The organism is Microbacterium insulae (assembly GCF_042677065.1).
GTDB lineage: Bacteria > Actinomycetota > Actinomycetes > Actinomycetales > Microbacteriaceae > Microbacterium > Microbacterium insulae.
Genome location: NZ_JBHTII010000001.1, coordinates 901,976 through 959,646, shown reverse-complemented (window position 1 = coordinate 959,646; position 57,671 = coordinate 901,976). Strand labels below are relative to the sequence as shown.

44 protein-coding genes (2 of these 44 running past the window's edge) are annotated in these 57,671 nt (G+C 71.2%); 31 read left to right on the top strand and 13 right to left on the bottom strand.

Features of this window, described 5'->3' with window-relative positions; translation table 11 throughout:
* The 5 genes from ACFQ0P_RS04495 to ACFQ0P_RS04475 form a co-directional block, all read left to right on the top strand.
* A protein-coding gene (locus ACFQ0P_RS04495) for a glycoside hydrolase family 6 protein (RefSeq protein WP_204980792.1) crosses the window boundary here: on the top strand, window positions 1-1,237 show its 3' portion. 383 nt of this gene lie to the left of the window's left edge; 1,237 of the gene's 1,620 nt are visible here — the last part of the coding sequence; its start codon lies beyond the left edge, outside the window; it ends in the stop codon at window positions 1,235-1,237.
* 94 nt (window positions 1,238-1,331) lie between these two features.
* The gene (locus ACFQ0P_RS04490) at window positions 1,332-2,381 is read left to right on the top strand and encodes a lipoate--protein ligase family protein (RefSeq protein WP_204980791.1); all 1,050 of its coding nucleotides are present in this window, start codon (window positions 1,332-1,334) and stop codon (window positions 2,379-2,381) included.
* Complete coding sequence (locus ACFQ0P_RS04485; RefSeq protein ID WP_204980790.1) at window positions 2,378-3,343, top strand: DNA-methyltransferase; 966 nt, start codon at window positions 2,378-2,380, stop codon at window positions 3,341-3,343. Before ACFQ0P_RS04490 ends, ACFQ0P_RS04485 begins: the two co-directional genes overlap by 4 nt.
* Window positions 3,344-3,352: 9 nt before the next feature.
* On the top strand, window positions 3,353-4,339 hold the full coding sequence (locus ACFQ0P_RS04480; protein ID WP_204980788.1) for an LLM class F420-dependent oxidoreductase: 987 nt from the start codon (window positions 3,353-3,355) through the stop codon (window positions 4,337-4,339).
* A gap of 479 nt (window positions 4,340-4,818) precedes the next feature.
* A complete protein-coding gene (locus ACFQ0P_RS04475) occupies window positions 4,819-5,451 on the top strand; it encodes a DUF559 domain-containing protein (protein ID WP_378771474.1) in 633 nt (210 codons plus the stop codon).
* 101 nt (window positions 5,452-5,552) lie between these two features.
* Here the strand turns inward: ACFQ0P_RS04475 and ACFQ0P_RS04470 are convergent, their stop codons facing one another.
* Window positions 5,553-7,064 carry a carboxylesterase/lipase family protein gene (locus ACFQ0P_RS04470; RefSeq protein WP_204980784.1) on the bottom strand — a complete coding sequence of 504 codons (1,512 nt, stop codon included), beginning with the start codon at window positions 7,062-7,064 and terminating at the stop codon, window positions 5,553-5,555.
* Window positions 7,048-7,698: a TetR/AcrR family transcriptional regulator gene (locus tag ACFQ0P_RS04465; RefSeq protein ID WP_204980782.1), complete on the bottom strand. Its 651-nt coding sequence runs from the start codon at window positions 7,696-7,698 to the stop codon at window positions 7,048-7,050. Before ACFQ0P_RS04465 ends, ACFQ0P_RS04470 begins: the two co-directional genes overlap by 17 nt.
* 103 nt (window positions 7,699-7,801) lie before the next feature.
* On the opposite strand from ACFQ0P_RS04465, the gene ACFQ0P_RS04460 reads away from it, so the two are divergent.
* The 3 genes from ACFQ0P_RS04460 (at window position 7,802) to ACFQ0P_RS04450 (ending at window position 15,254) form a co-directional block, all read left to right on the top strand.
* Window positions 7,802-9,124 (top strand): MFS transporter, encoded by a 1,323-nt coding sequence (locus tag ACFQ0P_RS04460; RefSeq protein ID WP_378771471.1) that lies wholly within the window; start codon window positions 7,802-7,804, stop codon window positions 9,122-9,124.
* 58 nt (window positions 9,125-9,182) lie between these two features.
* Window positions 9,183-11,483: a glycoside hydrolase family 3 C-terminal domain-containing protein gene (locus ACFQ0P_RS04455; RefSeq protein ID WP_204980780.1), complete on the top strand. Its 2,301-nt coding sequence runs from the start codon at window positions 9,183-9,185 to the stop codon at window positions 11,481-11,483.
* 132 nt (window positions 11,484-11,615) lie between these two features.
* Complete coding sequence (locus ACFQ0P_RS04450; protein WP_204980778.1) at window positions 11,616-15,254, top strand: lamin tail domain-containing protein; 3,639 nt, start codon at window positions 11,616-11,618, stop codon at window positions 15,252-15,254.
* Window positions 15,255-15,557: 303 nt separating this feature from the next.
* Here the strand turns inward: ACFQ0P_RS04450 and ACFQ0P_RS04445 are convergent, their stop codons facing one another.
* From ACFQ0P_RS04445 to galT, 3 genes are all read right to left on the bottom strand, one after another.
* Window positions 15,558-16,394: an alpha/beta fold hydrolase gene (locus ACFQ0P_RS04445; RefSeq protein ID WP_204980776.1), complete on the bottom strand. Its 837-nt coding sequence runs from the start codon at window positions 16,392-16,394 to the stop codon at window positions 15,558-15,560.
* A 122-nt stretch (window positions 16,395-16,516) separates the two neighbouring features.
* Complete coding sequence (gene galK / locus ACFQ0P_RS04440; protein ID WP_204980774.1) at window positions 16,517-17,689, bottom strand: galactokinase; 1,173 nt, start codon at window positions 17,687-17,689, stop codon at window positions 16,517-16,519.
* A complete protein-coding gene (gene galT / locus ACFQ0P_RS04435) occupies window positions 17,686-18,855 on the bottom strand; it encodes a galactose-1-phosphate uridylyltransferase (protein WP_204981532.1) in 1,170 nt (389 codons plus the stop codon). Before galT ends, galK begins: the two co-directional genes overlap by 4 nt.
* 100 nt (window positions 18,856-18,955) lie before the next feature.
* Between galT and ACFQ0P_RS04430 the strand changes: the two genes are divergently transcribed.
* Complete coding sequence (locus ACFQ0P_RS04430; protein ID WP_204981531.1) at window positions 18,956-19,933, top strand: LacI family DNA-binding transcriptional regulator; 978 nt, start codon at window positions 18,956-18,958, stop codon at window positions 19,931-19,933.
* Between the two features lie 2 nt (window positions 19,934-19,935).
* Here the strand turns inward: ACFQ0P_RS04430 and ACFQ0P_RS04425 are convergent, their stop codons facing one another.
* Window positions 19,936-20,958 (bottom strand): LacI family DNA-binding transcriptional regulator, encoded by a 1,023-nt coding sequence (locus ACFQ0P_RS04425; protein WP_204981530.1) that lies wholly within the window; start codon window positions 20,956-20,958, stop codon window positions 19,936-19,938.
* Window positions 20,959-21,342: 384 nt separating this feature from the next.
* On the opposite strand from ACFQ0P_RS04425, the gene ACFQ0P_RS04420 reads away from it, so the two are divergent.
* Window positions 21,343-24,006, top strand: a complete 2,664-nt coding sequence (locus tag ACFQ0P_RS04420; protein ID WP_204980772.1) for an alpha/beta hydrolase-fold protein — start codon at window positions 21,343-21,345, stop codon at window positions 24,004-24,006.
* Window positions 24,007-24,077: 71 nt separating this feature from the next.
* Window positions 24,078-25,274 carry a hypothetical protein gene (locus ACFQ0P_RS04415; protein WP_204980764.1) on the top strand — a complete coding sequence of 399 codons (1,197 nt, stop codon included), beginning with the start codon at window positions 24,078-24,080 and terminating at the stop codon, window positions 25,272-25,274.
* A 1-nt stretch (window position 25,275) separates the two neighbouring features.
* Here the strand turns inward: ACFQ0P_RS04415 and ACFQ0P_RS04410 are convergent, their stop codons facing one another.
* On the bottom strand, window positions 25,276-26,319 hold the full coding sequence (locus ACFQ0P_RS04410; RefSeq protein WP_378771467.1) for a LacI family DNA-binding transcriptional regulator: 1,044 nt from the start codon (window positions 26,317-26,319) through the stop codon (window positions 25,276-25,278).
* Between the two features lie 189 nt (window positions 26,320-26,508).
* On the opposite strand from ACFQ0P_RS04410, the gene ACFQ0P_RS04405 reads away from it, so the two are divergent.
* From ACFQ0P_RS04405 to ACFQ0P_RS04360, 10 genes are all read left to right on the top strand, one after another.
* On the top strand, window positions 26,509-27,486 hold the full coding sequence (locus ACFQ0P_RS04405) for a sugar phosphate isomerase/epimerase family protein (RefSeq protein ID WP_204980760.1): 978 nt from the start codon (window positions 26,509-26,511) through the stop codon (window positions 27,484-27,486).
* A complete protein-coding gene (locus ACFQ0P_RS04400; protein WP_204980758.1) occupies window positions 27,483-29,234 on the top strand; it encodes a dihydroxyacetone kinase family protein in 1,752 nt (583 codons plus the stop codon). The genes ACFQ0P_RS04405 and ACFQ0P_RS04400 overlap by 4 nt, the downstream gene beginning before the upstream one ends.
* Before the next feature lie 3 nt (window positions 29,235-29,237).
* Entirely contained in the window at window positions 29,238-29,699 is a 462-nt protein-coding gene (locus ACFQ0P_RS04395; protein ID WP_204980756.1) for a ribose-5-phosphate isomerase, read from the top strand.
* On the top strand, window positions 29,696-30,649 hold the full coding sequence (locus ACFQ0P_RS04390; protein WP_204980753.1) for a 3-hydroxyacyl-CoA dehydrogenase family protein: 954 nt from the start codon (window positions 29,696-29,698) through the stop codon (window positions 30,647-30,649). The genes ACFQ0P_RS04395 and ACFQ0P_RS04390 overlap by 4 nt, the downstream gene beginning before the upstream one ends.
* A 200-nt stretch (window positions 30,650-30,849) precedes the next feature.
* Complete coding sequence (locus ACFQ0P_RS04385) at window positions 30,850-32,217, top strand: ABC transporter substrate-binding protein (protein ID WP_204980751.1); 1,368 nt, start codon at window positions 30,850-30,852, stop codon at window positions 32,215-32,217.
* Between the two features lie 88 nt (window positions 32,218-32,305).
* The gene (locus tag ACFQ0P_RS04380) at window positions 32,306-33,241 is read left to right on the top strand and encodes a carbohydrate ABC transporter permease (RefSeq protein WP_204980749.1); all 936 of its coding nucleotides are present in this window, start codon (window positions 32,306-32,308) and stop codon (window positions 33,239-33,241) included.
* On the top strand, window positions 33,238-34,161 hold the full coding sequence (locus ACFQ0P_RS04375) for a carbohydrate ABC transporter permease (protein WP_204980747.1): 924 nt from the start codon (window positions 33,238-33,240) through the stop codon (window positions 34,159-34,161). Before ACFQ0P_RS04380 ends, ACFQ0P_RS04375 begins: the two co-directional genes overlap by 4 nt.
* Before the next feature lie 49 nt (window positions 34,162-34,210).
* Window positions 34,211-35,719 (top strand): arabinosylfuranosidase ArfA, encoded by a 1,509-nt coding sequence (arfA, locus tag ACFQ0P_RS04370; protein ID WP_204980745.1) that lies wholly within the window; start codon window positions 34,211-34,213, stop codon window positions 35,717-35,719.
* Window positions 35,716-37,110 carry a glycoside hydrolase family 5 protein gene (locus ACFQ0P_RS04365; protein WP_204980743.1) on the top strand — a complete coding sequence of 465 codons (1,395 nt, stop codon included), beginning with the start codon at window positions 35,716-35,718 and terminating at the stop codon, window positions 37,108-37,110. The genes arfA and ACFQ0P_RS04365 overlap by 4 nt, the downstream gene beginning before the upstream one ends.
* A gap of 30 nt (window positions 37,111-37,140) precedes the next feature.
* Entirely contained in the window at window positions 37,141-38,124 is a 984-nt protein-coding gene (locus ACFQ0P_RS04360) for a LacI family DNA-binding transcriptional regulator (RefSeq protein ID WP_204980741.1), read from the top strand.
* 7 nt (window positions 38,125-38,131) lie between these two features.
* On the opposite strand, the gene pgm is transcribed toward ACFQ0P_RS04360, so the two are convergent.
* Window positions 38,132-39,772 (bottom strand): phosphoglucomutase (alpha-D-glucose-1,6-bisphosphate-dependent), encoded by a 1,641-nt coding sequence (gene pgm / locus ACFQ0P_RS04355; RefSeq protein ID WP_204980739.1) that lies wholly within the window; start codon window positions 39,770-39,772, stop codon window positions 38,132-38,134.
* A 195-nt stretch (window positions 39,773-39,967) separates the two neighbouring features.
* On the opposite strand from pgm, the gene pheA reads away from it, so the two are divergent.
* The 4 genes from pheA to ACFQ0P_RS04335 all read left to right on the top strand — a co-directional run bounded on the left by pheA (window position 39,968) and on the right by ACFQ0P_RS04335 (window position 44,238).
* On the top strand, window positions 39,968-40,945 hold the full coding sequence (pheA, locus tag ACFQ0P_RS04350) for a prephenate dehydratase (protein ID WP_204980737.1): 978 nt from the start codon (window positions 39,968-39,970) through the stop codon (window positions 40,943-40,945).
* A complete protein-coding gene (locus ACFQ0P_RS04345) occupies window positions 40,942-41,382 on the top strand; it encodes a pyridoxamine 5'-phosphate oxidase family protein (protein WP_204980734.1) in 441 nt (146 codons plus the stop codon). The genes pheA and ACFQ0P_RS04345 overlap by 4 nt, the downstream gene beginning before the upstream one ends.
* Window positions 41,383-41,396: 14 nt before the next feature.
* Window positions 41,397-43,061 (top strand): LuxR C-terminal-related transcriptional regulator, encoded by a 1,665-nt coding sequence (locus ACFQ0P_RS04340; protein WP_204980732.1) that lies wholly within the window; start codon window positions 41,397-41,399, stop codon window positions 43,059-43,061.
* 85 nt (window positions 43,062-43,146) lie between these two features.
* Window positions 43,147-44,238 (top strand): SAM-dependent methyltransferase, encoded by a 1,092-nt coding sequence (locus ACFQ0P_RS04335; protein ID WP_378771455.1) that lies wholly within the window; start codon window positions 43,147-43,149, stop codon window positions 44,236-44,238.
* Here the strand turns inward: ACFQ0P_RS04335 and ACFQ0P_RS04330 are convergent.
* Complete coding sequence (locus tag ACFQ0P_RS04330; protein ID WP_204980728.1) at window positions 44,228-45,292, bottom strand: LLM class flavin-dependent oxidoreductase; 1,065 nt, start codon at window positions 45,290-45,292, stop codon at window positions 44,228-44,230. The two genes, ACFQ0P_RS04335 and ACFQ0P_RS04330, sit on opposite strands and share 11 nt — an antisense overlap.
* A gap of 118 nt (window positions 45,293-45,410) precedes the next feature.
* On the bottom strand, window positions 45,411-46,223 hold the full coding sequence (locus tag ACFQ0P_RS04325; protein WP_204980726.1) for a helix-turn-helix domain-containing protein: 813 nt from the start codon (window positions 46,221-46,223) through the stop codon (window positions 45,411-45,413).
* A 67-nt stretch (window positions 46,224-46,290) separates the two neighbouring features.
* Between ACFQ0P_RS04325 and ACFQ0P_RS04320 the strand changes: the two genes are divergently transcribed.
* Window positions 46,291-47,223, top strand: a complete 933-nt coding sequence (locus tag ACFQ0P_RS04320) for a phytanoyl-CoA dioxygenase family protein (RefSeq protein ID WP_204980724.1) — start codon at window positions 46,291-46,293, stop codon at window positions 47,221-47,223.
* Window positions 47,224-47,257: 34 nt separating this feature from the next.
* On the opposite strand, the gene ACFQ0P_RS04315 is transcribed toward ACFQ0P_RS04320, so the two are convergent.
* Window positions 47,258-48,283 (bottom strand): LacI family DNA-binding transcriptional regulator, encoded by a 1,026-nt coding sequence (locus ACFQ0P_RS04315; protein WP_204980722.1) that lies wholly within the window; start codon window positions 48,281-48,283, stop codon window positions 47,258-47,260.
* A 132-nt stretch (window positions 48,284-48,415) separates the two neighbouring features.
* Between ACFQ0P_RS04315 and ACFQ0P_RS04310 the strand changes: the two genes are divergently transcribed.
* Genes ACFQ0P_RS04310 through ACFQ0P_RS04295 form a run of 4 tightly spaced genes read left to right on the top strand, consistent with a single transcriptional unit; the run spans window position 48,416 to window position 53,646 of the window.
* Window positions 48,416-50,428, top strand: coding sequence for a beta-galactosidase (locus ACFQ0P_RS04310; protein ID WP_204980720.1), 2,013 nt, complete (start codon window positions 48,416-48,418; stop codon window positions 50,426-50,428).
* Window positions 50,428-51,348 (top strand): carbohydrate ABC transporter permease, encoded by a 921-nt coding sequence (locus tag ACFQ0P_RS04305; RefSeq protein WP_204981529.1) that lies wholly within the window; start codon window positions 50,428-50,430, stop codon window positions 51,346-51,348. The genes ACFQ0P_RS04310 and ACFQ0P_RS04305 overlap by 1 nt, the downstream gene beginning before the upstream one ends.
* Window positions 51,345-52,265 carry a carbohydrate ABC transporter permease gene (locus ACFQ0P_RS04300; RefSeq protein WP_204980718.1) on the top strand — a complete coding sequence of 307 codons (921 nt, stop codon included), beginning with the start codon at window positions 51,345-51,347 and terminating at the stop codon, window positions 52,263-52,265. The genes ACFQ0P_RS04305 and ACFQ0P_RS04300 overlap by 4 nt, the downstream gene beginning before the upstream one ends.
* Before the next feature lie 46 nt (window positions 52,266-52,311).
* The gene (locus ACFQ0P_RS04295; RefSeq protein WP_204980715.1) at window positions 52,312-53,646 is read left to right on the top strand and encodes an ABC transporter substrate-binding protein; all 1,335 of its coding nucleotides are present in this window, start codon (window positions 52,312-52,314) and stop codon (window positions 53,644-53,646) included.
* Window positions 53,647-53,702: 56 nt separating this feature from the next.
* On the opposite strand, the gene ACFQ0P_RS04290 is transcribed toward ACFQ0P_RS04295, so the two are convergent.
* Both ACFQ0P_RS04290 and ACFQ0P_RS04285 read right to left on the bottom strand, forming a co-directional pair.
* A complete protein-coding gene (locus ACFQ0P_RS04290) occupies window positions 53,703-55,076 on the bottom strand; it encodes a cryptochrome/photolyase family protein (protein WP_204980708.1) in 1,374 nt (457 codons plus the stop codon).
* Between the two features lie 122 nt (window positions 55,077-55,198).
* Complete coding sequence (locus ACFQ0P_RS04285; protein ID WP_204980706.1) at window positions 55,199-56,533, bottom strand: diacylglycerol/lipid kinase family protein; 1,335 nt, start codon at window positions 56,531-56,533, stop codon at window positions 55,199-55,201.
* Between the two features lie 183 nt (window positions 56,534-56,716).
* On the opposite strand from ACFQ0P_RS04285, the gene serS reads away from it, so the two are divergent.
* A protein-coding gene (gene serS / locus ACFQ0P_RS04280) for a serine--tRNA ligase (protein ID WP_204980704.1) crosses the window boundary here: on the top strand, window positions 56,717-57,671 show its 5' portion. The gene runs 317 nt beyond the window's last position; 955 of the gene's 1,272 nt are visible here — the first part of the coding sequence; it begins with the start codon at window positions 56,717-56,719; its stop codon lies beyond the right edge, outside the window.

The following is a 57,671-nucleotide window of genomic DNA, read 5'->3' as shown; positions in this document are numbered from 1 at the left end:
CTCCGCCGGCGGCGCGCTCGACACCGCGGCCTACGTGGCGTGGATCGACGCATTCGCGGCCGGGATCGGCGACCGCGCCGCGACCGTGATCCTCGAGCCCGACGGCCTCGGCATCATCCCTCACTACACGACGCTGGACGGTGCGCTCGAGTGGTGTCAGCCGGCCGAGCTCGACCCCGCCACGGCGGCGACCGACAGGTTCACGCAGCTCAACCACGCGGTCGACGCCTTCGGCGCGCTCGCCGCGACCTCGGTGTACCTCGACGGCACGGGATCGAGCTGGCTCAATGTCGGCGAGATCTCGGATCGCCTGCTCAAGGCCGGCGTCCAGCGTGCGGACGGGTTCTTCCTCAACGCCTCGAACTACCAGTTCACGACGAACTCGACCGCCTTCGGCACGTGGATCTCGTCGTGCATCGCGTTCGTCACCGAGAAGGGCGGCGGGTTCGCCGACTGCGGCAACCAGTACTGGAACGGCGGTCCGGCGACCGACTGGCAGGGGACGTCGATGTCGCCGTACGGAGAATGGTCCGCGGATGCCTCGGACCCCGCGCTGAACACCTCCGGCGTCGATTCGCGCTACGCATCGCAGCTGGGGGACACCGAGCCGACCACGCGCTTCGTCATCGACACGAGTCGCAACGGACTGGGTCCGTGGGCTCCGCCCGAGGGTGTCTACCCATCGCCCGAGGACTGGTGCAACCCGCCGGACCGCGGGCTCGGCCTCCGTCCCGACACGAGAACAGGCGTTGCGCTCGTGGACGCCTACCTGTGGATCAAGGTGCCGGGTGAGTCCGACGGCAAGTGCTACCGCGGCACCGCGGGACCGCTCGACCCGGCGCGCGGCATCGACGATCCCGCCGCCGGTCAGTGGTTCGTCGAGCAGGCGCGGGAGCTGATCGCGCTCGCGAACCCCCCGATCGCCCCGCTCGACTGCCACGTGAAGGTCGTCGGCACGAAGCTCGGCAAGGGATTCATCGCGGCCCTGACCGTGCGCAATAACGGCAGCAGCACGCTCAGTCCGTGGACGCTGTCGTGGACCTTCGACGCGGGCCAGAAGGTGACGAAGGTCGTCGGCGGCACGTTCACGCAGGCGGCGGCGACGGTCACCGTCACCGCGCCCAAGCTGCTCAAGGCGCTACGTCCCGGCAAGACCACGGCCCTGGTCGTCTCGGGAGTGGGACCGGCCGTCGAGCCCTGGCAGTTCCACCTCAACGGGAGGGCCTGCACCTCGTGAGGCCGGCGGTGGCGTCGGATGCCCCCCTCCGGCGTCACCGCGCCTCGGGGGTCCGCTCGGCCCGCGTGGGCACCCTCGCAATAGGCTGAGTCGCATGCACGGCGAATACAAGGTGCCCGGAGGCAAACTGGTCGTCGTCGACCTCGAGGAGCGGGACGGGCGCATCGCCGACTTCCACCTCGCGGGCGACTTCTTCCTCGAACCGGACTCCGCGCTCGACGACATCGACGCGGCCGTGGAGGGTCTGCCGATCGAGGCGGACGTGACGACGATCGCGGCCGCGGTGCGCTCGGCGCTCCCCGACGGCGCCCAGCTGCTCGGCTTCACGCCCGAGGCGGTCGGCACCGCGGTGCGGCGGGCCCTCGTCACCGCGCCCGGATGGCGCGACTTCGACTGGGAGATCGTGCACGAGCGGCCCGTCTCCCCGCGCATGAACCTGGCCCTTGACGAAGTGCTCACCGGTCGCGTCGGCGACGGCAGGCGTCGCCCGACCCTGCGGCTGTGGGAGTGGAACGAATCGGCCGTGGTCATCGGCTCGTTCCAGTCGCTGCGCAACGAGGTCGATCCCGAGGGCGCCGAGCGGCACGGCTTCGATGTCGTCCGCCGCATCTCCGGCGGGGGCGCCATGCTCATGGCGGCGAACTCGATCGTCACCTACTCGCTCTACGTTCCGGCATCCCTCGTCGCGGGCCTGACCTTCGCGGACTCGTACGCCTTCCTCGACGACTGGGTGCTGCAGGCGCTGCGCGGGCTCGGCATCGACGCCGTCTACCAGCCGCTCAACGACATCGCGTCGCCGCAGGGGAAGATCGGCGGCGCCGCGCAGAAGCGCCTGGCCAACGGGGGCGTGCTGCACCACGCCACGCTGAGCTACGACATGGACGGCCAGGTCATGACCGAAGTGCTCCGCATCGGACGCGAGAAGCTCAGCGACAAGGGCACGACCTCTGCCGCGAAGCGCGTCGACCCGCTCCGTCGCCAGACCGGCCTGCCGCGCGAGGCGATCATCGAGAAGTTCAAGGACACCTTCGCGAAGCTGTACGGCGCGGTTCCGGGCCATATCACCGAAGAGGAATACGCCGAAGCCGAGGCACTCGTCGAGTCGAAGTTCGCCACCGACGCCTGGCTGCGCCGGGTGCCGTGACCGACGCGCACGCGGTGGGCGAAGCATCCGGGTCGGTCGAGATCCACGAGGGCGACAACCTCGACGTGCTCCGCGGATTTGCCGACGGGGCCTTCACGCTGATCTACCTCGATCCGCCCTTCAACACGGGGCGAACGCAGGAGCGGGCTGTGGAGACGGCCCGGTCGACGACCGCAACTCCTCAAGATCGGGTGGCGCAGCAGGAACCCGACGCCCTGGAGGAGGCCGGCGGCCCGGATCTGAGGAGTTACGGCACGGCCCCGATCGTCCGTCGAGGGTTCCACGGGCGCGAGTACGAGCGGCTCCGCGGCGACCTGCGCGCGTACGGCGACCGGTTCGACGACTACTGGGGCTTCCTCGAGCCGCGGCTGCTCGAGGCGTGGCGCCTCCTCGCCGACGACGGCACTCTCTACCTGCACCTGGACTACCGCGAGGCGCATTACGCCAAAGTCCTCCTCGACGCCCTCGTCGGCCGCGACCGCTTCCTCAACGAGATCATCTGGGCCTACGACTACGGCGCGAAGTCCCGCCGCCGGTGGCCCACCAAGCACGACACGATCCTCGTCTACGTCAAGAACCCCGAGCGCTACTGGTTCGACTCCCAGGCCGTGGACCGGGAGCCCTACATGGCGCCAGGCCTCGTCACGCCCGAGAAGGCGGCCCGCGGAAAGCTGCCCACCGACGTCTGGTGGCACACCATCGTGCCCACCACGGGCCGGGAGAAGACCGGCTATCCCACCCAGAAGCCCGAGGGGATCCTGCGCCGCATCGTCCAGGCGTCATCCCGTCCGGGCGACCGCGTGCTCGACTTCTTCGCCGGCAGCGGCACGACCGGCGCCGTCGCATCCGCCCTCGGACGGCATGCCGTGCTCGTCGACGCCAACCCCGAGGCGATCGCCGTGATGCGGGAACGGATGCCGCACGCCACCGTGTCGGGCTCCGGCATCCGCCACGACTCCTAGGCTGGACCCATGCGCTTCGGAACCTTCATTCCCCAAGGCTGGCGATTCGACCTCGTGGACATCGAGCCCGAGGACCACTGGCGGGTGATGGCGACGCTGGCCCAGCAGGCCGACGACGGCCCGTGGGAGTCGCTGTGGGTCTACGACCACTTCCACACGACGCCCGTGGCCTCGCAGGAGGCGACACACGAGGCGTGGTCGCTCATGGCCGCCTTCGCCGCGTCGACCTCGCGGGTCCGCCTCGGCCAGATGTGCACGTGCATGGGCTACCGCAACCCCGCCTACCTCGCCAAGGTCGCCGCGACGGTCGATGCCGTGTCGGGCGGCCGGGTCGAGATGGGGATCGGCGGCGGCTGGTACGAGCACGAGTGGCGTGCCTACGGTTACGGATTCCCCGAGGTGCGCGACCGCCTCGCGATGCTGCGCGAGGGCGTCGACATCATGCACCAGGCCTGGACCACGGGCACCGCAACCCTCGACGGCAAGCACTATCAGGTCGACGGCGCCATCGTCCGGCCGCTGCCCCTCCAGGACGGCGGGATCCCGCTGTGGATCGCCGGCGGCGGCGAGAAGGTCACGCTCAAGATCGCGGCGAAGTACGCCGCGTACACGAACTTCGCCGGCTCCGTCGAGGAGTTCGACCGGAAGAGCGAGATCCTGCGCGGTCACTGCGAGACCCTCGGACGCGACTTCGGCGCGATCACGCGCTCATCGAACTTCAACACGATCGTGGGAGCGACGGAGGCCGAGGCATCCGATCGCCTCGCGGCGGTGAAGGCGCGCCTGCTGCCGCACGTGGGCCAGGAGCGCGCGGACGCCATCGAGCGCGAGTATCGCGACTCGCCCGGCTTCGGGACGCCCGAGCAGGTGGCCGAGCGACTCGCGGAGCGCGAGCGGCACGGCCTCGGGTATGCGATCCACTACTTCCCTGAAGCCGCGTACGACAGGTCGGGCGTGCAGCTCTTCGAGCGCGAGGTCATCCCGGCACTGGGGTAGGCCGGGCCCGGCGCCGCGGTGGGAGGCGCCGCGGTGGGAGGCGCCGCGGTGAAACCAGTAGGAGAAATCGGCTCTGAGTCGGTGTTCGGGTGCCGAAGGCGCGCATTTCTCCCCCCGCTTTCACCGAGGCGCGTCTCGGCCAAGTGCGGAGCTGCGGTGGGAGGCGCCCCTTCCTCCCCACCCCCACCGAGCGTGGGCGTTATCCCCGACGGTGGACATCCGCCATGCCAAGCACTTCGACGCCCTTCCATCGTCGGAGGATGTCAACCGCTTCACCCGACCGCGCCTTCCGCAGGTACGAGCTCAGACGGGAAGGATGGACCGACCGTCAACTAGCCCAGAGTGTCGCCGACGGAAGCCTCCTCCGTCCACGGGACAACTGCTACCTCCCGCCAGGAACTCACCCGGATCTCGTCGACGCCGCGAGGCTGGGCGGTCGTCTCGCGTGCGTCTCCGAGCTCCAGAGGCACGGGGTGTTCGTGCTCGAAGGAGGAGCGCTGCACGTGCACCTCCACCGCAACCGGAACACCTCCTCGTCGGTGGTGCGGCGCGTCCGTCGCCACTGGGGTCGCCTGCACCGCGCCCCTCATCCGGCAGCGGTCGCCGTCGAGTTCTTCGATGCCCTGGTCGCGGCGATCCGCTGTCAGCCCCCGCGGGCAGCGATCGCGACGCTCGACTCGGCACTCAACCTCGGGTTGCTCGATCGCGATGGTCTCGACGACGTCTTCACCGCGATGCCGCGGCGCTACCGTGTGCTCCGCGAACTCGTCGATCCGCGAGCCGAGTCCGGTCCCGAGACGCTCGTGCGGCTCATGCTCAGAATGCTCGGGGTGGACTTCGCCGTCCAGGTCACGATCGCGGGAGTCGGACGAGTCGACTTCGTCGTCGACGGGTGGCTCATCATCGAGTGCGACAGCAACGCGCACCATTCGAGCTGGGATGCGCAGCGCCGAGATCGCCGCCGGGACCAGCGTGCCGCGGCACTCGGCTACGCCACCTACAGGCCGATCGCCGAAGACATCATGTGGCAGCCAGACAGCGTCCGCGCGGCGCTCGTCGGCCTGCTCGGGATCCCGACGCGGCGCCGCCCGCGGACCAAGGGAGGTCGGTGAAACGGCGGGGAGAAGTCGACGGTAGACGGGCTCACCGGACGGAGATCGCCAAGAATCTCCCCGCGGTTTCACGCCCGCAGGCGCCCCCGCTCCGCCGCGGCTCACACCAGCGCGCGGACCTCGGCGTAGCCGTCGGGTTCGACGTCGGGGCGGGATGCCGCGCCGCCGAAGACGCGCGTCGATCCGGGGTCGCTCGACCACGCGCGCCAGCCGGGGTCGCCGTCGCGGATCAAGCCCACGGCTGCTCCGTGCAGGGCGTCGGCCAGCCTTCGGGGAGGCGCGTCACCGGCGATCGCGCCGACCCCGGGCGCGTCGAGGCAGTCGAACCAGAACGGCACGTCGAGGCAGTGCAGCGCCCAGCGCCGGGTCGGGGAGGCCCACGAGAAGCGGTACACCCAGGTGCCCGCGGCCGCCGCGGCGGTGCGGGCCTCGGCGACCCGGACGACCGTCGAGCGGAAGACGACGTCCGACACGTACCGCCCGAGCACGGCCGCGGTGCCCTTGCGGCGCTGCGCGACGTTGGCGGCGAGGTACGCGCGGCGCGTCGGGCCAAAGAGCCTCAGCCGGCCGAGCGCGAGCGCCGCCGGCACGAGGCGCAGCTTCCCGGCGGCCGAGTCGGTCACCATCGTGAACTCGTCGTCCGTCGAGCCCAGGACAAGCGGCTTGTCACCGCCGACTCCAGACCGCAGCGAGTCGACGGTCGGCTGCACGAGCAGGTCGCCGTCCACCGCCGGTCCCCACGAGAGTCCATCCTCGAGCAGTTCGGTGACGCCCGCGAGAGGATCCCGGCTCTCCGTCGTCGCGGCCGTGTGCTGCAGCTCGAGCAGGCGCTCCTCGGGCACCGAGGCGAGTCCGTCGCGCGACGGGGCGACGCCGGCGAGGTTGGCGAGGCGGGCGGTCTGCGTCCGCGACCGTTCGGGCGCCACGTCGCCGAGAGCGGCGGACAGCGCCCATGCCGAGTGGAACAGGGGCTGCGCGGCAGACATCCCGAGCAGGGTCAGCACCGCCCCGCCGCCCGCGGACTGCCCGGCGATCGTGACGCGTGCGGGGTCGCCGCCGAAGGCCGCGATGTTGTCGCGGACCCACTCGAGCGCGGCGAGCCAGTCGCGCACCCCGCGGTTCGAGGGGGCGCCGGGGACGTGCCCGAACCCGTCGAAGCCGAGGCGGTACGACACGGTCACGGTCACGACGCCGTCGCGGTTGAAAGCGCGGCCGTCGTACCACGGGCTCGCGGGCGAGCCGCTGATGTACCCGCCGCCGTGGATCCACACGAGCACCGGCAGCCCGGCCCCGGGCTCCGACCCGGGCCCCGGCGTGGGCGTGAAGACATTCACGTTCAGGGTCGCTTCGCCCGGGATCGACGGCTCGGGGATGAGCGTGTCGCCCGGGTCGCCGCGCTGCGCCGTGGGGCCGTATTCGACGGCGTCGCGCACGTCGGTCCACGGCTCGGGCGGCACGGGTGCGGCGAAGCGCAGGTCGCCGACGGGCGCCTGGGCGAACGGGATGCCGAGGAACGCCGCCGATGCGCCGCGCTCGCCGGGTGTCCCGCGCCAGAACCCGCGCACCTTGCCGGGCGCGATGGTCACGACGGGCGGTTCAGGATGCTGCGCCACGGCCGGCCTCCTCGGTGCGGGCGGTCCGCGGGTCGAGGGCGGTGAACAGCGCCTCGGTGATCGCCGCCATGTCGATGTCGGGTTCGAGCATCCACTGCACCTGGAGTCCGTCCGCAACGGCCTGGAAGATGCGCGCCAGGACAGCGGGGTCGACCGCGCGGGTGAGCTCGCCGGCAGCTTGACGGGCCGCGAGTGACTCGGCGAAGGCCTCGCGCAGGGTCCGGCCGCGTTCGACGAAGTAGGCGTGGGCGGCGTGGTCGGGGTCGGCCGCGTCGACGGAGAGGCGGGCGAACAGCTGGACCAGGCCGGGCACGTCGGCGTTGTGCCGGATGACTGCGACGAAGCCCTTCTCGACGTCTCCCCGCACAACGGAGCCGTCGTCCGCGTAGAGACCGAATCCGGCGGAGTCGACCTCGTCGCGTTTGCGGAGGATCGCGGTGAACAGCTCTTCCTTGCTGTCGAAGTAGTGCAGGAGGCCCGCCTGGCTCAAGCCGACCGCGTCGGCGAGCTCTTTCACCGAGGCCCCCCGGTAACCCTCGCGCGCGATGACATCGAGGGCGCGTTCGAGGATCTCCTCGCGCTTGGCGATTCCCTTCGCGTACGAGCCCCGGCGTTCGGTGCCGCTCCGTGTCATGAAGCAAGTAAACCCGAACGATGCTTGATATCTCAAAACCAAATGCCATATGGTTTTGTCCACCACTCGATGCCGAGCTGCCTCCCACTGGATTGGAACGCCCATGACGATGCCGTCAGATCCCTTCGTCGCCCCCGAGCCGACACCGGCGCCCGCGGCGCCCATGACTGAGAACACCTTCGTCGCGACCGCGGCCGGCAACGACGATCCACCTCCGCCTCGCCGCGGGCTCGGGCGCCTCCTCGCGTGGATCATTCCGGCGAACTTCGGCGTCTTCCTGATCTGGGGAGCCGTCCCGGGCATCCTGCTGCCGCAGCAGATCACCGTGGTGCTCGGCGAGGCCGACAAGGTGGCCAACCTCGCGATCGTCGCGACCATCGGCGCCTTCGCGGCCATGGTCGCCCAGCCCATTGCCGGCCAGATCTCGGACCGCACGCGCTCGCGCTTCGGCCGGAGGGCGCCGTGGATGGTCCTCGGCGCGCTGGCGGGCGGCCTTTCGCTCATCGGTCTCGCCTTCGCGGACTCCCTCGTCGGCTTGGTCCTGGCATGGATCCTCGTGCAGATCAGCTATAACTTCGCGCAGGGTCCGCTCTCGGCCGTGCTGCCGGACCGCGTACCCCTGTCGCGACGCGGGCTGTTCGCCGCGCTGTCCGGCATCGGCCTCATGGTCGGCGCGATCGGCGGGCAGGTCATCGGCTCGTTCTTCTTCCAGAGCCTGACCGCCGGGTACGTCACGTTCGCCGTCGTGGCATTCGCGATCATGGTCGTGTTCAACCTGGCCAACCCGGACTATCCCAGCACGCAGCTCCGGCCCGAGCCGTTCAAGCTCGGCGACTTCCTGCGCACCTTCTGGGTCAATCCGGTCAAGCACCCCGACTTCTTCTGGGCGTTCACGGGCCGCCTGCTCCTGTACACCGGGTACTTCGCCGTGACGGGATACCAGCTCTTCCTGCTGACCGACTACTTCGGAGTCGAGAATCCCGAGACGGTGATCCCCCTCCTGGGCCTGATCAGCCTCGCCGGCATCCTCATCGCGACAGTCGTGTCCGGCCCGCTCTCGGACCGTTTCGGACGGCGCAAGCCCTTCGTCTTCGCCTCAGCGGCGATCACGGGACTCGCGCTCGCGCTGCCGTGGTTCTGGCCGGACCTCACCGCCTGGATGATCATGACCTTCGTCGCCGGGCTCGGGTTCGGCATGTTCCAGGCCGTCGACACCGCCCTCATCAGCGAGGTGCTGCCCTCCGCCAAGTCGTTCGCGAAGGACCTCGGCGTCGTGAACATCGCCGCCACCCTGCCGCAGACCCTCGCGCCCGGCGTCGCCGGTGCGATCGTCCTCGCGTTCGGCTACGCCGGCCTCTTCCCCGTCGGCATCGTGCTGAGCATCCTGGGCGCCTTCGCGGTGTGGCCGATCCGTTCCACGCGATGACGACGACGGATGCCGCGGCATCCCCGACACCTTCCCACCCGACGAGAAAGCTGCTGAGATGACCGACGTGAACACGACCCCCGCACTGATCATCCCCGACGTGAGCGAGCTCACGCTCGAGGAGAAGGCCTCGCTCACGAGCGGAGCCAGCTTCTGGTACACCAAACCCGTCGAGCGCGCGGGCGTGCCCGCCATCATGGTCACCGACGGCCCGCACGGCCTGCGCAAGCAGCGCGAGGGCGGCGATCACCTCGGCATCGGGGACAGCGTGCCGGCGACCTGCTTTCCGCCCGCAGTCGGCCTCGGCTCCTCGTGGGACGTCGACCTCGTCCACCGCGTCGGTGAGGCGCTGGGCGCTGAGACCTCGATCGAGAACGTCGCGGTGCTCCTCGGACCCGGGATTAACATCAAGCGTTCGCCGCTGTGCGGACGAAACTTCGAGTACCTGTCGGAGGACCCGATCGTGTCCGGCGTGCTCGGCGCGGCCATCGTGCGAGGAATCCAATCAAAGGGAGTGGGGACCTCGCTCAAGCACTTCGCGGCGAACAACCAGGAGAACGACCGCATGCGGTCGAGCTCGGATGTCGACCCGCGCCCGCTGCGGGAGATCTACCTGCGCGGATTCCAGCGCGTCATCGAGGACGCCCAGCCCTGGACGGTGATGTGCTCCTACAACCGCATCAACGGCGTGTACGCGTCGGAGGACCCGTGGCTGCTCACGCAGGTGCTGCGTGACGAGTGGGGCTTCGAGGGCCTCGTCGTGTCGGACTGGGGCGCCGTGAACGAGCGCGTCCCGGGCCTCGCCGCCGGCATGGACCTCGAGATGCCGTCGTCGAACGGCGTCACCGACGCGCAGATCGTCGCCGCCGTGAGGGACGGCTCACTCGACGAGTCCGTGCTGGACACCGCCGCCGGTCGCGTGCTCGACCTCGTGCGCAAGGCGACGGACGGGGCCGGCCGGGTGTCCGGACCCCTCGACGTCGACGCGCACCACGCGCTGGCGCGCGAGGCCGCCGGTCGCTCGATCGTGCTGCTCAAGAACGAGGGCGGTCTGCTGCCCCTGGCGAAGGATGCCGCGCTCGCCGTGATCGGGGAGTTCGCCGACAAGCCCCGCTATCAGGGTGCGGGATCGTCCATGATCGACCCGACGCGCCTCGACAGCGCGCTCGACGGCATCCGCGACCTCGCGGCGGGCGAGGTCGTCTACGCCCGCGGATTCAGCAACGCCGTCGATGCGGCGGCGGACGAGGCCGAAGCGCTGCGCGCGGAGGCGGTGGCCGCGGCATCCCGCGCCGACGTCGCCGTGGTGTTCCTCGGGCTTCCGGCCCGCCTGGAGTCCGAGGGCTACGACCGCGAGGACATCGACCTGCCGGCGGAGCAGCTCGCGGTGCTCGACGCCGTTCTCGCCGTCAACCCCCGCACCGTGGTCGTGCTGTCGAACGGCGGCGTGGTCGCGCTGCCGTTCGCCGAGCGCGTCCCCGCGATCCTCGAGGGCTGGCTGCTCGGTCAGGCCGGAGGCGGCGCCACCGCCGACGTGCTGTTCGGCGACGTCAACCCCTCCGCGAAGCTGACCGAGACCATCCCGCTGCGCCTCGAGGACACCCCGGCGTTCCTCGACTTCCCGGGCGAGTTCTCGCACGTGCGCTACGGCGAGGGCCTGTTCGTGGGATACCGCTGGTACGACGCGCGCCGCACCGAGGCGGCCTTCCCGTTCGGCCACGGCCTGTCCTACACGACGTTCTCGTACGGGGATGCCGCGGCCGCCGTCGGTGAGGACGGCGACCTCCGCGTGACCGTGCCCGTCACCAACACCGGCGATCGCGCGGGACGCGAGATCGTGCAGGTCTACACGTCGCTGCCGGGTGGAACGGTGCAGCGCCCGGTGCGGGAGCTCAAGGCGTTCGCCTCCGCGGCCCTCGAGCCGGGCGAGACGCAGACCGTCACCCTCACCGTGCGCCGCAAGGACCTCGCGTACTGGGACATCCGCCTTGACGCGTGGGTGGTCGAGGGCGGCGAGTACGTCGTCGACGTGGCGGCATCGAGCCGCGACATCCGCTCCACCGTCGCCGTGCAGGTCGACGGCGACGCCGTCCGGCTGCCGCTGTCGCGCGCGTCGTCGATCGGCGAGGTCATGGCGCACCCCGTCGTCGGCCCGATGGTGCAGGCCGCGATCGCGCAGATGATGGGCGCGATGGACGGCGTCGCCGACATCATGCCCGATGGTGTGGATGCCTCGAAGATGATGGAGTCGTTCCCCATCGGCCGCGCCGGCATGTTCGCCGCGGGCGACTCGAACGGCGCGATCAACCCCGAGATGATCGACGGCCTCATCGCGATGGGCAACGCCCCGCAGGACTGAGATGGAACGGATGCCCCGGCACCGTCCGGTCGCGCGGCGGACGGGAGGGGGACAGGCGGCGTTCACCTGCGCGTCGCCGAGCCTCAGGACGCTGGGTCGCAACCCCGACCCTCCTCCCGAAGGTGCCTCCCGATGCGTTCCCGCACGCCCTCCCGTCCGCGCTCGCGCGCGCTTCTCGCCGCTCTCGCAGCCCTGTCCTTCGCGGTGGTGCCCACGCTGGTCGCGACGCCGGCTTCGGCGGCCCCGGTCCCCGTCGACTCGCTGGTGATCAACGAGGTGAACTCGAATCCCGACGACTGGTTCGAACTGGCCAACACGTCGGCCGTCGACATCGAGCTCAGCGGTCTCTGGTTCGTCGACAGCGGCACGGACGATCCCGAGCACTGGGTGGCCCTGGCGGGGGTTGTGCCGGCGGGCGGCGTGCTGGCGATCGACTCGACCGTCGGGCTGGGCAGGGGCGACACCGTCTCGATCTACCAGGGGGACAAGGCGGCGTTCGACGGCGGCACCGCCGTGCTGATCGACACCGTGACGTGGCCGGACGGCGTGCACGCCTCCTCGATGGGCCTGTGCACTCCGACGAGTGCCGATCTCGTCGCGATGACGCCCACGAAGGGCGCCGCGAACGAGTGCGCCGCCGCGGGGGTCGACGAGATCCGCATCAACGAGGTGTTCTCGGCAGGCGAGGACTTCGTCGAGCTCGTGAACATCGGCGACGTCCCGGTCGACATCGCGGGTTGGACCGCCGTCGACGGCGACCCGACGCACACGCCGCTCACCCTGGCGACCGCCCCGACCGTGATCGAGCCGGGTGACTACTACGTCTTCCACCCCGACGATGCGACCGAGTTCCCGGGCGGAGGCTTCGGCCTCGGCAAGGGCGACTCGATGACGATCGCTCTGCCCGACGGCACCGAGGTCGACACGACCACGTGGCCGGTCGACGTGCACGCGACACCGTCGTGGGGCCGCTGCCCCGAGGGTGAGGGCCCGTTCGCGATGACGAGCGCCGCCACTCCGGGCGCCGCGAACGACTGCCCGGCGGTCCCGGGCGCCGACGTGATCCGCATCAACGAGGTCAGCTCCGACCCGGAGGACTGGGTCGAGCTCGTCAACACCGGCACGGTTGCGGTGGATGTCTCGGGCTGGCTGCTGTCCGACAACGCACGCCTCACCGACCCGACTCACGTGCAGACGCTGCCGGCCGGAACGTCGATCCCCGCGGGCGGATTCCTCCAGGTCGACTACACGGCGGCGGGCTTCGGCAAGGGGGATGAGGCGAACCTCTACCTGCCCGACGCTGCGACGCAGGTCGACACCGCCACGTGGCCGGCCGACACGCACGCGACCGCGTGGGGCCGGTGCCCGGACGGCATCGGCGTCTTCCGGTCGACGACGGCGACGCCCGGAGCGGCGAACATCTGCACGGTGACGCCTCCGCCGGCGCTCGACCCGAACTGGGACGACGTCGAGATCAACGAGATCGCGTCCCTCAACGACGACGACCCGGGCAACCCCGGCTTCAGCGACGCGGTCGAACTTGCGAACACCGGCTCCTCCGACGTCACGATCGAGGGCTGGTACCAGACCGACAGCGGCGCAGCCGCCGGCGCGTCGCCCCTGACGCTCGCGGACCTCAAGGTGTGGGACGGCGACTCCCTGGAGCCGGCGACCTCGTGGGTCATCCCCGCCGGGGGCTACGTCGCCTTCTCGTCCAAGAAGGGTCTCTCCGGCGAGGGAGACGCGGTCAAGATCTACGGTCCCGGCGCCGATGCCGCATCGCGACAGCTGGTCGACGAGGCGGCGTACGGCGACGGCGACGCCGGTGTGTCCGACTCCTACGACTCCGACGCGCGCGCCTGGGCGGCGTGCCCCGACGGCTCCGACGAGTTCTGGCGCGTCCTCGAGAACAGCTTCGGGCGCGACAACACCGAGTCCTGCGAGGACAGGTCACGTCGCCTCGACACGACGGTTCTCCTCAACGAGGTCTCGAACATCGGCGGCAAGGCCGAGCTGCTCAACGCGGGGACCTCGCCCGTCGACATCGCGGGCTGGGAGCTCGTCGACGCGGACGGTGACGTCGTGCACACGGTCCCGGTCCTCACGACCCTCGCCGCCGGCGCGTTCTACGTGGCCGACGGGATCACCGGACTCGAGAGCGCCGACTCGCTCACGATCCGGTCGACGACGGGCGCGAGTTTCGTCGGCCACACCTGGTACGAGGACGGCATCGCGTCGTACAGCCGCTGCGAGGTGTTCGGGTCGGTGACGTACATCGAGACCCCGATCGCGACGTGGGGCGCCGCGAACGCCTGCCCGACGCTGCAGACCGAGGCGTGGCCGGGCGCGAGCACGGTGAAGACGGTCGACGCTGTCGACGCGTTCACCGACCTCGACGCCAACGACGAGGGCGACGTCTCGGGTGTCGCCTTCGACCCGAGCGATCCGAGCGTCCTGTGGGTCGCGATGAACAAGGGGCGCCTGTTCAAGATGCACCTCGTCAACGGCCTCTACACGACCTTCCCCGAGTGGGACGGCGGCATCCCGGTGCGCTTCACGGACGGTGGCGGCGAGCTCGACGCCGAGGGTGTCACGATCGGCCCGGACGGCGCGGTGTATCTCACCTCCGAGCGCGACAACCTGCGCGCCAAGGGCACCTCGTACAACAAGGTGGCGCGCTACGACGTGAGCGGCGTCACCGCGGCCACCACCGAGCTGATGGCCACGCACGAGTGGGACGTCAACGGGTTCGTGCAGACCGGCACGAACCTGGGACTCGAGGGCATCACCTACGTCCCCGACGCGTTCCTCGTGGATTCCGGCTGGAAGGTCGACGGCGCCGCGTACACCGCGGCCTCCTTCGCCACGCCCGGCCTCTTCGTGACGGCGGTCGAGGGCACGGGCGCGCTCCACTTCTTCTCGCTCCCCGTCGGCGGCGCGCCCGTCGAGGTGAAGGTGGAGGCCTCGGGCTTCCCCTACTCCATGGATGTCGCATACGACCCGGATCGCGGAGCACTGTGGGCGCTGTGCGACGACGGCTGCGGCGGCGTGTACAACCAGCTCAAGGTCGTGAACGGCGACTTCGCGGTCGTGCACTCCTACGCCCGGCCCGCCGGGATGCCGAACCTCAACAACGAGGGCATGGCGATCGCGCCGGCCTCGACGTGTGAGGGCGGCTTCCAGGAGGTCGTGTGGGCAGACGACGGCGACACCGACGGCTACTCGCTGCGCGCGGGCACGCTCCCGTGCCCGACGTCGGGCGGCCCGACCGACCCCGGCACGGATCCGGGCACGGACCCCGGCACGGACCCCGGAACCGACCCCGGCACGGACCCGGGCACGGACCCCGCCGCCGACCCCCCGAGCAGCGACGAGCTCACCGATGACACGCGGGGCGACGTCGCGGTCGACGGCCCGGCCTCGGCGGGGGAGACGGTGACCGTGTATGTCGGGGTCCAGTACGCCGGCGCCACGGTCTGGGTGTGGCTGTACTCGACGCCGATCCTCCTCGGCGCGCACGCGGTCGCCGCGGACGGAACGGTCACCGTCACGCTGCCCGCCGGGATCGAGGCGGGCGCGCACCGGATCGTGGTGCTCGACGCGCAGGGCGACGTGGTCGGCTGGACCGAGGTCACGGTGACGGGTGCGCTCGCCGCCACCGGTTCCACGCCGGGAGGCCTCGCCGGTTCGGCCGCTCTCGCGGGGGCGCTCCTCCTGGCCGGCGCCGCGATGATGATCGTGCGTCGCCGCCGCGGCGCCGCCCGCGCCTGACGAACGAGGACGGATGCCCCGGCACGCGCGCCGAGCCGGGGCATCCCCAATTCGCAGCGCGTGCGGAAACGCGAATGGCCGCTCCCCAGAAGCGGCCATTCGCACGAGTGAGGCCGAGCCGCCGCCCCCCACGGCGGTACCCCCCGGCCGTCCCCAGCGGCCCTCGTACCCCTCCAGTGCCGGATCCTTCCCCGGTGCCCGGCGTCCTTCGGTGATTCCATCCTGCGGGGTCAAACGCAAGGAAGGCGCAAGGACCGGCCAACGCTTTCCCAAATCGACCTGGGAGTGCGGGGAGAGCCCGCTTCAGGAACGCAGGAACGCCAGCAGCGCCTCGTTCACCTCGGCGCCGTGGGTCCACAGCAGTCCGTGCGGGGCGCCGTCGATCTCGACATAGGTCGCGTCGGGGAGCAGCTGCCGGAACCGCCGCGCGGTGGCGTCGATCGGCAGGATGTTGTCGGCCGTGCCGTGGAGGATGAGCGCGGGCACGTCGATCGCCCCGATGTCGCCACGGAAGTCCGTCGGCCACGTCAGCGGGGCGGCCGAGATGCCGGCGTTGCTCGCGGAGTTGGCGACCGCGATGCTGGCGTCGACGGCCTCCTGCGAGATGCGCGACCCGAGGGTGTCGTCGAGGTTGTAGAAGTCCTGGAAGAAGCCGGCGACGAAGGCGTAGCGGTCCTCGCGGACGGACTGCGCGATCCCGTCGAAGAAGTCCTGCGGGCCTGCGCCCTCCGGGTTGTCGTCGGTCTTGAGCAGGTAGGGCTCCAGCGAGCCGAGGAAGGCCGCCTTCGCCACCCGGGCGCTGCCGTACCGCGACAGATAGCGGGCGACCTCCCCGGTTCCCATCGAGAACCCGACGAGCACGGCATCCCGCAGATCGAGGTCCTCCATGAGCGCGTGCAGGTCGGCCGCGAACGTGTCGTAGTCGTAGCCCGACCCCGCCTTCGAGGATGCGCCGAAACCGCGGCGGTCGTAGGCGATCACCCGGTATCCGGCCTCGAGCAGCGCCGCCTGCTGTTTGCCCCATGACTCGCCGTTCAGCGGGAACCCGTGGATCAGCACGACCGGCTGGCCGCTTCCCTGGTCGGTGTAGTATAGCTCGATGTCGGCCGAGTTCTCGGTCCCGACGGTGATGTAGGCCACGATCTCTCCTTCCGGACCGGGGCGAGTGGATGCCGCGGCCCACGTCCGACGGTAGGCCGAGGCATCCGTCGTCGCCAGGTCTTGACGCGGGCGGGCCGGTGACGTCGCGGTGACGTGCCGGGTCAGACGTCGCGAGATGCCCCCGCGGACGGCGTGACCGTGAAGATCGTCGGCTCGGCGAACCTGGATGCGGCGAACGCGGCGGTCACGGCATCCGTCACCGCACCCACGCGGTCGCGGTCGACCAGGGCGATCGCGGCCCCGCCGAATCCGCCGCCGGTCATGCGAGCCCCGATCGCCCCCGCGGAGAGGGCGGCCTCGACGGCCGTGTCGAGCTCGGCGACCGAGATCTCGAAGTCGTCGCGCATCGAGGCATGGGACGCCACGAGCAGTTCGCCGATCGCTGCGGGACCCGCCTCGCGCAGCGTGCGGACGGTGTCGATCACACGCTGGTTCTCGGTGACCACGTGCCGCACGCGGCGGAAGGTGACGTCGTCCATGAGCTCGCGGGCCCGGTCGAGGTCGGCAGGCGTGAGGTCGCGGAGCGCCGGGACGCCCATCGTCGCCGCGCCGCGCTCGCACGCCGCGCGGCGCTCGCCGTAGCCGCCGGTGGCGTGGGAGTGCTTCACGCCGGTGTCGACGACGACGAGCTCGAGGGCCGCGCGCGCGAAGCCCAGGTCGACGACGTGCGTCTCGAGGGAGCGGCAGTCGAGGAAGATCGCGGCGTCGGCGCGCCCGAGCATCGACGCCATCTGGTCCATGATCCCGGTGGGAGCACCGACCGCTTCGTTCTCGGCGGTGCGACCGGCGCGGGCGAGCGCCACCGGATCCGCATCGAGCGCCCAGGCCTCTGCGAGCGCGACGGCCGTCGCTCCCTCGAGGGCCGCCGACGACGACAGTCCGGCGCCCACGGGGACGTCGGACGCGAAGGCGAGGTCGACGCCGGTCGGAGCTGTCGCGCCGGGGGTTCGCAGCAGCGCCCACGCGACGCCGAGCGGGTACCGAGCCCAGAACGCGATCTCGTCGCGCCGGGCCGGGAAGATCGCGTCGAGCTCGGCGAGCGGCACCTCGACGTCGGCGTCCTCGGCCGTCGACGCTACCCGGATGAGACCGTCCGCCCGCGGGCCCAGCGCGACGTGGGTGCGGTGTTCGATCGCGAAGGGGAGCACGAATCCGTCGTTGTAGTCGGTGTGCTCGCCGATGAGATTCGCGCGGCCGGGCGCCGACCACGTGCCGGCCGGCGCGCTGCCGAATCGCTCGGTGAAGAGGGCCCGCGCGGCGTCCGCGGCGCTCATCGGGTCACCTCCGGGATGCCGGCGACGGCCTCGCGCAGTCGGGCGGCGGCGTCCTCGGGCGGGACATCCCCGATCCACGCGCCCATCGCGGCCTCGGAGCCGGCGAGGAACTTGAGCTTGTCGGCGGCCCGGCGGGGGGAGGTCAGCTGAAGATGCAGGCGCACGGTGTCGCGCGACCGATGCACCGGCGCCTGATGCCAGGCCGCGATGTAGGGCGTGGGGCTGTCATACAGCGCGTCGACGCCGCGGAGGAGCCGCAGGTAGAGCGGGGCGAGCTCGTCGCGCTCGGCATCCGTCGTCTCCGCCAGATCCGCGACGTGGCGGTGCGGCAGCAGGTGCACCTCGAGCGGCCAGCGTGCGGCGAACGGGACGAAGGCGGTCCAGTGCTCGCCGGTCAGGATGACGCGGTCCGACGCGCGCTCGAACGCGAGGATCCGCTCGAACAGGTCGTGGCCCTCGCGTTCGATCGAGGCGAGCAGCGACGTCGTCCGCGGCGTGACGTAGGGGTAGGCGTAGATCTGGCCGTGGGGGTGGGGAAGGGTCACGCCGATCGCCTCGCCGCGGTTCTCGAACGGGAACACCTGCTCGACGCCGGGAAGCGTGGACAGTGCGGCCGTGCGGTCGGCCCACGCCTCGATCACCGTGCGCGCGCGGGTGACGGACTGCGTGCCGAACGAGCCGGAGTGCTCGGGGCTGAAGCACACCACCTCGCAGCGGCCGACCGACGTGCGCGTGCGGCCGAGGCCGGGGGCGTCCAGGTCGGCCAGATCGCGCGGCGCGTCCGCCGCGGCGGGAGCCTCGCCGACGGCGGCGGCGAGCGCGGGTCCGAACGACGGGGACTTGTTCTCGAATACCGCGACGTCGTAGCTCGAGGGGATCTCGGAGGGGTTCTCCACGGACTGGGGCGCGAGCGGATCGAGGTGCGCGGGCGGCAGGAAGGCGCGGTTCTGGCGAGCCGCCGCGACGGAGACCCAGTCACCTGTGAGCACGTCCCGCCGCATCGTCGCGGTGTCGGGGCGGGGGGCGAGGTCGCGCGCGTCGACGGCGCGGTCGGGGCCGAGGGCGGTGCCGGGGTCGTCGTAGTAGATCAGCTCGCGGCCGTCGGCGAGGCGCGTGGGCCGCTTGACGACCCCGTTGCCCAATTCTTCGACCCGCAGCTCCTGCATGTTCACGTCAACACGGTAGCAAGCGGTCCGTGGTAACGTCAACATCGACCAAATTGATGGAGTTACTCGCACCGGGGGTGAGATGGAGCGTCGGGTGTCGATGGCCGACGTCGCGGCCGCGGCCGGGGTGTCCGGGCAGACCGTCTCGCGCGTCGTCAACAGCAGCCCCCGCGTGGATCCGGCGACCCGGGCCCGCGTCGAGGCGGCCATGGCACAGCTGGGCTACCGGCCGCACCGCGCCGCGCGCGCACTGCGGACCGGACGCACCCAGACCCTCGGGCTCGTGGTTTCGACGCTCGCCTCGGTGGGCAACTCCCGCATGCTGCAGGCGGTGGCGGATGCCGCGGCCGCCCGCGGCTACGCCCTCACGGTGGTGACGCTCGGCGCCGCAGCCGACGTGCGGGGCGCCTTCGAGCGTCTCTCCGACCAAGGAGTCGACGGCGCCGTCGTCCTGAACGAGGCCACCGCGGCAGCCCTCGGCACGACCGGGCCACGCGGCCTGCGCCTCGTGGTCGTCGACGCCCCGCCGGGCACGGTCGGCGTCGGGATCGTGCAGTCCGACCACGCCGAGGGCGCGCGATCGGCGACCACCCACCTGCTCGGCCTCGGCCACCGCACCGTGCACCACGTCGCCGGTCCGGAGGGCTCGTTCGCGGCCGCCGAGCGTGAACGCGGATGGCGCGAGGCGCTCGCCGCGGCCGGCCGGACGGCGCCCGCGGTCGCGCGCGGGGACTGGACGGCGGCATCCGCTCACTCCGCCTCGGCGTCGCTCGCCCGAGACCCCGCGGTCACGGCGGTGTTCGCGGCCAACGACCAGTCGGCGCTCGGCGCGATCCGCGCCTTCGCCGAGGCGGGCCGCAGGATTCCCGAAGACGTGTCGATCGTGGGGTTCGATGACATCGCGGATGCCGCGGACTACCGGCCGCCGCTCACCACCGTCCGCCAGGACTTCGACCGCCTCGGCGAGCTCGCGGTGTCGGCACTCGTCGCGGGCATCGAGGACCGGGCGTCCGGATTCCACGTGGTGCCGACGACGCTCGTGGTGCGCGAGAGCTCCGCACCGCCCCTCACCCGCTGACTTCAGCGGCGCCCGGGCGTGCTCGCGCGGACCACGACCTCGACCGCGAGCGCGGGCTCGCCCGGCCCGTCCGGCTCGAGGACCGCCTGAACTGCGCGACGGCCCAGTTCCTCGAGCGGGACCCGCACGGTGGTGAGGGGGGCCGCGGCATCCGCGGCGGACGGGATGTCGTCGAACCCGGCGACGGCGATGTCGGCGCCGACCGCTCGTCCCGCGTCCCGGAGGGCGGACATGACGCCGATCGCCACGGCGTCACGGACGACGAAGATCAGGGTGCCCGGTGCCAGACCCGCTTCGAGCAGCGCGCGCGCCGCGTCGTAGCCCGCGTCGCGCGACACTCCGGTCCGCCTCACCTCGACGATGCGCCCGCCGGCGCGCTCGAACCCTTCGCGGAACCCGGTCGCTCGCGCCTCGAACGCCGGGATGTCTCTGTCCGCCGCGATCACGACGGCTTCGCGATAGCCGAGACCGGCCAGCTCCTCGCCGAGGGCGGACGCGCCGGCCCGGTCGTCCGTCGCGACCGCGGGGACGTCGGCGACCTCGCGGCCGATCACGACGACCCGGCCGCCGGTGCCTGAGAGGGCCTCGAGCTCGGCGGTCAGGGTCGAGGCATCCGGACCGTCTGCGGGCGCTGCTTCGACGATGAGGCCGCGGGGCCGCTGGCCGCGCAGCGCCCGGACGACGCGGATCTCGCGTTCGGGATCGTGCGCCGTCACGGCGACGGTCAGCACGAGGCCGGCCTCGTCCGCCGCGCGCGCGACACCGGCGACGAGTCGACCGGTCGCCGCATCGGCGATGTCGGCGACCATGAGTGCGATGACGGCGGTCGTTCCGCGCGCCGTCGCCTGGGCGGAGAGGTTGGGCGTGTAGCCGAGCAGGTCGGCCGCGGCCTGGACGCGCACGCGGTAGCTCTCCGCCACCTTCCGGGTGGAGCCGTTGAGCACACGGGAGGCCGTCGCCAGAGAGACTCCGGCTTCCCGGGCGACGTCATGGAGAGTTGCTGCGCCTCGGGCAGGCGCGGGCATTTCGCTCACGGGCGAATTCTAGGCCCGCGGCGGTCGTCGGACCAGGGGGGCGGCGGGCGGGGGAGGCCGGCCATCCGTCGGGCGCGTGAGAGGGACCTGACCGGGTCCACGACGTTCGCCACGTCAATATACAACGTTATAGAGAATTCTCTTGACCTTCGATCGCATCCGCGTCAGCATGGGGCGCGACGGGAATTTACGACGTTGTAAACCGCTCGCGGAGCTTCGCCGCGTTTCTGTCGCCGCCTGGGCGTGGTCTTGGGTCTTCGGCCCGGGCACACACTCGCATGACGCCGTGCGAGGTGGACACGAGAGGAATCGAAGGTGATTTTGAGACATCGAAGCCGGGGCTCCGACAAGCGCTCCCGGCGCACTCTGGCCGCTGTGGCCACCGTCGCCGCGTTGGGGGCGACATCGCTGCTCGCGGTGCAGTCCGCGACAGCCGCGGAGGATCCCTGGGTCGCGGAGGTGGAGAACGTCGTCGCCGACGTCTACCGCTTCACCGTGCCCGACGCGGCGATCGAACCCGCCACGGGGGTCGACCCCTCGGTCGTCGCCGTCGAGGGCAACTTCGCGCCCGGAAAGACGTGGACGACCCTCAACATGGGGGCGAGCGGAGGCAACTGGACTTCCACGATCGGTCCGCTCGAGCCGGGCCTCTACTACTACCAGTACACCGCGCGGCCGTCGTGGGGTGAGGATGCGGTCGCGTTCCGCAACCCCGCCAGCCCCGTCGAGGTGACCGCGAAGCCGACCTGGAACACGCTGTTCGTGGACGGGCCGGGTGCGGAGTGGCTGGCCGACGTCCCCGCGGGCGGCAGCCTCGAGACCCTCACGTACGACAGCTCGGTCGCCGACGCCGAGCGTTCGGCCCTCGTGTGGACGCCGCCGAGCTACGACGCCGATCGCGCGGAGCCTTACCCGGTGCTCTACCTCCTGCCGGACTCCGGTCAGAGCTACCGGGAGTGGGCCGAGCTCGGCCGCCTCGGGCAGATCCTCGACAACCTCACGGTCGAGGGGAACGCCGAGCCGATGGTCGTGGTCATGGGAGACGGCGACTCCACGGACGCGCGCGCCGAGGTGATCGACAACATCCTTCCCGCGGCCGAGGGCGCCTACAACGTCTCGGACGAGGCCGCCGGTCGCGCGATCGCCGGCATCGGCCGGGGAGCGTCGCAGGCGCTGAACCTGCAGATCACCGACACGGGTGTGTTCTCGAAGGTCGGCTCGTTCTCGGGAAGCCTCGCGGCGAACATCAGTGCGGACAAGGCGGCGCAGATCAACGACGCGACCGATCTCATCCGCCTCTACGTGGGAAATGTGACGGACCCGCGGTACAACGGCACGGTCGCGCTCGCCGACAAGCTCGGCGCCGCCGGTGTCGAGTTCCAGTCGGACGGCTCCGACCCGGAGACCGGGGGCACGTGGGACACGTGGCAGAAGGCCCTGCACGACTTCGCGCAGCGGGTGTTCGCATCTCCCGGTGACACAGGACCGAGCGAGGGCCACCTGCCGCTCGAGCCGCACGCGCTGCCCGCGCCCGGGACCACGCCCACGCCCTGGACCGACGAGAACGGCGTCGTCACCTTCGAGACCGGCACCGAGTTCGCCGACGCGAACAACGTGACGGTGTGGGGGAACTTCGGCCCCGCCGGCAGCTGGCCGCGCACGCCCATGACGAAGCAGGACGACGGTCGCTGGCGTCTGACGATGCCGGTCGAGCCGGGTTCGTACTACTACAAGTTCGTCGTGGAGGGTGTCGACCACAAGGACGAGACCAACCCGACGACGGTGTTCTCCGAGCCGAACTGGAGCACGTTCCAGGTTCCCGGTGACGAGACGCTCCGCGGCGAGTACACGACGCCCGTCGCGCCCGAGTCGCGCGGCAGCGTCGAGGTCATGGAGTACACGAGCAGCGCGAACGGCAACCCCACGCGCTCGGCCTACGTCTGGACGCCTCCGGGTTACGACCCCGAGCGCGAAGAGCCGTATCCCGTGTTCTACCTCCAGCACGGTGGCGGACAGACGTGGACGGACTGGGTCGAGGTCGGCTTCGCCGCCCAGATCCTGGACAACCACTACCTCCAGGGCAACATCGTCCCGATGGTGGTCGTGATGGCCAACGGCAACGGCGTGAACTTCCCCAACGAGATCACGCAGCGCATCACCGTCGCCGCCGAAGAGCAGTACAACGTCAGCAGCGAGGCCGAGGACCGGGCGCTCGCGGGGCTGTCGATGGGCTCCGGGCACACGCTCAGCACACTGTGGGCGCACCCCGGTGCGTTCGCCTACATCGGCGCGATGTCGGCCTTCGGCAGCGTGCCGGCGAACGCGGACGTGGATGCCATCAACGAGGGGACCAAGCTCATGCGGATCTACTCGGGTGACATCCAGGACTTCACCTACGGTGCGACGCTGAGCCTGATCAGCAGCCTCGAGGATCGCGGGGTCGAGCACGAGTTCGCCCCGATCATCCCGGGTCCGCACAGCTGGGATGTCTGGCAGAAGTCGCTGATCGACTTCCTGCCGCGTCTGTTCAAGGGCGACACGTCAGCCGGCATTCCGGTGGAGGCGACGATCCCCGAGGGTGAGAACGGTGTTCTCGCGCTCACGATCGCCGACTTCGGTGACGGCGTCGCGCTGTCGGAGCCCGAGAACATGGGCGACCGGCTGCGGATGACGGGCAAGCTGCCCGAGGTCACGGTGAGCGATTCGCGCACTGCGCAGCAGGCGGGAGTCGGAGGCTGGTCGGTCACCGGACAGGCCGACGCGTTCACCTCGGCCGGTCAGACCATCACCGCCGACCACTTCGGGTGGGTGCCCCACGTGCTCACGCCCCGTCCGGGGCTGGTCGAGGGGCCGCCGGTGGAGACGGTGCTCGATGGCGGACCGGGTCTGGAGACCCCCAGCGCACTCGCGACCGCGAGCAGCGAGGGTCGATTCGGCTCGGCGACCATGGACGCCGATCTGATGCTCGAGGTGCCCGTGGGCACCCAGCCGGGAACCTACACGGGGATGTTGACCGTGTCCCTGTTCCCGGTGGACTGACACATCGCAACGATGCGCGGCCGGCCGGGATCACCCGGTCGGCCGCGCATCACACCCATCCGTGAGAGAACATGAACCGCATCCTCCCCCTGCGCCTCCCCGTCGTCCTCGTCGCCGCCGCGCTGCTCGCGGCCGGCGTGCCCTCCGGGCCTGCTGTCGCCGCCGACGCCACCCCCACGCCCACCCCCCAGGGCACGACCTGGGCTGTCCAGCCCGCCGACGAAAGCGGCCCGGACGGCCGCGTGTCGCTTCGTCACACGATCGATCCGGGCTCCGTGGTGGACGACCGGATCGCCCTCACGAACTTCGGGCCGCGCCCGGCGACGTTCGCCGTCTATGCCAGCGACGGCACGATCACCGCGGACGGCGACTTCGATCTCATTCCGAACGACGAGCCTGCGACGGACGGCGGATCCTGGATCGGCTTCGGTGACCTGACCGGAGCGGCCGCGCGGGAGGGCGGCGGGCTTCTCGTCGAGGTTCCGGAGGAGTCGGTGCTGCTCATCCCGGTGCAGATCGCCGTCCCGGAGAACGCGACGCCGGGCGACCACCCCGCCGGGATCGTGGCGGAGCTCGTGCCCGACGCGGGATCGGGCGTGCAGTTCGCCTCGCGCGTCGGGGTGCGCGCGCACCTCCGCGTATCGGGGGACATCGTCCCCGCACTCGTGCCCGAGGCGGTGACGGCGTCGTACACCCCGTCGTGGAACCCGTTCGCCCCCGGAACGGTCACCGTCACGTACACCCTGTCCAACGCCGGAAACGTCCGGCTCGGCGCGGAAGCCGACACCACGGTCGCCGGCCCGCTCGGCCTCGCCGCGGCCTCGGCGACCTCGCAGCACCGGGAGATCTTGCCCGGCACGGGTGGAGTCGTGACCGAGACCATGGCGGTGTGGCCGCTGTTCTTCGCGTGGGGCGATGTCGACGCGCAGCCCCTGACGGTCGGCGAGGACGAGATCGACGGGCCTCTCCCCGCCGCGGCCACGTCCTTCGGCGTGTGGGCTGTCCCGTGGTCGCAGCTGCTTCTGATCGCGCTCCTGGCCGGAGCCGTCGCGCTGTTCCTGAAAACTCGCAAGCGCTCTCAGCAGCGGATTCAGGCGCGCATCGATGCCGCCGTCGCGGCGGCGACCGCCGCCGGCGCGCCGTCTTCGTCGTCCTCCGCCGACCCGACCGGGTCCGCCGAAGCGTCCGATCGTGCCGACGCGACCGAGCGCGTCGAGGCGACCCCGACGGTCGAGGAGGCCGGCGAGCAGGAGCCGGCGACCCGCTGACTCAGTCGTCGTGGAACCCGGTGGACTCCCGGCGGATGAGGCGGAAGTCGGGCTTGATCGTGCGCGGGGGGACCGGAGAGTCCTTCTCGTTGATCCGCTCGAGGAGCAGGTCGACGGCGGTCTGCGCGATCTCGTCGCGTCCGGTGTCCACCGTCGACATCGACGGCACCGAGTACCGCGACTCGTCGATGTTGTCGAAGCCGATCACGGCGACGTCGTCGGGCACCGAGACCCCCGCCGCACCGAGGGCGCGCAGCGCACCCAGCCCGAGCGTGTCGTTGAGCGCGAACACCGCGTCGAAGTCGACGCCGGCTTCACGCATCCGCTCGACCGCCTGCGCACCGCCGGCGCGGTTCCAGTGCTCGCTGGGGCGGATCAGATCGGCATCCACCTCGATGCCCGCGCCTTCGAGCGCCTGACGGTATCCCCGCAGCCGGAGGCTCGCGCTGTTGACCTCCGTGTGCTCACCGGGGCTGTCGAGGCCGACATCCGCGTCGGGATCGGCGCCGATGATCGCGATGCGTCGGCGCCCGATGCCGAGGAGGTGCTCGACGGCCGCCTGTGCGGCGCTGGTGTTGTGCATGGCGACGTGGTCGGTCGGTCCGCCGAAGATCCGCTCGCCGAGCAGCACGATGGGCAGCGGGGTCTGGAGCGCGTCGATGTCGGACTGCCCGAGGCTGACGGGGCTGAAGAGCAGGCCGTCGAGGAAGCGGGGCCGCGAGGCTCCCGACACCGAGAGCAGCTCGGCGTCGCGCTCGCCGCTGGTCTGCTCGACGACGACGCCCAGACCCCGGCGCTCCGCGGCGCGGATGACCGCGTCGGCGAGCTCGGCGAAGTAGTTCTCGCGCAGCGCGGGGACCGCGAGGCCGATGACCCCGGAGCGGCCGCTGCGCAGGCCGCGCGCGGCGAGGTTGGGGCGGTAGTCGAGCTCGGAGATCGCCGCCAGCACGCGCTCGCGCGTCGCCGGACGAACGTGGGGATAGTCGTTGATGACGTTCGAGACGGTCTTGATGGAGACCCCCGCGACGCGGGCGACATCGTGCATGGTCGATCCCACTGCGGCTGACCTTCTTTCTGGCGATCTACGTACTCTAGTGCGCCCGGTCGGGTCGGCCGTATCTCGCTCGGCGCCGTCGACGGCGCGCGAGAGCCGCGCGGGGATCCGTCGTGCGAGAATTCTCTGCAACGTTGTAAACTGCGAACGGCGCAGCGATGAAGGTCGAAGGAGACGAGCGTGCGAACTGCCGAGGATTGGCCGATCGCGGCCGCCATGCTGTCGATGGGGGATGCCTCCCCCGCGGACGACGGAGCCGGAACGTCGCTCCGGCGATGGCGTGAAGACCTGATCGAGGTCCGCGGCGCGGGCTTCGACCTCGTCGACCTCACCGACTCATGGGTGCCCTACGGCGACCTCTCGCCGGAGCAGCTGCGGGGACTGAAGGAGTGCCTCTCCGAAGCGGGCCTCGCCGCGGCATCCATGTCGGCCATCCGGCGGAGCGTGACCGATCCGGATGCCGGTGCGGACCACCTCGCGTACCTCCATCGCTGCATCGACGCGGCCGCCGAGCTCGGCGCGTCCGTGATCTCGGTGGGGCTGCACCGCGCTCTCACGGACGAGCAGCGGAACCGGCTGTGGTTCTGGACGGCGACAGGCCACGTCGACGACGTCGACGACCCCGACGCGTGGAGTCTGGCCGCCGCGCGGTTCCGCGAGCTCGGGGAGCACGCTGGCGCATCCGGCCTGCTGCTCTCGCTCGAGCTCTACGAGGACACGTACCTCGGCACGGCCGCGTCCGCGGTCCGGCTGGTGGAGGAGATCGGCCTCGACGCCGTCGGCCTCAACCCCGACATCGGCAACCTCATCCGCCTTTCCCGGCCGGTGGAGGACTGGAGGGACCTCATCGAGCAGACGGCACCCTACGCCAACTTCTGGCACGTGAAGAACTACGCCCGCTACGAGTCGCCCGGCGACGGGATCTACGCCGCCGTGCCCGCCTACCTCGAGTCCGGCGTCATCGACTACCGCGCATGCGCGAAGACGATGGCGCGCGCGGGTTTCGACGGCGTCGTCTGCGTCGAGCACTACGGCGGCGACGGCCTCAGCATGAGCGCCGCGAACCGCGACTACCTGCGCACACGCGTGCTGCCCGCGGCCGGCCCGGTGAGCGCGGCCAGCCGGGTCCGGCAGCCGAACCCGAGGGAGGGGCGATGACCCGGATCGTCACGGATGCCGATCGTTTCGTGCCGGACGCGCTGCGCGGGTTCGCGCTCGCGCACGCCGAGGAGGTGCGCCTCGTGGACGGCGGGGTGGTGCGGGCTCAGCCGCTCGCACCCGGTCGCACCGCGGTGCTGATCGGCGGCGGCTCGGGGCACTACCCCGCCTTCGCCGGCTACGTCGGACAGGGGATGGCGGCGGGAGCGGTCTGCGGGAACGTCTTCACGTCGCCGTCGACAGGTCAAGCGCTGCGCGTCGCCGAAGCCGCGGACGCCGGCGGCGGCATCCTGTTCACCTTCGGCCAGTACGCCGGCGACGTCCTGCACTTCGGGGAGGCGCAGCGACGCCTGCGCGAGCGCGGAATCGACACGCGCACCGTGCTCATCACCGACGATGTCGCCAGCGCGCCCGCCGGCGAGGAGGACCGCCGCCGCGGGATCGCAGGGATCGTGTGCGTCTTCCACGTGGCCGGTGCGGCCGCGGAGCGAGGCGACGGCATCGACGAGGTCGAGCGGCTCGCCCGTCGCGCGAACGAGCGGACGCGGACGCACGGCGTCGCCTTCGCCGGCTGCACCCTCCCGGGCGCGGACCACCCCCTGTTCGAGGTCCCCGAGGGATCCATGTCGGTCGGTCTCGGCATCCACGGCGAGCCCGGCGTGCGAGACGAGCCCCTGCAGGACGCGGCGCAGCTGGCGCAGACCCTCCTGGGGCCGCTGCTGGCGGAGCGCCCGGACGGCGCCGACCGAGCGGTGGTCCTCGTGAACGGGCTGGGGACGGTCAAGTACGAGGATCTGTTCGCGCTGTTCGGTCACGTGAGCGATCTGCTCGCCCAGCAGGGAGTCGCCGTCGTCGAGCCGGTGTGCGGCGAGCTCGTCACCAGCCTGGACATGAGCGGCGTGTCGCTGACGACGATGTGGCTCGACGACGAGCTCGAGGCGCTGTGGCGCGCCGCGGCCGCCGCACCCGCGTTCCGCAAGGGGGCGCCGCTTCCGCCCTCGTCGACGGTCGCCGCGGAGCCGGTCGCTTCGGAGCCGCGACCGGCCGCGCCGGAGCCGGGGCCCGCGTCCGATCCCGGGCCCCCCGCCCCCGCTGTCGTGCCGGCCGAGTCCCGCGTGGCGGCGGCGGTCGCGCTCCGGCTGTTCGCGGCGGCGCGCGACGCGATCGACGCGGAGTCCGGACGCCTCGGAGACCTCGACGCCATCGCCGGCGACGGCGACCACGGCGTCGGGATGCTGCGGGGGATCGCCGCCGCGACCGCGGCCGCCGACGGGGCCGGTGACGCCGCGGGCATCGAAGCCGTCCTGGAGGCCGCGGCCGACGCCTGGGCGGAGACCGCCGGCGGCACCTCCGGCGCCCTGTGGGGGGCCGGTCTGCAGGCGCTCGGTGCCTCGCTCGGCGCCGCGGGCTCGCTCGGCCCCGCGGCGCTCGCCGCCGCGATCCGCGCCGCGCGCGAGCGCGTCCAGTCGCTCGGCGGCGCCGAACTCGGCGACAAGACGATGCTCGACGCGATCGTTCCCTTCGAGGTCGCGTTCGCCGACGCCGTCGACGCCGGACACGACGTGCGGGACGCGCTGGCTGCCGGAGCGGTGGCGGCGCGAGCGGCGGCGGATGCGACAGCCGCCCTCTCGCCGCGCCTCGGGCGTGCGCGGCCGCTGGCCGCCCGGAGCATCGGGCACCCCGATCCGGGTGCCGTCTCATTCACCGTCGTGATCGACGCCGTCGAGCGTCGCCTGGGAGAGGACTGAACCATGGGCTGGAAGATCGTGGTCGGCGCCGATGACGCCGGCAGGGAGTACAAGGACGCGCTCAAGGCGATGCTCGAGGCGGACGCACGCGTCGACGCGGTGACCGACGTCGGCGTCGGCCCCGACGACGACACGCCGTACCCGAGCGTCGCCGTGCGCGCGGCCGAGCTCGTCGCCGCGGGAGGAGCCGATCGTGCGCTCCTGGTGTGCGGAACCGGACTGGGCGTGGCCATCGCGGCGAACAAGGTCCCGGGGATCCGCGCCGTCACGGCGCACGACTCCTACTCGGTGGAGAGGTCGGTGCTCTCCAACAACGCGCAGATCCTCACCCTGGGCGCGCGTGTGATCGGCCCCGAACTCGCCAAGAAGCTCGTCGGCGAGTGGCTCGGACACCGCTTCGATCCCGGATCCGCCTCGGCCGTCAAGGTCGGGCTGATCGACGCCTACGAGAGCGGGACGCGATGATCGCGCGGGTGGCAGTGGTCGGCTCGGGCTACATGGGCGGCGGCATCGCGCAGGTCGTCGCGATGTCCGGTCGGGACGTGGTGCTCGCCGACGTCAGCGCGGAGATCGCCGAGGCCAACCGAGCGCGGCTCGTGCGCGAAGCGGAGGAGTTCGAGCGTCGCGGACTGTTCCCCCACGGGGCGGCGCAGGTGGTCGGCTCGAGGGTGTCCGCGGCGTCGTCGATCGAGGAGGCGGTGGCAGAGGTCGACCTGATCGAGGAGGCCGTTCCGGAGATCCTCGAGCTCAAGCACGACACGCTCCGCCGGATCGGCGCGGCGGCGCGGCGCGAGGCCCTGATCGGCAGCAACACGTCGACGATCAGCATCGGCGTGCTCGCCGAGGCCGTGCCGGAGCCCGGTCGGTTCCTCGGCATCCACTTCAGCAACCCCGCCACGTTCATCCCGGGCGTCGAGGTCATCCCGCACGCCGCGACCCGCTCCGACGCCGTCGCCGAGATCGTCGGCCTGCTCGAGGACTGCGGCAAGTCCGCGGTCCCGATCGCCGACGTGACGGGGTTCGTCCTCAACCGGCTGCAGTACGCCCTCTTCGGAGAAGCCGCGCGTCTCGTGGAGGAGGGCGTGGCCTCGGCCGAGGCCGTGGACCGCATCGCGCGGACGACCTTCGGGTTCCGGCTGCCCTTCTTCGGGCCGTTCGCCATCGCCGACATCGCGGGCCTGGACGTGTACGACTTCTGCTACCGCTCGCTGTCGGAGGCGTACCCGGAGCGGTTCTCCGAACCCGAGGTGCTCCGCGAGCGCGTGCAGTCCGGGGCGCTCGGCGTCAAGGCGGGGCGGGGCTTCCTCTCCACGCCGCCGGAGCGCATCGACGAGCTGACGGCGTACCGCGACAGGGCGTACGCCGCCATGAGCGCCCTCCTCGCGGAGCTCGGCCCGGCACCGGTCGACTACTGACGCGGGCGCTACCGAATCGTTACCTGTCCCGGGCCGCAAATGTTTCGAGGGATCTTGACACCCGGGGTCCCTTCGCGGCATCCTTTCTACAACGTTGAAAGTACAACGTTGTACAGGACGTGAGGGCCGTCGCCCACCGACCGCCCGCCGTACCTGGTGCGCACGACAGAGAAGTCCAAGCATCCGAAAGGGAAGATCACGTGAAGACGAAGCCAGTCATCGCGGCTGCTGCGACACTCGTCCTCGCCGGCGCGCTCTCAGCGTGCACCGGCGGCGGAGACGACGGCGGCGGTCAGAACAACGGAGGCGGCGCCGACGCCTCCAACTGCACCAACACCATCCCCAAGCCCGACCTGCCGGTCGTCACCCTGTGGGCGTGGTACCCGAACTCCGAGCTCGTGGTCGACAACTTCAACGAGGCCAACGACGAGGTCCAGGTCTGCTGGACCAACGCCGGCGCCGGTGGTGACGCCTACGACAAGTTCCAGACGGCGATCTCGGCGGGCACCGGCGCCCCCGACGTCATGATGGTCGAAGCGGACCGCATCCCGGCGTTCCAGATCCAGGAAGCGCTCGTCGACCTGTCTGACCTCGGCTACGAGGACGTCAAGGACAACTTCAGCGACGGCGCCTGGCAGGACGTCTCCGTCGGTGACGGCGTCTACGGCGCGCCGATCGACGGCGGGCCGATGGGCATGATCTATCGCACCGACATCTTCGACGAGTACGGCATCACCCCGCCGACGACGTGGGAGGAGTTCGAGGCGACCGCGCAGCAGGTGAAGGATGCCGGCGGACCCGTGTTCGCCAGCTTCGCCGCGAACCAGCCCGCCGAGGTCACGGCACTGATGTACCAGAACGGCGCGGAGCCGTTCACGTACGACCCCGCGAACGGCGGTCAGATCGGCATCAACCTCAACAGCCCCGAGATCAAGGAGGTCCTGGACTACTGGGACGGCCTGGTCGAGAAGGAGCTCGTCGGCACGGAGGACCAGTTCACGCCCGAGTACATCGCCGGCGTGATCGGCGGGGACTACGCCACCTATCTCTCGGCCGCGTGGGCTCCCGGCTACCTCCAGGGCGCGGGCGTCGGCGAGGGCGCGGATGCCGGGGTCTGGGCCGTGGCGCCCATGCCGCAGTGGGACACGAGCAACCCGATCGCGATCAACTGGGGCGGTTCCGCCTTCGTGGTGAGCAGCCAGGCATCCGACCCCGAGCTGGCCGCGAAGGTCGCCTTCGGCGTCTACGCCGACGAGGCCTCGCTCGATGACGGCTGGCAGAACCAGATCATCTTCCCGCTCAACGTCAACGTCCTCGACTCCGCGGAGTTCCAGGACTACGAGGTGCCCTTCTTCAGCGGCCAGCAGGCCAACAAGGAGGTGTATGTCCCGGCGGCGAACGCCTACACCGGCATGGTCTACACGCCTCTCGGGCAGTTCTACTACTCGGCGCTGACCGAGCAGATCGCCCGGATCAACGAGGGCCAGGCAACGGGCTCCGAGGCTGCGGACGCCCTGCAGGAGGCCGTCGTGGCATACGCGGAGGAGCAGGGGTTCACCGTCGAGTGACCCCGCGCGCACGGCCGGCCCGCGCTGCGGGCCGGCTCGTGCCGTCCCTCAACGGGGCGGCGTGCGCCCTCCCAGACCAGGAGCACTGATGACTTCCACCACCACACCCAAGAGCGCGCTGACGAAGACCGGGATGCGACGCTCGACGAATGCGCGGCAGAACACGTTCGGCTGGCTGTTCGTCGGGCCGTTCGCGATCATCTTCATCGCGATGCTCGTGCTGCCGATCGGCTACGCGCTGTACCTGAGCATGTTCCAGAAGTCGCTCATCGGCGGCACGCGGTTCGTGCTCTTCGGGAACTACGCCAAGGCGTTCACCGATCCGTCCTTCCTGGACGGCGTCTGGTTCGTCGTGCGGTTCTCTCTCGTGCTGATCCCTCTCCAGATGGCCGTCTCGCTGGCGATCGCCCTCATCCTCGACATCGTCATCACGCGTTTCGCGCGATTCTCGCGGCTCATGATCTTCATGCCGTACGCGATCCCGACGGTGATCGGCGCGCTGATGTGGGGCTTCCTCTACAGCGACAACTTCGGTCCCCTCGCCGAGATCTTCGGGCTGTTCGGCGCGAGTCCACCGGACTTCCTCAGCAGCAGCCTCATCTTCTACGGCCTGCTCAACATCGTCACGTGGCAGTGGGCCGGGTACTACATGATCATCCTGTACGCCGCCCTCCAGGGGATCGACCCGACGCTCTACGAGGCGGCGCGCATCGACGGCGCATCTCAGTGGCAGATCGTCCTGCGGATCAAGATCCCACTGCTCACGCCCGCCCTCCTGCTGATCCTCGTGTTCGCCCTCATCGGGACGCTGCAGTTCTTCAACGAGCCGAAGATCCTGCAGCAGCTCGCCGCCGGCGCGATCCCCGACGACTTCACACCCAACATGTACGCCTACCAGCAGGCGTTCTCGCTGGCGAACTACAACTACGGCGCCGCGATCTCGTTCGCACTGGGTGCGGTTGTGTTCATCTGCGTGTACATCTTCCTGTTCGCCACCCGCAAGCGAGGGAGCTTCATCTCATGAGCGTCGCACCCATCGAGCGCACCGAAGCCGCTGCGCCGCGCCGCCCGATCGAGCGACGGCGGGCGGCGCCCGCCCGCGGGCGCATCCCGCTGAACATCGTGCTCCTGGCGCTGATGATCTACTTCCTGATCCCGTTCTGGTGGCTGATCGTCAACAGCTCGAAGACGGCCGCCGGACTTTTCGGCGGGGAGAGCGCCCTGTGGTTCTCCGGCGGCGTCCACTACCTCGACAACCTGGTCGACCTGTTCACGTACGGCGGCGGGATCTACGCGCGGTGGCTGGGCAACTCCGCGCTGTACGCGATCGTGGGCGGCGTCGGCGCGACCGCGCTGGCGGTCCTGGCGGGGTACGGCTTCGCGAAGTACCGCTTCGCCGGGCGCCGGGCATCCTTCGCCATCCTGCTGGGGGCGGTCATGGTGCCCACCACCGCCCTCGTGATCCCCACGTTCGTGCTGTTCGCGCAGATCGGGTGGACCAACACGATCTGGGCGGTGATCGTGCCGACCCTCCTCAATCCGTTCGGGGTGTACCTCATGAACGTCTACGCGCGGGATGCCGTGCCGGACGAGCTTCTCGATGCCGCCCGCGTCGACGGGGCGGGTGAGTTCCGGATCTTCCTGCAGGTCGCACTCCCGATGCTGCGGCCGGCCATCGTGACCGTCCTGCTGCTCTCCGTCGTCGCCTCGTGGAACAACTACTTCCTGCCGCTCGTCATGCTGTCGGACAACCGGCTGTTCCCCGTGACGGTGGGCATCGGGCTGTGGCAGTCGACCGCGTCGACGTACGGGGCGGCAGGCGGGCAGAGCCTGTGGAGCATCATCATCCTCGGCTCCCTCGTGTCGGTCATCCCGCTGATCGTCGCCTTCCTCGGTCTGCAGAAGTACTGGCGCGGCGGGCTCTCCATCGGAAGCCTCAAGTGACCTCCGGGCCAGAGCTTCGTCCCCGTCCCTCGCATCCCGGAAGAGAAACATGATCCGCGCGCACCTCACCATCGATCCGCACTTCACCGTCGGTCCCATCGATCGACGCCTGTTCGGGTCCTTCGTCGAGCACCTCGGCCGCTGCGTCTACGACGGCATCTACGAGCCGTCCCACCCGTCCGCGGACGCGGACGGCTTCCGGACGGACGTCATCGACCTGGTCAAGGAGCTCGGCGTCTCCACGGTCCGCTACCCCGGCGGCAACTTCGTCTCGGGCTACCGCTGGGAGGACGGCGTGGGACCGAGGCCGGAGCGGCCGCGCCGGCTCGATCTCGCGTGGCACTCCACCGAGACGAACGAGGTGGGACTGGACGAGTTCGCCGGCTGGCTGCGCAAGATCGACGGTCAGCTGATGTACGCCGTCAACCTGGGCACGCGCGGGGTCCAGGATGCGCTCGACGTGCTCGAGTACGCCAACATCCGCTCGGGGACCGCCCTGTCGGACCGCAGGATCGCCAACGGCGCGCAAGAGCCCCACGACATCCGGATGTGGTGCCTCGGGAATGAGATGGACGGGCCGTGGCAGCTGGGCCACGGCACCGCGGAGGACTACGCGCAGCTCGCCGCCAAGACGGCGCGAGCGATGCGCCAGGTCGACGCGGATCTGCAGCTCGTCGTGTGCGGGAGCTCGAGCGCCCACATGCCCACCTTCGGCGAGTGGGAGCGCGTCGTCCTCGAGCACACCTACGACGACGTCGACTTCATCTCGTGCCACGCGTACTACGAGCCGCGCGACGGCGACTATCCGGAGTTCCTGGCGTCGGCGGTCGACATGGACCGCTTCATCGAGTCCGTGGTCGCCACCGCCGACCATGCCAAGGCGGTCCGGGGCAGCGACAAGGTGATGTACATCTCGTTCGACGAGTGGAACGTCTGGTACCAGTCGCGGTACCACGAGGTCGACCGCATCACCGATGTCGCCACCTGGCCGGTCGCACCGCGGCTGCTCGAGGACCAGTACTCGGTCGTCGACGCGGTCGTCTTCGGGAGTCTCCTCATCGCGCTGCTGCGTCACGCCGACCGCGTGACGGCGGCGTCGCTCGCTCAGCTCGTCAACGTCATCGCACCGATCATGACCGAACCGGGCGGTCCGGCGTGGCGGCAGACGACGTTCTTCCCGTTCTCGATCACGTCCGCCCTCGCACGTGGGGAGTCGCTCGAGCTCAAGCTCGAATGCCCGTGCTACGACACGGAGCGATACGGCGAGGTCCCGTATGTCGACGCCGTGGCGACCCACGACCGCGAGACCGGCAAGACATCGGTGTTCCTCGTCAACCGCAGCCTCGACGAAGAGGTGTCCCTCGAGATCGACGTGCGGATGCTCGGCGCCGCGGCCCTCCGGTCGGTCCGCACGCTGCACGACGACGACATCCACGCCGCGAACACGCTGTCCGAGCCCGAGCGGGTCACGCCGAGATCGAACGACTCGGCCTCGCTCGAGGACGGAACGCTCACCATCACACTGCCGCCCGTCTCGTGGACGGCGGTCGAGCTGTGAGCGCGCCGACGTCGCGGGACATCCTGACCGTCGACGGCACCCGCCTCGTCCGCGACGGCACGCCCGTCCTGCTGCGGGGGTTCGGCCTCGGCGGGTGGATGAACATGGAGAACTTCATCACCGGCTATGCGGGGAGCGAGTCGCAGCAGCGGCGCGCACTGCGGCGGATGCTGGGTGAAGAGGGATACCGTCGCTACTTCGACCGGTTCCTGTCGGTCTTCTTCACGGATGCCGACGCCGCCTTCCTCGCCGAGCTCGGACTGAACTCGCTGCGCATCCCCTTCAACTACCGGCACTTCGAGTCCGATGACGCCCCCTTCGAGCTCGATCCGGAGGGCTTCCGGCTGCTGGACTCCGTCGTGGACGCGTGCGCGCGCCACGGGATCTACACCATCCTCGATCTGCACGCCCTGCCGGGCGCCCAGAACCAGCACTGGCACAGCGACAACCCCACGCAGTGGGCGTCGTTCTGGACGCACCGGCACTTCCAGGACCGCGTCGTGCACCTCTGGGAGAACCTCGCGGAGCACTACCGCGGGAACCCGTGGGTCGCCGGCTACAACCCGATCAACGAGCCCGCCGACGTCGAGGGGTCGACCATCGGCCCGTTCTACGAGCGCATCGAGCGCGCCATCCGCGCGGTCGATCCCGATCACATCCTCTTCCTCGACGGAAACCGCTACTCCACCCAGTTCGATCAGCTCGGCGATCCGCTGCCGAACTGCGTCTACACGGCGCACGACTACGCGCTGCCCGGATTCGTCGACGGCGGGCCGTATCCCGGCGTGAGCCGAGGGCAGCACGTCGACCGCGACCGGGTCGAGGAGACCTTCCTCGAACGCACCCGGTACATGCGCGAGACGGGGACGCCCATCTGGGTCGGGGAGTTCGGGCCGGTCTACACCGGTGATCCCGCGCGTGACGAGCAGCGCTACCGCCTGCTCGAGGATCAGCTGGAGATCTACGGCCGGCACGAGGCCAGCTGGGCGCTGTGGACGTACAAGGACATCGGCCTGCAGGGCGTGGTGACCGTCGATCCGGACTCCGCCTACCTGCGCCGGATCGCGCCCGTGCTCGCCAAGAAGGAGCGCCTCGGCGTCGATTCGTGGGGATCGACCGATGCGGGGGTGCGCGGCATCCTCGATCCCGTCGAACGCCTGTTCCGTGAGGAGTTCCCGGACTTCCAGCCTTACCCGTGGGGCGCGCATCGGTGGATCCACGGGCACGTGCGCCACGTGATGCTCGCCGAGGCGATGGTCGACGACTACGCCCGCGCCTTCGAGGGCGTCGACCCCGACGGCGCCGAGGATCTCGCGGACGCCTTCGCATTCGAGGCCTGCCGCATCCGCGAACCGCTCGCACGGACGCTCCGTTCCGCCGTCCGCGGGTGACGCGGTGACCGGTCACGCCCCCGGATTGCGATGGCTCCCGAGGGCGTGACGCTGGCGGGCGTCGCCGCGCGGGCGGGGGTGTCGATCACGACGGTGTCGAAGGTCCTCAACGGCCGCGGCGACGTCGCTTCCCCGACACGGCGCCGGGTCGAGGACGCGCTGCTGGATGCCGGTTACCTTCGCTCTCCGGCGGAGGGGGAGGTGATCGAACTCGTCCTCGCGGGACAGTTCGAGGGCCCCGCTGCGGCTCTCCTCGTGGCGGGGGCGCTGAAAGGCGCGTCGAGGGCGGGGCTGCGGCTCGTCCTCACCCGCATCGACGACGGCGCGCCGGAGGGCTGGCTCGAGGGGATCATCCGGCGCGGCCCCGCCGCGGTGCTGCTGGGATGCTCCGCCACGGCGCGTGAGATCGCGCGGCTCCGGATGCGGGGAATCCCCGTCGTCCGCGTGGGCCCGGTGGCCGCCGGTGCGGGCGCGGCGATGGTGGCGGCATCCGATCGTGCCGGCGGCGCCGTGGGAGCGGACCACCTCCTCCACCTCGGCCACCACCGCATCTCGGTCGTCGCCGACGCCGCCGACGCCGATCGCGCCCGCCGGCGGATCGGCGGCGCCCGCGCATCCGCGTCCACTCGGGGAGTCGTGATCCCGGACCGGTGGGTGGGGACCCCGGGCAGGGCGGATGTGGGAGCGTACATCGCCGGACTGCTGGGCGCGGACCCACGGCCTTCCGCGGTGCTGGTCGTCAGCGATCTGGCGGGCGTGGACGTGCTGCGCGCGATCTCGGCCCGAGGGCTCGCCGTGCCCGGCGATGTCTCCCTCGTCGCGTACGACGACGGCCGTCTCACGCGCCTCGCCCTTCCGCGCGCGACCGTGGTCCGGCATCCGCTCGACGCGCTCGGGCTCGAAGCCGTGCGCACCGCGGTGCGGATGCTCGCTCAGCCCGAAGCGCGCCCGCTCACCGTCGAACTCTCGCCGACGATCGCGCCGGGCTGGTCCACCGCGGCGATCGCGGACTGACGCGGCGTCAGCCCCCGAGCGCTGCCGAGACCACCGCGCGCGCCTCGGCCTGCACCTCGGCGAGGTGCTCGGGACCGCGAAGCGACTCGGCGTAGAGCTTGTAGACGTCCTCGGTGCCCGACGGGCGGGCGGCGAACCACGCGTGCTCGGTCTGCACCTTCAGGCCGCCGATCGCCGCGCCGTTGCCGGGCGCATGGGACAGCTTCGCGGTGATCGGCTCGCCCGCGAGCTCCGTCGCCGTCACCGCTTCGGGGGCGAGTTTCGCGAGCGCGGACTTCTGGGCGGGGGTGGCCGGAGCATCCACCCGCTGGTACGCCGACGAGCCGAACTCCTGCTCGAGCTCGGCATACCGCTGCGAGGGGGTCTTTCCGGTGACGGCCAGGATCTCGGCGGCCAGCAGGCACAGCAGGATGCCGTCCTTGTCGGTCGTCCACACGGTGCCGTCCTTGCGCAGGAACGACGCCCCCGCCGACTCCTCGCCACCGAACGCGACGGACCCGTCCAGCAGGCCGGGCACGAACCACTTGAACCCGACCGGGACCTCCAGCAGGGGCCGGCCGAGCGCGGCGGCGACCCGGTCGATGATCATCGACGAGACGAGGGTCTTTCCGACCGCGGCATCCGTGGGCCAATCCGGACGGTGCGAGTAGAGGTAGTCGATCGCGACCGCGAGGTAGTGGTTCGGGTTCATGAGCCCGGCGTCGGGCGTGACGATGCCGTGCCGGTCGGCGTCGGCGTCGTTGCCGGTGAGGATGTCGTACTCGTCGCGGCGGGCGACCAGCGCGGCCATGGCGGACGGCGACGACGGATCCATGCGGATCTTCTCGTCCCAGTCGAGGGTCATGAACTTCCACGTCGGGTCGACGTCCGGGTTCACCACCGTGAGGTCGAGGCCGTGCTCCTCGGCGATGAGCGCCCAGTACTCCACCGACGCACCCCCGAGCGGGTCCGCACCGATGCGCACCCCGGCGGAGCGGATCGCGTCGACGTCGATGATGCTCGGCAGGTCGCCCACATACGCAGCGCGGAAGTCGTAGTCGCCGAGCGCGTCGCCGTCGAGGTCCTTGAAGGGGGTGCGCGCGACGCCGTCGAGACCCGCCGCGATCAGCTCATTGGCGCGGTTCGCGATCCAGCCGGTCGCATCGGTGTCGGCGGGGCCGCCGTTCGGCGGGTTGTACTTGAATCCGCCGTCGCGCGGAGGATTGTGGCTGGGCGTGACGACGATGCCGTCGGCGCGGCCCGGGTCTGCGGCATCCCTCCCGCGGTTGTAGGTGAGGATCGCGTGGCTGAGCGCCGGCGTCGGCACCCACGAGTCGCGGGAGTCCACGCGCACGTCGACGCCGTTCGCGACGAGGACCTCGATCGCGCTGCGCTCGGCAGGCAGCGACAGCCCGTGCGTGTCGCGGCCGAGGAACAGCGGGCCCTCGATGCCCTGCGAGCGCCGGTAGTCGACGATCGCCTGGGTGGTGGCGAGGATGTGGGTCTCATTGAAGCTCGCCGAGAGCGACGAGCCGCGGTGGCCGCTCGTGCCGAACGCGACGCGCTGCTCGGGCACGGCCGCGTCGGGCACGACGTCGTAGTACGCGTTGATCAGCTCATCGATGTCGATGAGGTCGGATGCTTCGGCCGGCTGTCCTGCGCGAGTCATGGGTCCAGTCTGCCCCGTCACGGGGTCGCGTGTCCCGCCCTTGACAGTGGTTGACGGCCAGGTCGCCCGCAACAACTCCTCACGATCGCTGCGCGGTGCCGCCGGTTCGGCCGAAGAAGGCGCTCGCACGACGCGAAGTGAGGAGATGTTGTCGAGGCCGGAGGCGCAGCCCGGCACCTCGCTAGGCTGGCACCCGTGACTTCCGAGGCGCTCGAGACCGAGGCATCCGTCCCCGTGCGGCGCACGTACAGCTTCCTGGGCCCCGCGGGCACGTTCACCGAGGCCGCGCTCGCGCAGGTTCCCGAGGCCCGCGGCCACGAGTGGCGCCCGGTGCGAAACGTCGGCGAGGCGCTCGCCGACGTCGTCGAGGGGCGCTCGGATGCCGCGATGATCGCGATCGAGAACTCGGTCGACGGCGGCGTGTCGACGGCGCAGGACGCCCTCGCCACCGTCCCGGGGCTGCGCATCGTGGGGGAGTACCTCGTTCCGGTCGAGTTCGCGCTCGTCGGGCGGCCGGGCGCCAAGCTCGAGGATGTCTCGCTCATCGCGGCGCACCCGGTGGCCTACGCCCAGTGCATGCAGTGGCTGTCGCGGACCCTCCCCGCGCACGCGCACGTGCCCGCCGCGAGCAACGTCGCCAGCGCCATGGGCCTCATCGACGGATCGAGCGATGCGGATGCCGCGATCGCCCCGCCCGGGATCCTCGAGCACCACGAGCTCGAGCTCCTCGCCTCGGCCATCGGCGACAACCCGCACGCCGTGACCAGGTTCGTCTTGGTGAGCCGCACGGTCGCGCCGCCGCCGCCGACGGGCGCCGACAAGACGTCGCTCATCGCCGAGCTTCCCGACGACCACCCCGGGGCACTGCTGGAGATGCTGGAGCAGTTCGCCACCCGCGGCATCAACCTGTCGCTCCTGGCTTCGCGCCCGATCGGCGACGCGCTCGGCCGCTACCGGTTCGTCATCGACGCGGACGGGCACATCTCCGACGAGCGCATGGCCGACGCGCTGCTGGGGCTTCGCCGCTTCAGCCCCAAGGTCGTGTTCCTCGGCTCGTACCCGCGGGCCGATCGCGCGGTGGTGCACTATCCCGATCGATACTCCGACGACGTGTTCGTCGAGGCCCGGGACTGGCTGCGCGGACTGCTGAGCGGAGAACCGGAGGAATCGTGACCACGCCGTTCGTCTTCGATCCCGGGAACGAGGTCCACGCCCGCGCGCTGGGCCGGCTGCAGAGCGAGCAGGTCGCCTGGATCGGCACCGCCGGACGCGACGGCTTCCCGCACGCCGTCCCGGTGTGGTTCCTGTGGCTCGGCGATCGGGCGGTGGTGCTCAGCGAGCCGCACACGGCCAAGGTGCGCAACCTCGAGGCCGACGCCCGGGTCCTGCTCCACCTCGAGGCGGGCGCCGACGGCGAGCAGCTCACCGTGCTCCGCGGCACCGCGACGCTGTCGCCCGGCGCGGGTCCGTCGTGGGCCCCGCGCATCGGGGCCGAGTACGAGGCCAAGTACCGCGAGTGGATGCTGCGGCTCGGCCTCCCGCTCGAGCAGATGTTCGCGCGCTACAGCACCGTGATCGAGATCGTCCCCGAGAAGCTCATCGCCTGGTAGCAGTACCCTGGAGCATGCTCGATCCCGCGGGCACCGTCGAGGCTGGGCGCCGGGCATACGCCGCGTCCGACTGGTCCAGCGCTCTCGCGCACCTGTCGGACGCTCGCACCGAGGGTCCGCTCGCCCCCGAGGACATCGAGGCGATGGCGCGCTCCGCGTGGTGGCTCGGCCGCGTTCCGGAGTCACTGGTCTTCGCCGAGGAGGCGTTCCGCGGCTACTGCGACGCGCAGCGCGGCGACGAGGCGGCGATGAGCGCGCTGCAGCTCGGACTGCTGTGGGCCACGCGCGGCGACCTGACGATCGGGAACGCGTGGGTCCATCGCGCGCGACGGCTGCTCGCGGACCTCGAGCCCCGGCCGGCGCACGCCTACCTCGCCTACCTCGACGCGATGCTCGCGATGATGGCGGGAGACCCGCGGAGATGGGACGAGGAGATCTCGCGGCTCGACGACCTTCACCGGCGGTTCCCCGACCCGGACGTCGAGTGCCTGTCGCTGGTCGTGCGCGGCCTGGCGGCGCTGCGTCGAGACCGGTCGCCCCAGGGCTTCGCGCTGCTGGACGAGGCGATGCTGCCGGTGCTGGCCGGGCGCCTGCCCGCCGAGTGGGCGGGTGACGTCTACTGCACCGTCATCCACATGTGTCACGAGCTGGCCGACTTCCGGCGCATGGAGGACTGGACCCGCGCCACCGAGCAGTGGTGCGATCAGTTCGGCAACGAGGCGATCTACACCGGGATCTGCCGCGTGCACCGCATCGAGCTGCGCAGCGTGAGGGGCGAGTGGACGGATGCCGAGGAGTCGATCCAGCGGGAGTGCGCGGACCTCGCCGGTGGCGACCCGTGGGTCGCGGGGGAGGGCTTCTACCAGCTCGGCGAGCTTCGCCGCTGGCGGGGCGACGCCGCCGGGGCGCACGAGGCGTACGAGCTCGCGCGCGCGTCGGGCATCGATCCGCAGCCGGGCGCGGCGCTGCTGCTGCTCGAGAAGCGCGATCCCGTCGCAGCCCGTGCCTCGCTCGAGGCGTCGCTCGCGGGCCGGGACGCCGTCGCTCGGGTGCGCCTGCTGCGTGCGATGGTCGAGGTCGCGCTCGCGTGCGGCGACGAATCGGCCGCCCGGGGCGCCGCCAAGGAGCTGCGTGCGGCCGCGGCGCGGTTCGACAGCCCGGGTTTCGCGGCCTGGTCGGCACACGCCGACGGCATGCTCGCGCTCGCCGGGGGCGATCCTGCCGGTGCCCTGGTGGCTCTGCGCACGGCGGAGTCGGCGTTCGGCGGCGGCCGGCAGCCGTACGAGCTGGCCCGCGTGCTGCTGCTGCAGGCGCGCGCATTCGAGGGGACGGGGGATGCCGCATCCGCCGCGGCGGCGGAGGCGCGGGGCCGAGGCATCCTGAACCGGCTGGGCGCCCGTGCGCCCGACGCACCGCGCGCCGACGGGCCGCTGACTCCTCGCGAACGGGAGGTGCTCGCCCTCGTCGCCGAGGGGGCGGGGAACCGCGAGGTCGCGCAGCGGCTGTTCATCAGCGAGAAGACGGTCGGTCGGCACCTCGCGAACGTCTACCTCAAGATCGGGGTCGGCACGCGCACCGCGGCGGCGGCGTGGTGGCACGCGCAGCGGAGCACCCCGGGTGGCGTCCCCGGGCGCGGTGGTGCGCGAGATGCAGACGAGCGCGGGCGCGGATCTGCATGATTCTCCCGATACGCCGAACCCCGCATCGCTCCTAACGTCGATGATGCGCGCTCGACCCGAGCCGCGCCGAGAGAAGGAGCAGCTCATGACCACCGCCCTGACAGAGCCTGTCGGCACCGACGCGGTCGACGCGTTCGCCGAGCGCCTGCTGGCGTCCGCGCTCGGCGCCGTCGATGTGATGACCGTCTACGTCGGCGACCGGCTGGGCTGGTACCGCAGCCTCGCCGAGCACGGCGCTTCGACCGCCGCCGAGCTCGCCGAGCGCACCGGCACCCACCCCCGCTACGCCCGCGAGTGGCTCGAGCAGCAGGCCGTGACCGGCATCCTTCGTCTCTCCGAGACGGTCACCGACGGCGGGCAGCGATTCGAGCTGGCCCCGGGGGCGGGGGAGGTCCTCACCGACCCGCGCAGCCTCAACTACCTCGCACCGCTCGCGAGGTTCTTCGCCGCGGCCGGTGCCGTGATGCCCGAGCTCCTGGATGCCTACCGCACCGGCGGAGGCGTGAGCTGGGAACGGTTCGGCGCCGACGCGCGAGAGGCCCAGGCCGACATGAACCGTCCCTGGTTCGAGGAACTGCCCCAGGCCTTCGCCGCGATCCCTGGCGTCGCGTCCGTCCTCTCCCGTCCTGGCGCGAAGATCGCCGACGTCGGCACCGGCGCCGGCTGGTCGGCCATCGCGCTGGCCGAGGCGCATCCGGGGCTGCGGGTGCACGGGTTCGACATCGACGAGCCGTCGATCGCGATGGCGCGGCGAGGTGCCGAAGAAGCCGGGGTGGCCGACCGCGTCACCTTCCACAACGCCGACGGCGACGGGCTCGAGAACTACGGCCCGTTCGACGCCGCGTTCGCGTTCGAGTGCATCCACGACATGCCGCGTCCGGTGGACGTGCTCGCCGCGATGCGCTCCGCCGTCCCGGACGGACCGGTCGTCGTCATGGACGAGGCAGTCGGGGAGGAGCTCGTCGCACCGGGCGGCGACGTCGAGCGGCTGATGTACGGCTTCAGCCTGTTCTGCTGCCTCCCCGACGGGATGTCGCACCAGCCGAGCGCAGCCACGGGCACCGTCATGCGCCCGGGGGTCTTCCGCGACTACGCCCGGGCCGCCGGGTTCGAGAACGTCGAGGTGCTCCCGATCGAGGACTTCGCGTTCTTCCGGTTCTACTCGCTCACGCGCTGACCCGGGCGCCGGCGGCCAATAGCTCGAGGGTCTGCAGGCGGCCGGCCGCGGCATCCATCGGCTCGTGCTCGTACGCCCCCGCGATCGGCGAGATCATGATCTCGTCGACCGCGTGGGCGGCGGCGAAGTCGCGCAGCTGCGTGGAGACGGCCTCGGGGGTTCCGACGAACCAGTTCGCGCGGGCGGAGTCCATGAAGGACTCGCCGAGCCCGTCGAACTCCGCCGCTCCGGCGCGCGACTGCTCGACCGTCTCGAGCGGGACGAGCGGCCGGCCGGTGCGCAGCCGAGCCGTCATGCGCAGGTTGGGCAGCGCCCGCTCCTCGGCCTCGCGCTCGGTCGGGGCGGCGATGACGTTCGCGGTGAGGAAGGTCCGCGGCTCGGGGTGCGCCTCGCTGGGCTGGTACCCCGAGCGGTACAGGTCGAGCGCCCGCTCCAGTCCCTGGCCCGAGAAGTGGTTCGCGAACACGTAGGGGAGGCCCACGGCGGCGGCGAGCTGCGCGGAGTAGTCGCTCGACCCCAGCAGCCACACCTCGGGAACCCCCTCGGCGGCCGGGGTGGCGCGCACGTCGTAGGTGCCGCCCGACGTGAAACGCACGGAGGCGCCCTCGGGCGAGACGAGCGAGACGATGTCGCGCACGTGGTCGGGGAACCGCTCGACGTCGCTCGTCGTGCCGCTCTGGCGCAGCAGCTGCGTGATGACCGGGTCCGAGCCGGGCGCGCGCCCGAGCCCGAGGTCGATGCGGCCTGGCGCGAGAGCCTCGAGCGCGGCGAACTGCTCGGCGACCACGAGCGGGGAGTGGTTGGGCAGCATGACCCCACCGGAGCCGAGACGGATGCGCGACGTCCGCGCGGCCGCCGCCGCCGCGAGGACCGGCGGGGTCGTCGACGCGACGGCCGGCATGTTGTGGTGCTCGGCGAACCAGTACCGCCGGAACCCGAGCTCGTCGGCGCGGGCTACGAGAGCGAGGGATGCCGCGACCGCCTGCGCGCTGGACTGCCCGCTGCGCACGGGCACGAGGTCGAGGACGGACAGGGCCGGGGTCACGGTGTTCATCCCCGGATCCAACGGCGGCGGCATCCGTCCCATTCCTTTGGACTTCCCGTCGGTCGTGCGGCATGGGATGGGCCCCGCGCGGCCGCCGCGCGACGCCCGACGGCCTCCGACGCACCGATCAGGCCGGGGCCGAGCCGTGCCGGTACTGCCGCGGGGTCGAGCCGACGACGGTGCGGAACGTCTCGTGGAACGCCGTCGCGGACGAGAACCCGCTCGCCTGCTGCACCGCCTCGACCGGGAGCGTCGTGGTGAGCAGGAGGCGCTGCGCCTCCGCGAGCCGGAACTGCGTGACGTAGCGGGGGATCGAAGTGCCCATCGCGCTCCGGAACTCCCGGGCCGCGGTGTTCGGATGCACGTGCACGGCTCGGGCGACGTCGCCCAGGAGGATCGGGTCCCGGAAGTTCGCCGCGATGAACCGCGCCATCGCACCGACGCGCGCCGGGTCGTTCCCCCTGCGCTCGCCCGACGCCCAGTTCTCGGATGCCTGCGCCACCCGTCGCACGAGGGCTTCGACCTCGAGCCGCGCAGCGCGCTGGTCCTCGGGGCTGCGCCGCCGCAGCTCGCGGCTCCAGCGGGCCGCCACCTCCGGCAGGCCCGGCGGGAGGCTGTCCGGCGACCCCACCACGACCTCGCCGCCGAGGAGCCGGTCGCCGAGCGAGGGGGCCCACGCGAGCAGGGTCGTCGTCGGTACGGTGATCCACATCAGCCGGACGGCGCCCTCGGTGACGAGCCGGTGCGGCCGCGAGGCCCAGAACAGGGCGGGTCTGCCGGCCGGGATGTCGAGCGTCCGGCCACCTCGCACGTAGACGAGGTCGGTCTCGGCGACGTTGATCTCGATGTCGTCGTGCTGGTGGGGCGCCGACATGGCGTAGGCGACGTCGTACTCGCAGCGCCAGCCGAAGCCGGCCCGAGGAGAGTGAAAATCCGTCATCATCCACTCAAAAGGAGGAATTCTGGGTGAAAAGCACTCCCTAGTGTAGGTCGCGGAAAGGGAAACCATGTCACTCACCGCACCTCGCGCCGCCGCCTCCGAGTCGCTGGCACTCACCGCCGAGCAGATCGAGCAGTTCGACCGCGACGGCTACCTCATCCTCCGCAACCGGATCCCCGCCGACCTCGTGGCGAGGCTGCGAGCGGCCTCCGAGCGCTGGATCGCGGACGGGCAGGAGACGGCGTCCGACGCCGGCTCCGATCCCGACTACAACTTCGCCTCTCGGCCGGACGGGCCCCTCCTGTTCCGCGTGAACTATCTGCACGCGAAGCGGGAGCGCGCCTCGCTGGAGCTCCTCGGCAGCCCCGAGGTCCTCGAGATCGCCCGCAGCCTCGCCGGTCCCGACTTCGTCCCGACCTACGAGTCGCTGGTGTTCAAGGCCGAGGGCGACGGGGCCGCGATCGAATGGCATCAGGATGCCGTGCACCCCCGCACCCGCCGCATCTTCAACGTCGACGTCTATCTCGACGCCTCGCGCAAGGGTGCGGGAGCGCTGCGCGTCGCTCCCGGTTCGCAGCGCGGCCCGGTCGAGATCTGCCAGCTTCGCGACGAGTACGGGTGGGATGCCCCGGGCGTGGTCCAGGTCGAGATGGAGCCCGGCGACCTGCTGGTGCACGACGTCATGGTCGTCCACGGGTCCGAGCCCACGCATGACAACCCCCTGCGCCGGACCATCTACTTCGAGTTCCGCGCGGCGGAGCAGATCGAGGCCGAGGGCCCGTGGGATGCGGAGTGGATCGAGCGCCGGCTGCGCCTCGTCCCGCTCGCCCTGCGCGAGTGGCAGCGCACCCACCCCGGCGAGACGGGGTTCCACTGGGATGTCGCGGAGCGCTACGCGCCGGCCGTCTCGGACGAGGTCGACGAGGAGCTCAAGGTCATCCACGGGGTGCACAACGCCGGCTCGTACTGCAGCGCGGGGAGCGTCCCGCTCAGCGCGTGACGCCGGCCGCTCGGCGAGTACCGCCGGGTCGAGGTCAGGCGGACTCGCGCCAGACCACGGGGCACTCGAGGACGATGGGGGATCCGGCCGTGTCGCCGCGCAGCTGCGCGAGGACGGATGCCGCGGCCGCCCGCCCGAGCTGATCCGCCGGCTGGTGCACGGTCGACAGCGGCGGGTCGCAGCGCAGCGCCCACGAGCTGTCGTCGAATCCGACGATGCCGACATCGCCGGGGACGGAGCGCCCGGCCTCGCGGAGGGCCTCGAGCGCCCCCGCCGCGACCGCGTCGCTCGAGGCGAAGACGCCGTCGAGGTCGGGGGCGCGCTCGAGCAGCTCCCGCATGCCCGCGCGGCCGTCCGAGAACGAGTAGAACGGAACGCTCTGCACGAGCTGCGGGTCGAACCGCGCGCCCATCGCGTCGACGAAGCCGGCGAGGCGATCGGCGCCGGAGTCGCGGTCGAGTGCGGCGGCGATCATGCCGACGCGGCTGCGCCCGGTGTCGAGGAGCCGTCGCGTGATCGTGCGCGCCGCCCCGCGGTTGTCGATCGCGACGTACGCGGCGTCGCCGATGTCGCGCGGGTGGCCCACGAACGCCGCGGGCAGGCCGAGTTCGGCCACGGCGGCGGTGATGCGGTCGCCCGCGCGCGCCGAGACGACGATGACGCCGTCGATGAGCCCGCCGCTGAGGTACCGCGCCAGGCGGTCGACGTCCCGCGGGGAGTCGGCGATGAGGCACGACAGCTGGTAGTCCGCCTCCGACAGCGCCTCGTTCGCACCCAGCAGGATCGAGGCGATGTTGGGGTCCTCGACGAAGAGCGAGTGCGGCTCGTGGACGATCAGGCCGATCGCCTGGGAGCTCTGCATCACGAGACTCCGGGCGGCGCGGTTGGGCACGAACCCGACGCGCGCGATGGCGGCCTCGATCGCGCTGCGCGCGGCCTCGGACACGTACGGCTGCCCGTTGAGCACGCGACTCACCGTGCCCCGGGAGACTCCGGCCTCCTGCGCGACGTCCTTGACGGTGGCGCGCTTCCTTCGCTCGGTGATCTCCACGGACGTCATCGTATGTGAACGAGAACAGCCACGGAAAGGCCTATTGACAGCGATCTGGACGTGTGCGACTCTGTTCACGTTCACAGACTCAGCGCCGAGTTCCTGCGCTCCGCTCTGTGCACGTTCACGGACGAGGAGCACATGACCACCCCCACGGCCTTCACCCACCCGGGCATCGCATTCGGCTGCGACTACAACCCCGAGCAATGGGGCCCCGACGTGTGGGACGAGGACATCCGCCTCATGAAGGTGGCGGGGGTCGACCTCGTCGCGGTGAACATCTTCGGCTGGTCGCACATCGAGCCGCGCGAGGGCACCTTCGACTTCTCCCGCCTCGACGACATCATCGGCCGCCTCCACGCCGCCGGCATCCGGGTCAACCTCGGCACCGGCACGGCCTCGCCTCCCGCGTGGCTCGCGCGGCAGCATCCCGACATCCTTCCGATGGCCGAGGACGGCACGCGGCGCTATCCGGGCGGGCGGCAGGCGTACTGCCCGAGTTCGCCGGTGTTCCGGGAGGCGTCGCTGCGTCTGGTCGAGGCGGTGGTCGATCGCTACGACGCGCACCCCGCGGTCGAGATCTGGCACGTCTCCAACGAACTGGGATGCCACAACGCGCTGTGCTACTGCGATGAGAGCGCCGCGGCCTTCCGTCGCTGGCTGCGGGAGAAGTACGGCACCATCGACGCGCTGAACAGCGCGTGGGGCACCGCGTTCTGGAGCCAGACATACGGCGAGTGGGACGAGATCCTGCCACCGCGGGCGACGCTGTCGGCGCGCAACCCCGGTCAGCAGCTGGACTTCCACCGCTTCAGCTCCGACGAGGTCCTCGGCCAGTATCGCGCGGAGGCCGAGATCATCCGGCGGCGCAGCACGACGCCCGTCACGACCAACTTCATGGTCACGGCGCACATCGAGAACCTCGACTACTGGACGTGGGCGGCCGACATGGACGTCATCGCGAACGACCACTACCTCGACCACCGGCTCGCCGACCCGGGTGCCGAGCTCGCCTTCGCCGCCGACCTCTCGCGCGGCCTGGGGCACGGCGCTCCCTGGATCCTCATGGAGCACTCCACGGGCGCGGTCAACTGGCAGGAGCTGAACCTCGCCAAGGAGCCCGGCCAGCTGATCCGCAACTCACTGACGCACGTCGCCCGCGGTGCCGATGCGGTGTGCTTCTTCCAGTGGCGTGCCTCCGTGCAGGGGGCCGAGAAGTTCCACTCCGCGATGCTTCCGCACGCGGGAACCGACTCCGGCACGTGGCGCGAGGTCGTCGAGCTCGGCGGCATCCTGGGCCGACTCGGCGAGGTCAACGGATCGCGCGTCGTCGCCGACGCGGCCCTGCTGTTCTCGTGGGAGGCGTGGTGGGCGGCCGACTCCGAATGCCGGCCGAGCCAGCACGTGGGCTACCTCGATCAGGTGCACAACGCCTACCGGGCGCTGCACGACCAGCGGCTGACCGTCGATGTCGTCGCGCCGGGGTCCGACCTGTCGTCGTACCGGCTGGTCGTCGTTCCCGGGCTGCACCTCCTGCGCGAGGCGGATGCCGCGGCCCTCGCCGAGTGGGTGCGCGGGGGCGGTACGGCCGTCGTGACGTTCTCGAGCGGCATCGTCGACGAGCACGACCGGGTCTGGACGGGCGGCTACGGCGGCCCGCTGCGCGAGACGCTCGGCGTCCACGTCGAGGAGTTCGCACCCGTGGCGCCCGGCACCGTCCTCACGCTGTCGGACGGATCCCGCGCGTCGCTGTGGTCCGAGCGCGCCCGCAGCACAGGGGCCGCAGTCCTCGCGACCTTCGCCGACGGGCCGTCCACCGGCTCGGTCGCCGTCTCGCGGAACCGCCACGGGGCGGGATCGGCGTGGTACGTCGCCACGCACCTCGATCCCGACGCGATGTCGCGCCTGATCGCCGACGCCGCCGACGCGGCCGGCGTCGGGGCTCCGGCGGTCGTGACCGGCGCCGACGGCCCGATCGAACTCGTGCGCCGCCGACGCGACGACACGAGCTACCTGTTCGTCATCAACCACGGCACGACACCGGCACGGGTCGAGGCGCTCGGCCACGAGCTGGTCGCCGGCGAGCCCGTCGCGGGCGCGCTCGCGGTTCCGCCGGGCGCGGTCCGGGTCATCCGAGAAGAGGGGACGGCATGATGTCCACCACTCAGGTCAGAGCGGCGTCCGCGGGCGACCGCGTCCGCAAGCGGCGGCGAGTGCCGCACAAGTGGGCGATCGTCGCGTTCACCGTGCCGTTCCTCGTGCTGTTCGTCCTCTTCTATCTGGTGCCCATCGGCTACGCCGTGTGGCAGTCGCTGCTGGTCGTCGAGCGCGAGGGGACCTTCGGCGAGGCCCGTCAGGTCTTCGGCGGGCTCGCCCAGTACGCCCTGGTCTTCCAGAACACCGCGTTCTGGACGTCGGTCGGTCGCGTGCTCATCTTCGGTATCGTCCAGGTCCCCGTGATGCTCGGACTCGCGCTGCTGTTCGCGCTGCTCCTGGACTCTCCGCTGATCAAGGGCAAGAAGTTCTTCCGGCTGGCGTTCTTCGTCCCCTATGCGGTGCCCGGCGTCATCGCTGCGATCATGTGGGGCTTCCTCTACTCGCCGAACCTGTCGCCCTTCCAGGCGCTCACCTCCAACGTCGACCTGCTCTCGGCGGACTTCGTGCTGTGGTCGATCGCCAACGTCGTCACGTGGGTCTTCGTCGGCTACAACATGCTGATCATCTACTCGACGCTCCTGGCGATCCCTCAGGAGGTGTACGAGGCGGCGCGCATCGACGGCGCCGGCCAGGCCCGCATCGCGTGGTCGATCAAGATCCCGCTGGTGCGGCCGGCCCTCGTGCTGACCGGCGTCCTCTCGATCATCGGCACGCTGCAGCTGCTCGCCGAGCCCCAGACGTTCCGCTCGTTCAGCTCCGCCGTCACCAGCACGTACACGCCGAACATGACGATCTACGCCACGAGCGCGGTCCCCAACGTCTCGCTCGCCGCGGCGTTCTCGGTCGTGCTCGCGCTCGCCACCTTCATCCTGTCGTTCACCTTCCTGCGACTGAGCCGACGGGGGGCGCAATCATGACCGCAGCAGACACCCGCACGACCGACACCCGCGTGATCACCACCGGTCGCCGTGGCGCCCGAGGCAAGGCGGCGGGCCCGCGCGAGAGCATCGTCTCGCGCACCGGCGCGATGGTCGTCATGGCCGTCTTCACGCTCTACTTCCTCATCCCGCTGTGGTGGCTGCTGGTGGCCTCCACCAAGAGCCGCGGTCAGCTCTTCAGCACCAACCCGCTGTGGTTCGCCGACCCGCAGCTCATCGAGAACCTCACGGGCCTGTTCACCTACCGCGACGGGGTGTACCTGCGGTGGCTGCTCAACAGCGCGATCTACGCGGGGCTGGGCGGCATCGTCGCGACCATCGTGGCGGCGATGTGCGGGTACGCGCTGGCGAAGTACCGGTTCCCCGGACGGGAGACGATCTTCAACGTCGTGCTCGGCGGTGTGCTCGTACCGGCGACGGCCCTCGCGCTGCCGCTGTTCCTGCTGTTCAGCCAGGTCCAGCTCACCAACACGCTCTGGGCGGTGCTCCTCCCCAGCATCGTGAGCCCCTTCGGCGTGTATCTCTCGCGGGTGTTCGCCGAGGCATCCGTCCCCGATGAGCTGCTCGAAGCCAGCCGCCTCGACGGCGCCGGCGAGGTGCGCACGTTCTTCACCGTCTCGATCCGGCTGATGTTCCCGGCGCTGATCACGGTCTTCCTGTTCCAGTTCGTCTCGATCTGGAACAACTTCTTCCTGCCGCTCATCATGCTCCGCAGCGAAGAGCTGTTCCCCGTCACCTTCGGGCTCTACGCGTGGAACTCCACGATCAACCAGTTCCCCGAGCTGCGCACGTACGTGCTCGTGGGCTCGCTGGTCTCGATCATCCCCCTGATCATCACGTTCCTCTTGCTTCAGCGGTACTGGCGCACCGGCCTCGGCACGGGCGCCCTGAAGTGAGAACACCCCCGCCGGCGTCGCCGGCGACCAACCGAGAGAAGGAATCATGCAGCACATGAAGAGAGCGGTCGGCGTCGCCCTGCTCACTGCGGGCGTCCTCGTCGTGGCGGGATGCTCCGCCTCCGGAGGCGACTCGGGCAACGGTGGAGACGCCGGTGCCTGCGAGCCCGCGGGCGAAGACGTCACGCTGTCGTTCACCTCGTGGATCCCCGGCATCGAGGATGCCGTCGCGATCTGGAACGAGGCGAACCCCGACATCCAGGTCGAGGTCCAGACCGGACCCTCCGGCAACGCCGGCACGTACCAGAACTTCTTCAACCAGCTCGAGGCCGGCAACGCCCCCGACCTGGGCCAGATCGAGTACGACGCGCTCCCGAACTTCCGGGTGCAGGACGGCCTCGAGAACCTCGCCGCGTGCGAGGACGTCGTCGCCGCCGGCGACCAGTTCGTCGACTGGACCTGGGGTCAGGTCACGCTCGGCACCGAGGACGAGGTCTACGGCATCCCGCAGGACTCCGGACCCATGGCGCTGTTCTACCGCAGCGACCTGTTCGAGGAGAACGGCATCGAGGTGCCCACGACGTGGGAGGAGTACCGTGCCGCGGCCGAGCAGATCCGCGAGCTGGGCGGGTACATCACCAACTTCTCGCAGACCGACATCAACCAGTTCGCCGGATTCGTCTGGCAGGCCGGCGGCGAGTGGTTCGCCAACGACGGCGAGGCGTGGACTGTCGAGCTGACGGACGAGACCTCCGTCAAGGTGGCCGACTACTGGCAGGACCTCATCGAGAACGATCTCGTGTCGACCTACCCGGCGTGGACCGATGAGTGGAACAACGCCTACAACTCCGGTGAGGTCTGGACGTGGAACTCCGCGGTCTGGGGTGCCAACTCCATCGCCAGCGGCGCTCCCGACACGGCCGGCAACTGGCGGGTCGCGCAGGGTCCGCAGTGGGAGGCGGGCGAGTCCGCCGCGGGCAACTGGGGCGGCTCGTCGATCGCGGTGTTCAAGGGAACCGACCACCTCTACGAGGCGGCGAAGTTCGCGCTGTGGCTCAACACCTCCGAGGAGGCGCTGACGTCGCTGAACGAGACCGCCGCGATCTACCCGGCGACGACGGCCGGCCTCGAGCTCCCCGCGCTCCAGGAGGGCGTGGAGTTCTACGGCGACCAGCCCATCTACGAGATCTTCGCCGCCGCGGCGAGCGAGGTGAACCCCGACTTCGTGTGGGGGCCGACGATGACGCAGACCTACGCCGACGTGTCGGACGGCTTCAAGAACGCCGTCTCGGGCTCGGGCACCCTCGCGGACGCGCTGGCAGCGGCGCAGGAGTCCACGATCGCCGCACTGGAGGCACAGTCCATCCCGGTCAGCCAGTGATCCCGGAGTGATCCCCAGGTGATCCTGGGGATCACGCCGCCCCCGCGCCGCGGGAGTCAGCCCTCCGCTCGACTCCCGCGGCGCGGGGCGCGTTTGACCTCTTCGTAGGCGTCGAGCGCCGCCTTGCGCGTCTCGCCGAGGTTCACGATCGGCTCCGGCGGATCCTCGGACAGGTGCTCGGGAGCCCACTGCCGGATGTAATGCCCGTCCGGGTCGAACTTCTTGGCCTGCAGCTCGGGGTTGAAGACGCGGAAGTACGGCGCCGCGTCGGCCCCCGACCCGGCCACCCACTGCCAGTTGAACGGGTTGTTCGCGGCATCCGCGTCGACCAGCGTGTCCCAGAACCACTGCTCGCCGCGTCGCCAGTCGATGAGGAGGTTCTTGATGAGGAAGGATGCCGTGACCATGCGCACGCGGTTGTGCATGTACCCGGTCTCCCACAGCTCGCGCATGCCGGCGTCGACGAGGGGGACCCCGGTGCGCCCCCGTTGCCAGGCCTCGAGGTGCGTCGGCTTCAGCCGCGGCCACGGGAAGGCGTCGAACTCGCGCCGCAGGTTCTCGGTCGCCAAATCGGGGAAGTGGAACAGCGTGTGCCACGCGAACTCGCGCCACCCGAGCTCGGAGAGGAACTTGCCCGCCCGCCCGGACTCGACGCCCGCGTGCCACACGGTGTGCGGGCTGAGCTCGCCCCACCGCAGGCGCGGCGACAGCTGAGACGTCGCCCCTGCCGCGGGCTCGTCCCGGGCGCGGTCGTAGTGGCCGATGTCGTCGGCGAAGAAGTCGCGCAGTCGCCCCCGCGCGGCGGGCTCGCCGGGCTCCCACGTCTCGCGCAGCCCGCCGGCCCAGTCCGGACGCGTGGGCAGCAGGTTCCAGTCGCCGAGGTCGTCGGAGGCGATCGGATGCTTCGGCCCCGCGACCTCGCGCGGTTCGGGCAGCGGGGCGCGCGGCGGCGGCGCGGCCAGGCACGCGCGCCAGAACGGCGAGAACACCGAGAAGTGGCTGCCGGACCCGGTCGTCACCGTCCACGGCTCGAAGAGGACGGATGCCGCGAACGAGGCCACCTCGACCCCGTCGGCGCGCAGCGACTCCTTGAGCCCGGCGTCGATGCGCCGCTCGGCCCCGCCGTAGCGACGGTTCCAGAACACGGCGCCGGCCGAGGCATCCGTCACCGCCTCGCGGACCACACGCGCCGCCGGACCGCGCCGCAGCACGAGCGATCCGCCGCGCTCGGCGAGGCGATCGGCCAGCGAGGCGAGGGAGTGGTGGAGCCACCAGCGGGCCGCGCCGCCCAGGGCGCGGACGCCGTCGGACTCCTCGTCGAGGACGTAGAGCGCGATGACGGGTTCGTCGCGGTCGAGCGCTGCGCGCAGGGCCGGGTTGTCGGCGAGGCGCAGGTCGTCGCGCAGCCACACGATCGAGGGGCTCGGCATGGGTACATCCTGCCCCCGTCTGGGTGCTCGCGGCCGCTCTTGACATCTTGCCGAGAGGGCGCGAACGACCGTATCCGGGGCAGCGAACCCGTCGTAGGCGCCCTCGCGGCGAGGACCGGCGGTCAGAGCCCGGTGGTGTCGTGCCCGCGGGGGACGGCGATGAGGAGGGCACCGGGGTCGACGTGGGTGCGGACCCGCACGGCCTCGCCGAACTCGTCGCCGTCGAGCTGCACGGGAGTGGCGTCGGAGGTCGCGATCTCGATGCCCGTGCCGCGGGAGTAGCGGACCGAGTTGTCCTTCGTGCGCAGCGCGAGCACGCGACGACCCGCACGGAATCGGCGGAGAAAGCTGTTGTCCCACGCGACCCGGCGCCACACGAAGATCCATCCGAGCGCACCCTTGGGCTGGAAGATGACGATGTCGAGCGAGCCGTCGGCGACGGATGCCTCGGGGATGAGCTCGAGCCCGGCGGGCAGCGAGCCGCAGTTGGCGAAGAGCACGCTCTGCACGCGCGCGGAGTGCAGGCGATGGCCGTCCAGCTGGTACATGATGCGGAACGGCTTCGCCGAGGCGAGCGACCTCGCCGCGCCGTCCACGTAGGCGACCCAGCCCACGGTCTTCTTCAGCTGCGGGTTGGTGTTGGCGATCATCGCGGCATCCAGCCCCATGCCGCCCATGACCACGAAGGCGTGCTCGGCGACCTCGCCGTCGGGGCGTCGCAGTGTCGCCCAGCCCACGTCCATCGCGAGGCGGTCGCCCTCGAAGGTCGCCCGGATCACCGCCTCGGCGTCGTCGAGCGGCAGGCGCAGATTGCGGGCGAGGAGGTTGCCGGTGCCGCTCGGCACGATCGTCAGGGGCACGCCCGAGCCGCTCATCGCCTCGGACACCGCCCGCACGGTGCCGTCGCCGCCGGCGACGAGGACGGCGTCGACGCCCTCCTTCAGCGCCTGGCGGGTGACGTCGTCGCCGAGGTCGTCGACGGTGGTCTCGTAGAACAGGGGCTCCGACCAGCCCGCCTCGGACGACAGCCGCTCGACGCTCGCGCGCAGGGCGTCGGCGTCGACCTTGATCGGGTTGTAGACCAGTGCAGCCTTCGGGGACGGACGCTCCGCCTCGTCCTCCATCGGGCGCGGCTCGCCCTCGGGGCCGACCCGGCGGGCGGCGCCGCCCTCGCCGTCGGTCGTGTCGGGCTCGACGTCGTCGGGTTCGCGGATCACCTCGTCGGGCTTCGCCGCGTCCGCCGGATCGGGAGCGTCCGCGCCGGAGTCGTCGGACCGGTCCGCGTCGTCGCGCTCGGCGTCGTCGTCGGCGGAGGTCGGCGCACCCACCGCCTGGAACTCGGCGGTCGCCGGCCCGTCGGCATAGATCTTGTCGGCGGGGTGGGGTGGGTCGACGTCGTCGCGCGCGGGGTCGTTTTCGCGCGCGGGGTCGTCGTTCGATCCGGATGCCGCGGCCATGCGTCCCACCCTAGAGCCGCGGCGGCGCTGCGCGGCGCCGAGAAATGAGGAGAAACGCCGTGCGGCGGTCGGGCGCACGGCGTGTCTCCTCGGATTTCTCCTGCCGGTGCGCCCCTCACCTCGCCCCGCGGCGGGGCGCCCCACACGGAAACCCCGTCCTGACCGGCGGCTAAGCTTGCAAGGGTGATCGATCCTGTGCTCCTCCGCGAGAATCCCGAGCTGGTCAAGCGCTCGCAGGAGGCGCGCGGGGAGTCTCCCGAGTCGGTCGACGAGGCGCTCGCCGCCGATCGTGACCGGCGGGCCGCCATCACCGCCTTCGAAGAGCTCCGCGCGGCACAGAACGCCCACGGAAAGCGGGTCGCACAGGCGCCGAAAGACGAGAAGGCGGCGCTCGTCGCCGAGGCGAAGCAGCTGAGCGAACGGGTCAAGCAGGCCCAGCACGCGGTCACCGCGGCAGACGAGGCATCCGCTCTCGCCCTCTCGAAGATCGAGAACATCGTCATCGACGGCGTGCCGGCGGGGGGCGAAGACGACTTCGTCACGCTGCGCACCCACGGGGAGGTGCCCTCGTTCGGGTTCGAGCCGCGCGACCACCTCGAGCTCGGCGAGCTGCTGGGCGCGATCGACATGGAGCGCGGCACGAAGGTCTCGGGCAGCCGCTTCTACTTCCTCAAGGGCATCGGCGCGCGCCTCGAGCTCGCGCTCATGAACCTCGCCCTCGACCGGGCGCTCGAGGCGGGGTTCGTGCCGCTCATCCCGCCGACCCTCGTGCGGCCCGAGGTCATGCGGGGCACAGGGTTCCTCGGTCAGCACGCCGCCGAGGTGTACCACCTCGAGGAGGACGACCTCTACCTGGTCGGCACGAGCGAGGTGCCGCTGGCCGGCTACCACATGGACGAGATCCTCGACCTCGGCGCGGGCCCGAAGCGCTACGCCGGCTGGTCGACGTGCTACCGCCGCGAGGCCGGGTCCTACGGCAAGGACACCCGCGGCATCATCCGCGTGCACCAGTTCAACAAGCTCGAGATGTTCGTCTACACGACCCCCGAGGACGCCGAGGCCGAGCATGTGCGCCTCGTCGAACTGCAGGAGAGGATGCTGCAGGACCTGGGTCTGAGCTATCGCGTCATCGACGTCG

What these genes read in the sequence shown, in the direction of transcription:
- ACFQ0P_RS04490 (WP_204980791.1), top strand. Translation starts at nt 1,332, where the DNA reads ATGCACGGCGAATACAAGGTGCCCGGAGGCAAACTGGTCGTCGTCGAC.
- ACFQ0P_RS04480 (WP_204980788.1), top strand. Translation starts at nt 3,353, where the DNA reads ATGCGCTTCGGAACCTTCATTCCCCAAGGCTGGCGATTCGACCTCGTG.
- ACFQ0P_RS04465 (WP_204980782.1), bottom strand. Translation starts at nt 7,698, where the DNA reads ATGACACGGAGCGGCACCGAACGCCGGGGCTCGTACGCGAAGGGAATC.
- ACFQ0P_RS04460 (WP_378771471.1), top strand. Translation starts at nt 7,802, where the DNA reads ATGACGATGCCGTCAGATCCCTTCGTCGCCCCCGAGCCGACACCGGCG.
- ACFQ0P_RS04455 (WP_204980780.1), top strand. Translation starts at nt 9,183, where the DNA reads ATGACCGACGTGAACACGACCCCCGCACTGATCATCCCCGACGTGAGC.
- ACFQ0P_RS04450 (WP_204980778.1), top strand. Translation starts at nt 11,616, where the DNA reads ATGCGTTCCCGCACGCCCTCCCGTCCGCGCTCGCGCGCGCTTCTCGCC.
- galK (WP_204980774.1), bottom strand. Translation starts at nt 17,689, where the DNA reads ATGAGCGCCGCGGACGCCGCGCGGGCCCTCTTCACCGAGCGATTCGGC.
- galT (WP_204981532.1), bottom strand. Translation starts at nt 18,855, where the DNA reads ATGCAGGAGCTGCGGGTCGAAGAATTGGGCAACGGGGTCGTCAAGCGG.
- ACFQ0P_RS04430 (WP_204981531.1), top strand. Translation starts at nt 18,956, where the DNA reads ATGGCCGACGTCGCGGCCGCGGCCGGGGTGTCCGGGCAGACCGTCTCG.
- ACFQ0P_RS04425 (WP_204981530.1), bottom strand. Translation starts at nt 20,958, where the DNA reads ATGCCCGCGCCTGCCCGAGGCGCAGCAACTCTCCATGACGTCGCCCGG.
- ACFQ0P_RS04415 (WP_204980764.1), top strand. Translation starts at nt 24,078, where the DNA reads ATGAACCGCATCCTCCCCCTGCGCCTCCCCGTCGTCCTCGTCGCCGCC.
- ACFQ0P_RS04410 (WP_378771467.1), bottom strand. Translation starts at nt 26,319, where the DNA reads ATGCACGATGTCGCCCGCGTCGCGGGGGTCTCCATCAAGACCGTCTCG.
- ACFQ0P_RS04400 (WP_204980758.1), top strand. Translation starts at nt 27,483, where the DNA reads ATGACCCGGATCGTCACGGATGCCGATCGTTTCGTGCCGGACGCGCTG.
- ACFQ0P_RS04395 (WP_204980756.1), top strand. Translation starts at nt 29,238, where the DNA reads ATGGGCTGGAAGATCGTGGTCGGCGCCGATGACGCCGGCAGGGAGTAC.
- ACFQ0P_RS04390 (WP_204980753.1), top strand. Translation starts at nt 29,696, where the DNA reads ATGATCGCGCGGGTGGCAGTGGTCGGCTCGGGCTACATGGGCGGCGGC.
- ACFQ0P_RS04380 (WP_204980749.1), top strand. Translation starts at nt 32,306, where the DNA reads ATGACTTCCACCACCACACCCAAGAGCGCGCTGACGAAGACCGGGATG.
- ACFQ0P_RS04375 (WP_204980747.1), top strand. Translation starts at nt 33,238, where the DNA reads ATGAGCGTCGCACCCATCGAGCGCACCGAAGCCGCTGCGCCGCGCCGC.
- arfA (WP_204980745.1), top strand. Translation starts at nt 34,211, where the DNA reads ATGATCCGCGCGCACCTCACCATCGATCCGCACTTCACCGTCGGTCCC.
- ACFQ0P_RS04360 (WP_204980741.1), top strand. Translation starts at nt 37,141, where the DNA reads ATGGCTCCCGAGGGCGTGACGCTGGCGGGCGTCGCCGCGCGGGCGGGG.
- pgm (WP_204980739.1), bottom strand. Translation starts at nt 39,772, where the DNA reads ATGACTCGCGCAGGACAGCCGGCCGAAGCATCCGACCTCATCGACATC.
- ACFQ0P_RS04340 (WP_204980732.1), top strand. Translation starts at nt 41,397, where the DNA reads ATGCTCGATCCCGCGGGCACCGTCGAGGCTGGGCGCCGGGCATACGCC.
- ACFQ0P_RS04335 (WP_378771455.1), top strand. Translation starts at nt 43,147, where the DNA reads ATGACCACCGCCCTGACAGAGCCTGTCGGCACCGACGCGGTCGACGCG.
- ACFQ0P_RS04330 (WP_204980728.1), bottom strand. Translation starts at nt 45,292, where the DNA reads ATGAACACCGTGACCCCGGCCCTGTCCGTCCTCGACCTCGTGCCCGTG.
- ACFQ0P_RS04325 (WP_204980726.1), bottom strand. Translation starts at nt 46,223, where the DNA reads ATGACGGATTTTCACTCTCCTCGGGCCGGCTTCGGCTGGCGCTGCGAG.
- ACFQ0P_RS04320 (WP_204980724.1), top strand. Translation starts at nt 46,291, where the DNA reads ATGTCACTCACCGCACCTCGCGCCGCCGCCTCCGAGTCGCTGGCACTC.
- ACFQ0P_RS04315 (WP_204980722.1), bottom strand. Translation starts at nt 48,283, where the DNA reads ATGACGTCCGTGGAGATCACCGAGCGAAGGAAGCGCGCCACCGTCAAG.
- ACFQ0P_RS04310 (WP_204980720.1), top strand. Translation starts at nt 48,416, where the DNA reads ATGACCACCCCCACGGCCTTCACCCACCCGGGCATCGCATTCGGCTGC.
- ACFQ0P_RS04305 (WP_204981529.1), top strand. Translation starts at nt 50,428, where the DNA reads ATGTCCACCACTCAGGTCAGAGCGGCGTCCGCGGGCGACCGCGTCCGC.
- ACFQ0P_RS04300 (WP_204980718.1), top strand. Translation starts at nt 51,345, where the DNA reads ATGACCGCAGCAGACACCCGCACGACCGACACCCGCGTGATCACCACC.
- ACFQ0P_RS04295 (WP_204980715.1), top strand. Translation starts at nt 52,312, where the DNA reads ATGCAGCACATGAAGAGAGCGGTCGGCGTCGCCCTGCTCACTGCGGGC.
- ACFQ0P_RS04290 (WP_204980708.1), bottom strand. Translation starts at nt 55,076, where the DNA reads ATGCCGAGCCCCTCGATCGTGTGGCTGCGCGACGACCTGCGCCTCGCC.
- ACFQ0P_RS04285 (WP_204980706.1), bottom strand. Translation starts at nt 56,533, where the DNA reads ATGGCCGCGGCATCCGGATCGAACGACGACCCCGCGCGCGAAAACGAC.